Annotated in this window: 56 protein-coding genes and 2 tRNA genes (2 of these 58 only partly in view); 36 read left to right on the top strand and 22 right to left on the bottom strand. The window is 61.1% G+C overall.

The genetic code is table 11. The annotated features are described in order from the left end of the window. The 6 genes from R1T40_RS10180 to R1T40_RS10155 form a co-directional block, all read left to right on the top strand. Nucleotides 1-243 carry the 3' end of a hypothetical protein gene (locus R1T40_RS10180; RefSeq protein WP_317386841.1) on the top strand. 354 nt of this gene lie to the left of the window's left edge, so 243 of the gene's 597 nt are visible here — the last part of the coding sequence; the start codon falls outside the window, past its left edge; the stop codon is at nt 241-243. A 667-nt stretch (nt 244-910) separates the two neighbouring features. After that, the gene (gene ribB, locus R1T40_RS10175; RefSeq protein ID WP_106162246.1) at nt 911-2,035 is read left to right on the top strand and encodes a 3,4-dihydroxy-2-butanone-4-phosphate synthase; all 1,125 of its coding nucleotides are present in this window, start codon (nt 911-913) and stop codon (nt 2,033-2,035) included. 14 nt (nt 2,036-2,049) lie between these two features. Beyond that, nucleotides 2,050-2,574: a 6,7-dimethyl-8-ribityllumazine synthase gene (locus tag R1T40_RS10170; protein ID WP_317386840.1), complete on the top strand. Its 525-nt coding sequence runs from the start codon at nt 2,050-2,052 to the stop codon at nt 2,572-2,574. 24 nt (nt 2,575-2,598) lie between these two features. After that, a complete protein-coding gene (nusB, locus tag R1T40_RS10165) occupies nt 2,599-3,081 on the top strand; it encodes a transcription antitermination factor NusB (protein WP_317386839.1) in 483 nt (160 codons plus the stop codon). A gap of 409 nt (nt 3,082-3,490) precedes the next feature. Then, nucleotides 3,491-3,907, top strand: a complete 417-nt coding sequence (locus tag R1T40_RS10160; protein WP_106162249.1) for a universal stress protein — start codon at nt 3,491-3,493, stop codon at nt 3,905-3,907. Between the two features lie 40 nt (nt 3,908-3,947). Further along, entirely contained in the window at nt 3,948-5,597 is a 1,650-nt protein-coding gene (locus R1T40_RS10155; RefSeq protein WP_317386838.1) for a BCCT family transporter, read from the top strand. A 75-nt stretch (nt 5,598-5,672) separates the two neighbouring features. Here R1T40_RS10155 and R1T40_RS10150 read toward each other — a convergent pair whose 3' ends face one another. Next, a complete protein-coding gene (locus tag R1T40_RS10150) occupies nt 5,673-7,223 on the bottom strand; it encodes an adenylate/guanylate cyclase domain-containing protein (protein ID WP_317386837.1) in 1,551 nt (516 codons plus the stop codon). Nucleotides 7,224-7,391: 168 nt separating this feature from the next. Here R1T40_RS10150 and R1T40_RS10145 point away from each other — a divergent pair, with 168 nt between their 5' ends. Both R1T40_RS10145 and R1T40_RS10140 read left to right on the top strand, forming a co-directional pair. After that, on the top strand, nt 7,392-7,712 hold the full coding sequence (locus tag R1T40_RS10145) for a hypothetical protein (RefSeq protein ID WP_317386836.1): 321 nt from the start codon (nt 7,392-7,394) through the stop codon (nt 7,710-7,712). Nucleotides 7,713-8,131: 419 nt separating this feature from the next. Beyond that, nucleotides 8,132-8,662, top strand: coding sequence for an MmcB family DNA repair protein (locus R1T40_RS10140; RefSeq protein WP_317386973.1), 531 nt, complete (start codon nt 8,132-8,134; stop codon nt 8,660-8,662). A 120-nt stretch (nt 8,663-8,782) separates the two neighbouring features. On the opposite strand, the gene R1T40_RS10135 is transcribed toward R1T40_RS10140, so the two are convergent. Together R1T40_RS10135 and R1T40_RS10130 are read right to left on the bottom strand one after the other, a co-directional pair. Then, nucleotides 8,783-9,817, bottom strand: a complete 1,035-nt coding sequence (locus tag R1T40_RS10135; protein WP_317386835.1) for a chemotaxis protein CheA — start codon at nt 9,815-9,817, stop codon at nt 8,783-8,785. A gap of 263 nt (nt 9,818-10,080) precedes the next feature. Next, nucleotides 10,081-10,269, bottom strand: coding sequence for a DUF6324 family protein (locus R1T40_RS10130; RefSeq protein WP_317386834.1), 189 nt, complete (start codon nt 10,267-10,269; stop codon nt 10,081-10,083). A 284-nt stretch (nt 10,270-10,553) separates the two neighbouring features. Here R1T40_RS10130 and R1T40_RS10125 point away from each other — a divergent pair. After that, nucleotides 10,554-10,630, top strand: a tRNA-His gene (locus R1T40_RS10125). Between the two features lie 218 nt (nt 10,631-10,848). Here the strand turns inward: R1T40_RS10125 and R1T40_RS10120 are convergent. Beyond that, the gene (locus R1T40_RS10120; protein WP_317386833.1) at nt 10,849-11,157 is read right to left on the bottom strand and encodes a DUF6476 family protein; all 309 of its coding nucleotides are present in this window, start codon (nt 11,155-11,157) and stop codon (nt 10,849-10,851) included. On the opposite strand from R1T40_RS10120, the gene R1T40_RS10115 reads away from it, so the two are divergent. Then, entirely contained in the window at nt 11,156-12,193 is a 1,038-nt protein-coding gene (locus tag R1T40_RS10115; protein ID WP_317386832.1) for an RluA family pseudouridine synthase, read from the top strand. The genes R1T40_RS10120 and R1T40_RS10115 overlap by 2 nt on opposite strands. Before the next feature lie 220 nt (nt 12,194-12,413). Here the strand turns inward: R1T40_RS10115 and R1T40_RS10110 are convergent, their stop codons facing one another. Beyond that, the gene (locus R1T40_RS10110) at nt 12,414-12,827 is read right to left on the bottom strand and encodes a hypothetical protein (protein WP_317386831.1); all 414 of its coding nucleotides are present in this window, start codon (nt 12,825-12,827) and stop codon (nt 12,414-12,416) included. 98 nt (nt 12,828-12,925) lie between these two features. Between R1T40_RS10110 and R1T40_RS10105 the strand changes: the two genes are divergently transcribed. Together R1T40_RS10105 and rpoH are read left to right on the top strand one after the other, a co-directional pair. After that, nucleotides 12,926-13,756: a LysR family transcriptional regulator gene (locus R1T40_RS10105; protein WP_317386830.1), complete on the top strand. Its 831-nt coding sequence runs from the start codon at nt 12,926-12,928 to the stop codon at nt 13,754-13,756. Nucleotides 13,757-13,937: 181 nt separating this feature from the next. Next, on the top strand, nt 13,938-14,834 hold the full coding sequence (gene rpoH, locus R1T40_RS10100; protein WP_106162258.1) for an RNA polymerase sigma factor RpoH: 897 nt from the start codon (nt 13,938-13,940) through the stop codon (nt 14,832-14,834). A 781-nt stretch (nt 14,835-15,615) separates the two neighbouring features. On the opposite strand, the gene R1T40_RS10095 is transcribed toward rpoH, so the two are convergent. Next, the gene (locus tag R1T40_RS10095) at nt 15,616-16,788 is read right to left on the bottom strand and encodes a dipeptidase (RefSeq protein ID WP_317386829.1); all 1,173 of its coding nucleotides are present in this window, start codon (nt 16,786-16,788) and stop codon (nt 15,616-15,618) included. A 160-nt stretch (nt 16,789-16,948) separates the two neighbouring features. Between R1T40_RS10095 and R1T40_RS10090 the strand changes: the two genes are divergently transcribed. Together R1T40_RS10090 and R1T40_RS10085 are read left to right on the top strand one after the other, a co-directional pair. Continuing rightward, a complete protein-coding gene (locus tag R1T40_RS10090) occupies nt 16,949-17,938 on the top strand; it encodes a Gfo/Idh/MocA family protein (protein WP_317386828.1) in 990 nt (329 codons plus the stop codon). Between the two features lie 225 nt (nt 17,939-18,163). After that, nucleotides 18,164-18,433: a DksA/TraR family C4-type zinc finger protein gene (locus tag R1T40_RS10085; protein WP_317386827.1), complete on the top strand. Its 270-nt coding sequence runs from the start codon at nt 18,164-18,166 to the stop codon at nt 18,431-18,433. A 48-nt stretch (nt 18,434-18,481) separates the two neighbouring features. Here R1T40_RS10085 and R1T40_RS10080 read toward each other — a convergent pair whose 3' ends face one another. From R1T40_RS10080 to R1T40_RS10065, 4 genes are all read right to left on the bottom strand, one after another. Next, nucleotides 18,482-18,991 (bottom strand): GNAT family N-acetyltransferase, encoded by a 510-nt coding sequence (locus R1T40_RS10080; protein ID WP_317386826.1) that lies wholly within the window; start codon nt 18,989-18,991, stop codon nt 18,482-18,484. A 97-nt stretch (nt 18,992-19,088) separates the two neighbouring features. Further along, a complete protein-coding gene (locus R1T40_RS10075) occupies nt 19,089-20,909 on the bottom strand; it encodes a M3 family oligoendopeptidase (protein WP_317386825.1) in 1,821 nt (606 codons plus the stop codon). 274 nt (nt 20,910-21,183) lie between these two features. After that, nucleotides 21,184-22,131, bottom strand: coding sequence for an alpha/beta hydrolase (locus R1T40_RS10070; protein ID WP_317386824.1), 948 nt, complete (start codon nt 22,129-22,131; stop codon nt 21,184-21,186). Between the two features lie 20 nt (nt 22,132-22,151). Then, on the bottom strand, nt 22,152-22,439 hold the full coding sequence (locus R1T40_RS10065; RefSeq protein WP_106162265.1) for an SCP2 sterol-binding domain-containing protein: 288 nt from the start codon (nt 22,437-22,439) through the stop codon (nt 22,152-22,154). 99 nt (nt 22,440-22,538) lie between these two features. Between R1T40_RS10065 and R1T40_RS10060 the strand changes: the two genes are divergently transcribed. From R1T40_RS10060 to R1T40_RS10040, 5 genes are all read left to right on the top strand, one after another. Continuing rightward, nucleotides 22,539-23,129 (top strand): tetratricopeptide repeat protein, encoded by a 591-nt coding sequence (locus tag R1T40_RS10060; RefSeq protein WP_207796872.1) that lies wholly within the window; start codon nt 22,539-22,541, stop codon nt 23,127-23,129. Nucleotides 23,130-23,214: 85 nt separating this feature from the next. After that, on the top strand, nt 23,215-26,172 hold the full coding sequence (locus R1T40_RS10055) for a helicase-related protein (protein WP_317386823.1): 2,958 nt from the start codon (nt 23,215-23,217) through the stop codon (nt 26,170-26,172). Between the two features lie 7 nt (nt 26,173-26,179). Beyond that, the gene (locus R1T40_RS10050; protein ID WP_106162266.1) at nt 26,180-26,554 is read left to right on the top strand and encodes an RNA-binding S4 domain-containing protein; all 375 of its coding nucleotides are present in this window, start codon (nt 26,180-26,182) and stop codon (nt 26,552-26,554) included. Between the two features lie 67 nt (nt 26,555-26,621). After that, nucleotides 26,622-26,960, top strand: a complete 339-nt coding sequence (fdxA, locus tag R1T40_RS10045) for a ferredoxin FdxA (RefSeq protein WP_106162267.1) — start codon at nt 26,622-26,624, stop codon at nt 26,958-26,960. A gap of 291 nt (nt 26,961-27,251) precedes the next feature. Beyond that, on the top strand, nt 27,252-27,764 hold the full coding sequence (locus R1T40_RS10040; RefSeq protein ID WP_106162268.1) for a CarD family transcriptional regulator: 513 nt from the start codon (nt 27,252-27,254) through the stop codon (nt 27,762-27,764). 85 nt (nt 27,765-27,849) lie between these two features. Here the strand turns inward: R1T40_RS10040 and cobS are convergent, their stop codons facing one another. Further along, nucleotides 27,850-28,602, bottom strand: coding sequence for an adenosylcobinamide-GDP ribazoletransferase (gene cobS / locus R1T40_RS10035; protein ID WP_317386822.1), 753 nt, complete (start codon nt 28,600-28,602; stop codon nt 27,850-27,852). A 101-nt stretch (nt 28,603-28,703) separates the two neighbouring features. On the opposite strand from cobS, the gene cobT reads away from it, so the two are divergent. Further along, complete coding sequence (gene cobT, locus R1T40_RS10030) at nt 28,704-29,714, top strand: nicotinate-nucleotide--dimethylbenzimidazole phosphoribosyltransferase (protein ID WP_317386821.1); 1,011 nt, start codon at nt 28,704-28,706, stop codon at nt 29,712-29,714. Between the two features lie 39 nt (nt 29,715-29,753). Here the strand turns inward: cobT and R1T40_RS10025 are convergent, their stop codons facing one another. From R1T40_RS10025 to R1T40_RS10015, 3 genes are all read right to left on the bottom strand, one after another. After that, nucleotides 29,754-31,631, bottom strand: coding sequence for a monovalent cation:proton antiporter-2 (CPA2) family protein (locus tag R1T40_RS10025; RefSeq protein ID WP_317386820.1), 1,878 nt, complete (start codon nt 31,629-31,631; stop codon nt 29,754-29,756). A gap of 203 nt (nt 31,632-31,834) precedes the next feature. Continuing rightward, nucleotides 31,835-33,058, bottom strand: coding sequence for a chemotaxis protein (locus R1T40_RS10020; protein WP_317386819.1), 1,224 nt, complete (start codon nt 33,056-33,058; stop codon nt 31,835-31,837). A 63-nt stretch (nt 33,059-33,121) separates the two neighbouring features. Then, nucleotides 33,122-33,577 carry an Lrp/AsnC family transcriptional regulator gene (locus R1T40_RS10015; protein ID WP_317386818.1) on the bottom strand — a complete coding sequence of 152 codons (456 nt, stop codon included), beginning with the start codon at nt 33,575-33,577 and terminating at the stop codon, nt 33,122-33,124. A gap of 138 nt (nt 33,578-33,715) precedes the next feature. On the opposite strand from R1T40_RS10015, the gene hppD reads away from it, so the two are divergent. Further along, on the top strand, nt 33,716-34,816 hold the full coding sequence (gene hppD, locus R1T40_RS10010; protein WP_106162274.1) for a 4-hydroxyphenylpyruvate dioxygenase: 1,101 nt from the start codon (nt 33,716-33,718) through the stop codon (nt 34,814-34,816). A 139-nt stretch (nt 34,817-34,955) separates the two neighbouring features. Here the strand turns inward: hppD and R1T40_RS10005 are convergent, their stop codons facing one another. Then, nucleotides 34,956-37,769: a hypothetical protein gene (locus R1T40_RS10005; protein ID WP_317386817.1), complete on the bottom strand. Its 2,814-nt coding sequence runs from the start codon at nt 37,767-37,769 to the stop codon at nt 34,956-34,958. Between the two features lie 242 nt (nt 37,770-38,011). Here R1T40_RS10005 and R1T40_RS10000 point away from each other — a divergent pair, with 242 nt between their 5' ends. Beyond that, a complete protein-coding gene (locus tag R1T40_RS10000) occupies nt 38,012-38,728 on the top strand; it encodes an SIMPL domain-containing protein (protein WP_317386816.1) in 717 nt (238 codons plus the stop codon). Nucleotides 38,729-38,824: 96 nt separating this feature from the next. On the opposite strand, the gene R1T40_RS09995 is transcribed toward R1T40_RS10000, so the two are convergent. From R1T40_RS09995 to R1T40_RS09985, 3 genes are all read right to left on the bottom strand, one after another. After that, on the bottom strand, nt 38,825-40,117 hold the full coding sequence (locus R1T40_RS09995; protein WP_317386815.1) for an O-acetylhomoserine aminocarboxypropyltransferase/cysteine synthase family protein: 1,293 nt from the start codon (nt 40,115-40,117) through the stop codon (nt 38,825-38,827). Between the two features lie 139 nt (nt 40,118-40,256). Continuing rightward, nucleotides 40,257-41,246 carry a hypothetical protein gene (locus R1T40_RS09990; protein WP_317386814.1) on the bottom strand — a complete coding sequence of 330 codons (990 nt, stop codon included), beginning with the start codon at nt 41,244-41,246 and terminating at the stop codon, nt 40,257-40,259. Nucleotides 41,247-41,345: 99 nt separating this feature from the next. Then, entirely contained in the window at nt 41,346-42,221 is an 876-nt protein-coding gene (locus R1T40_RS09985; protein WP_317386813.1) for a hypothetical protein, read from the bottom strand. A 199-nt stretch (nt 42,222-42,420) separates the two neighbouring features. Here R1T40_RS09985 and R1T40_RS09980 point away from each other — a divergent pair. Continuing rightward, nucleotides 42,421-42,496: transfer RNA gene (locus tag R1T40_RS09980), tRNA-Thr, on the top strand. 74 nt (nt 42,497-42,570) lie between these two features. Here the strand turns inward: R1T40_RS09980 and R1T40_RS09975 are convergent. The 4 genes from R1T40_RS09975 to R1T40_RS09960 form a co-directional block, all read right to left on the bottom strand. Then, the gene (locus R1T40_RS09975; protein ID WP_317386812.1) at nt 42,571-43,662 is read right to left on the bottom strand and encodes a tyrosine-type recombinase/integrase; all 1,092 of its coding nucleotides are present in this window, start codon (nt 43,660-43,662) and stop codon (nt 42,571-42,573) included. Nucleotides 43,663-44,108: 446 nt separating this feature from the next. Continuing rightward, complete coding sequence (locus tag R1T40_RS09970) at nt 44,109-44,516, bottom strand: hypothetical protein (RefSeq protein WP_317386811.1); 408 nt, start codon at nt 44,514-44,516, stop codon at nt 44,109-44,111. Nucleotides 44,517-44,632: 116 nt separating this feature from the next. Beyond that, on the bottom strand, nt 44,633-44,914 hold the full coding sequence (locus tag R1T40_RS09965; RefSeq protein WP_317386810.1) for a hypothetical protein: 282 nt from the start codon (nt 44,912-44,914) through the stop codon (nt 44,633-44,635). A 229-nt stretch (nt 44,915-45,143) separates the two neighbouring features. Continuing rightward, nucleotides 45,144-45,446, bottom strand: coding sequence for a transcriptional regulator (locus tag R1T40_RS09960; RefSeq protein ID WP_065321304.1), 303 nt, complete (start codon nt 45,444-45,446; stop codon nt 45,144-45,146). A gap of 317 nt (nt 45,447-45,763) precedes the next feature. Between R1T40_RS09960 and R1T40_RS09955 the strand changes: the two genes are divergently transcribed. The 13 genes from R1T40_RS09955 to R1T40_RS09895 all read left to right on the top strand — a co-directional run. Next, nucleotides 45,764-46,087 carry a hypothetical protein gene (locus R1T40_RS09955; RefSeq protein ID WP_317386809.1) on the top strand — a complete coding sequence of 108 codons (324 nt, stop codon included), beginning with the start codon at nt 45,764-45,766 and terminating at the stop codon, nt 46,085-46,087. Further along, the gene (locus R1T40_RS09950; RefSeq protein WP_317386808.1) at nt 46,084-46,350 is read left to right on the top strand and encodes a hypothetical protein; all 267 of its coding nucleotides are present in this window, start codon (nt 46,084-46,086) and stop codon (nt 46,348-46,350) included. The genes R1T40_RS09955 and R1T40_RS09950 overlap by 4 nt, the downstream gene beginning before the upstream one ends. Nucleotides 46,351-46,590: 240 nt before the next feature. Continuing rightward, nucleotides 46,591-47,001 carry a hypothetical protein gene (locus R1T40_RS09945; RefSeq protein WP_317386807.1) on the top strand — a complete coding sequence of 137 codons (411 nt, stop codon included), beginning with the start codon at nt 46,591-46,593 and terminating at the stop codon, nt 46,999-47,001. Further along, nucleotides 46,998-47,651 (top strand): hypothetical protein, encoded by a 654-nt coding sequence (locus R1T40_RS09940; RefSeq protein ID WP_317386806.1) that lies wholly within the window; start codon nt 46,998-47,000, stop codon nt 47,649-47,651. Before R1T40_RS09945 ends, R1T40_RS09940 begins: the two co-directional genes overlap by 4 nt. A gap of 195 nt (nt 47,652-47,846) precedes the next feature. Continuing rightward, complete coding sequence (locus tag R1T40_RS09935) at nt 47,847-48,431, top strand: hypothetical protein (RefSeq protein ID WP_317386805.1); 585 nt, start codon at nt 47,847-47,849, stop codon at nt 48,429-48,431. Next, a complete protein-coding gene (locus R1T40_RS09930) occupies nt 48,428-49,159 on the top strand; it encodes a hypothetical protein (RefSeq protein WP_317386804.1) in 732 nt (243 codons plus the stop codon). Before R1T40_RS09935 ends, R1T40_RS09930 begins: the two co-directional genes overlap by 4 nt. Before the next feature lie 162 nt (nt 49,160-49,321). Then, nucleotides 49,322-50,428 carry an AAA family ATPase gene (locus tag R1T40_RS09925; RefSeq protein WP_317386803.1) on the top strand — a complete coding sequence of 369 codons (1,107 nt, stop codon included), beginning with the start codon at nt 49,322-49,324 and terminating at the stop codon, nt 50,426-50,428. A gap of 2 nt (nt 50,429-50,430) precedes the next feature. Continuing rightward, entirely contained in the window at nt 50,431-51,171 is a 741-nt protein-coding gene (locus R1T40_RS09920; protein WP_317386802.1) for a DUF4435 domain-containing protein, read from the top strand. A 270-nt stretch (nt 51,172-51,441) separates the two neighbouring features. After that, entirely contained in the window at nt 51,442-51,648 is a 207-nt protein-coding gene (locus tag R1T40_RS09915) for an HNH endonuclease (RefSeq protein WP_317386801.1), read from the top strand. A 151-nt stretch (nt 51,649-51,799) separates the two neighbouring features. After that, nucleotides 51,800-52,246 carry a P27 family phage terminase small subunit gene (locus tag R1T40_RS09910; protein WP_243395002.1) on the top strand — a complete coding sequence of 149 codons (447 nt, stop codon included), beginning with the start codon at nt 51,800-51,802 and terminating at the stop codon, nt 52,244-52,246. After that, nucleotides 52,243-54,078, top strand: a complete 1,836-nt coding sequence (locus tag R1T40_RS09905) for a terminase large subunit (RefSeq protein ID WP_317386800.1) — start codon at nt 52,243-52,245, stop codon at nt 54,076-54,078. Before R1T40_RS09910 ends, R1T40_RS09905 begins: the two co-directional genes overlap by 4 nt. Beyond that, entirely contained in the window at nt 54,078-55,373 is a 1,296-nt protein-coding gene (locus tag R1T40_RS09900) for a phage portal protein (protein WP_317386972.1), read from the top strand. Before R1T40_RS09905 ends, R1T40_RS09900 begins: the two co-directional genes overlap by 1 nt. Before the next feature lie 11 nt (nt 55,374-55,384). Beyond that, nucleotides 55,385-55,617: the 5' end (the start) of an HK97 family phage prohead protease gene (locus R1T40_RS09895; protein ID WP_317386799.1), read on the top strand. Its footprint extends 361 nt past the window's final position; the window shows 233 of its 594 coding nt (coding positions 1-233); the start codon lies at nt 55,385-55,387; its stop codon lies beyond the right edge, outside the window.

Raw genomic sequence — 55,617 nt, 5'->3', positions numbered from 1 at the left:
CGCCCGCTGGCCGCAGAAGCGGTGGCCCGCGTGAACACGCAGCTCGACACAGTGGGTCCGGCGCCGGTCTTCACCGAAGGCTGGGGCGCGATGCGCGAGAAGGTGCAGGGTGTGATGCGCCAGCGCGGCCTATCCGGTGCCTCGGTGGTGGTGATCGGGGATGCGCCGCTGGAGCGGGAATGGAGCACCGCGGGTCGCGCGGCGGCCTATCTGACCGCAGCGGAATATTTCGGCGCCGCCTGAACCGTATGCGCGGACAGGCCTTTGGCCGGGAGCGCTTTGTGGCGTCCCGCTGTGGTCATGAGGTCTGCGATCTGCGCTCATTGTGAAATTAAAGAGGCTGGATCGTCCTGAGGGTCGGCCTTCTGATAGGTGACCTGTTTGTGGTCGGCCTAAACTATGTGGCCTGTCGAATAAGGATGGCGGCGCCGCCACAATGGGCGGAGGTGGCCGGGAATATCTTCCCGCGTGCTCAACGTTATCTCTGCACTGCCCCCAATATCAGGGAGCCGGTTCCTGGGTGTGGCCGGGGATTTTACACCCGGCAAATGATCGCGATCCGGTCCACTTTAGCCCGCCGGTCTTGATATGCTGCCACCAGGGCGCGCGCCGCCTGCGCAACGGGATGCGAGGCTCTGCCTCGCGCTCCGAGATATTTCTGAAAAGCTGAAGAGATCTGAGCCCTGCCGACGTCCTGCGGCAGATAGCACGGGGTGCAGAGGTCGAAGGGCGAGGCGTGTTTTATCAAAAATCCAGGCGATTTGGTGCGCTGTTGCGCCGGTGACGTGCGCGCATGTGCCGTTTGTGGGGCTGGTGTTTGAGGCGTCTGTCCGCTATTCCGACCGGCACAACAGTGGCGCGGGAGGGCCGATCCGACCGCGCGCCCTCTCGAGCGAAAGGCCTGCCGCCCATGAGCTATGAAACGCCCGGTCCCGTCGAAGCTGAACTGCGCGACGCCATCAGCCCCATCGAAGAGATCATCGAGGAAGCCCGCAAGGGCAAGATGTATATCCTAGTGGATCACGAAGATCGCGAAAACGAGGGCGATCTGGTCATCGCGGCGGAGTTTGCCGATGCGGATGCGATCAACTTCATGGCCACCCATGGACGTGGGCTGATCTGCCTGCCGATGACCGCCGAACGGGTTGATCATCTTGGTCTGCCGATGATGGCGGTGAACAATTCCTCGCGCCATGAGACGGCCTTTACCGTGTCGATCGAGGCGCGCGAAGGGGTCTCCACCGGGATTTCTGCCGCCGACCGGGCGCTGACCGTGGCCACCGCCATCAACGAACAGAACACCATGGCGGCGATTGCCACGCCGGGCCATGTGTTCCCGCTGCGTGCCAAACGTGGTGGCGTGCTGGTGCGCGCCGGTCATACCGAGGCGGCGGTGGATATCTCCCGTCTGGCGGGGCTCAAACCTGCCGGGGTGATCTGCGAGATCATGAAGGAAGACGGCACCATGGCGCGGCTGCCGGATCTGGTGGCCTTTGCCAAGCAGCATGACATGAAGATCGGCACCATCTCCGACCTGATCTCCTATCGCACCAAGAACGACAATCTAGTGGATGAGACCGGGCACTCCACGGTCACCTCGGAGCATGGTGGCGACTGGGAGATGCGGTTGTTCACGGATCAGACCCATGGCGTTGAGCATGTGGTGCTGATCAAGGGGGACATCACCACCGACGCGCCGGTTCTGATCCGTACCCATGCACTGCATGAGGCGTCTGATCTGCTGGGGCTTGGCCCCAAGCCCGCCGGCGAGCTGCCGCGGGCGATGGAGCTGATCGCCGAGGAAGGCCGCGGTATGGTCTGCCTGTTCCGCCAGCCGCGCAACGCGCTGTATGCTGCCGAGGATGACGGGCCGCGCACCATCAAGCAGACCGGCCTTGGGGCGCAAATTCTGAATAAACTGGGAGTGGAAGAGCTAATTTTGCTCACCGACTCGCCTGAAACCAAATACCTTGGCCTGGATGCCTATGGGCTGTCGATCGTCGGCACCCGTCCCATCCTGTCCACTGACAGCTGAAGGAGGCCTGCACCATGGCCGGACAAGAAAACCACTACATCCTGCCGCGCCCGGAATTCGACAAGCCGGTGAAGCTGCTGATCGTCGTCTCGCCTTATTACAAGGACATCGCCGACAATATGATCGCCGGGGCCGTGGCCGAGATCGAGGCGGTGGGCGGCACATATGAGCTGGTCGAGGTGCCCGGCGCGCTGGAGATCCCCACCGCGATCGGCATTTCTGATCGCGCGTCGAACTTTGACGGGTTCGTGGCGCTGGGCTGTGTGATCCGCGGCGAGACCACCCATTACGACACGGTCTGCAATGACAGCTCGCGCGCCATTCAGCTCTTGGGTCTGCAGGGCCTGTGCATCGGCAATGGCATCCTGACGGTGGAAAACCGCAAACAGGCCGAGGTGCGCGCTGATCCTGCCGATCAGAACAAGGGGGGCGGTGCGGCCGCTGCAGCCTTGCATCTGATCGCGCTGGCGCGTAAATGGGGCGCCCAGACCAAGGGAGTCGGCTTCAAGCCTGCGTCCGACTCCTATCGGCTCGCTTAATCTCAAAAACGGATCACCCTCGCCATGACCTCGACAGACGCCCCGAAACCGGGAAAGAACAAGACGCAGGCCCGCTCTGCGGCCCGGCTCTATGCGGTACAGGCGCTGTTCCAGATGGAGCATAGCGACCAGTCCTTCGACAAGGTGATCGCGGAGTTCGAAAACCACCGGTTCGGAGCCATCTATGAGGAAGGCGAACTTGCCGAGGGCGATAGCAAACTGTTCCGCAAGCTGCTGAAGGATGCGGTCAACCATCAGGCCAAGATTGACCAGATGACCGACCGGGCGCTGGTGGCAAAATGGCCGATCGCCCGTATCGACCCGACATTGCGGGCGCTGTTTCGCGCCGCAGGGGCCGAATTCGTCGAGAGCGATACGCCGGTGAAGGTCGTCATCAATGAATATGTCGACATCGCGCGTGCCTTCTTTCCCGAGGGAAAGGAGCCGAGCTTTGTCAATGCGGTGTTGGACCACATGGCCCGCGAGGCGAAGCCGGAGGCGTTCTGACGGGCCGCTCACGCTGCGCGGTTTGCTCTGTCTGTTCTCGAAACATTTGCACAACTTGATCCAAGAGCGCGCGCTGGCGCGCTCTTTTTGTTTGTGGCGTCATTGCAGGGCGGTGGCAGGGGAGTGCGCCGGGGCAAGACGCACCTGGCGCTGCGTTCTGACATCCGTGTCGGTCGGTGCGGCGCGCATTGATGAGGCATTAATGCGACGGGTTGTTGACGCTTTGCGACGCGCGGACGCGCTACTGGCCCGCCAACACGCATATTATCCACAGTAAACAACCAGTTGTTTGCTTTGCCCCGCAAAACCTGTCAGCTTATAGGCCAAGGACAGTCGTTCCAATTGCGGGAACCGACTGCCGACCCGGAAACAAAAACGCCCACCGGGGCTGCCAGAAACAGGAGGGGAAATGTTTCAGAAAATAGTCGTGCCAGTGGACCTGGCGCATGAAGCCGCATTGCAGAAAGCGCTGCAAGTGGCGGTAGGGATGGCGAAGGCCCATTCGGCCGAGCTGTGTTATGTCGGAGTGGCCTCGGCCACTCCGGGCGGTGTTGCCCGCACGCCGGAGGAATATAAGGAAAAGCTGGAGAAATTCGCCGAAAGCCAGTCCGCCAACCATGGGGTGCAGGCCAGCAGCCACGCCATCATGACCCATGATCCCTCGACGGATCTCAACAAGGCGCTGGAGCAGGCGATTGCCGACCTCAAGGCGGATCTTGTTGTCATGGCCACGCATGTTCCGAATATCTCGGATTACATCTGGGCCGGTCACGGTGCCCATGTTGCTGCCCATAGCACCGCGTCGGTGCTGTTGGTGCGGGATTGACTGACATCGAATTGAAACTCCGAAACGAAAGGCGGTACACATGACCGACCAAACGCCGGAACCATCTGACGGCATCCCGAGCCCGGATGGCGCGTCACATATCATCGACACGGAATATGAAATCGGCCAGGACAATGTTGAAGGGTCAGTTGGCCCGTTTGGATTTGACATCCACAACCCTGTCTTTGCGATCTCTGGCATGGCCATCGTGGCCTTTGTCTTCTACACGCTGGCCCTGCCAGAGCAGGCGGGCTCAGTGTTCAGCTGGCTGTTCAGCTCGGTGACCAAGGGCTTTGACTGGTTCTTCCTCGGTGCCGCGAATATCTTTGTGATCTTCTGTCTGTTCCTGATCGTGACGCCTTTTGGCAACGTGCGACTGGGCGGCACCGAAGCAGAGCCCGACTACAGCTACATCGGCTGGTTCGCGATGTTGTTCGCCGCAGGCATGGGCATTGGCCTGATGTTCTACGGCGTGTCCGAGCCGCTGAGCCACTTTGGCACCTCCATGGGAGGGATCAGCGAAGAAGGCGGCGTGCGCACCGACTGGGCGCCGCTTGGCGCGGCTGCGGGCAATGAGGCCGAAGCGATGCGTCTGGGCATGGCCGCGACGATCTTCCACTGGGGTCTGCACCCCTGGGCGATCTACGCTGTTGTGGCACTGGCGCTGGCCCTGTTCAGCTATAACAAGGGTCTGCCGCTCACCATCCGCTCTGCCTTCTACCCGATCTTTGGCGATGCGGTCTGGGGCTGGGTTGGTCACGTGATCGACATCCTGGCGGTGTTTGCAACGCTCTTTGGTCTGGCGACGTCGCTTGGCTTTGGCGCGACGCAGGCCAACGCAGGCCTGAATGAGCTGTTCGGCATTGCGGTCAACTCCACGACCGAAGTGATCCTGATTTCCGCCATTACCGCGATCGCACTTGTGTCGGTGATGCGGGGCCTTGATGGCGGCGTGAAGATCCTGTCCGAGATCAACATGGGTCTGGCCTTCGTGCTGCTGATCTTTGTGCTGCTGGTGGGGCCGACCGTGTTCCTGCTGTCGCTGTTCTGGGATTCGCTCTTGGCCTATCTTCAGTATCTGCCGGCGCTGTCGAACCCGGTGGGGCGTGAGGACGTCAACTTCAGCCAGGGCTGGACCTCGTTCTACTGGGCGTGGTGGATCTCCTGGTCGCCGTTTGTGGGCATGTTCATCGCCCGCGTCAGCCGTGGCCGCACCGTGCGTGAATTCATCACCTGCGTGTTGTTGATCCCGTCGATGGTCTGCGTGCTGTGGATGAGTGTCTTTGGCGGCACCGCAATGTTCCAGGTGATCAACGATGGCTACACAGCTGCGCAAGAGGCTGACCTGCCGGTGAAGCTGTTCAAGATGCTCGACGTGATGCCGCTGGCCGGGATCACCTCGCTGGTGGGCATCGTGCTGGTCATCGTGTTCTTCGTGACCTCCTCGGACTCCGGTTCGCTGGTGATCGACACGATCACTGCGGGTGGCAAAGTCGACGCCCCGGTGCCGCAGCGTGCCTTCTGGTGCATCTTTGAGGGTGCGGTTGCGATCGTGCTTCTGCTGAGCGCAGGGGGCCTGCAGTCGCTGCAGTCGATGGTGATCTCCACCGGTCTGCCGTTCACGGTGGTGCTGCTGGTGATGTGCTACGCGATCCTGCGGGGCCTGATGAGCGAGCGCAAGAACACCTGAGCCGCAACGCTTTTGTGAAACGAGAAACGGCGCCCCGGATCGGGGCGCCGTTTTGCATTGCTGGTGCGGGTGGGGTCAGCCTTTGGCCGGCTTGTCCAGAAGCGCCTGCAACTGGCTGCGCGTCGCTTCGTCCAGCCGGTCCAGATGCACCGTCAGGCTTTTGCCGTCGGTGCTGGTCTCGGTGGGCGGCAGGTTGCCGGCACGGCCCGGCGCGATGGCATAGGGGTGCACGTCGCGGGTGATGCCCTTGAATTGCATTGGCGGCATCGGCTCGGCGGCCACGAAGTCGCGCACATGGGCGTAGGTTTCATGGCTCATCACGATGCCGCCGGGCTCCGCCGCCGCTTCCAGCCGCGCCGCCAGGTTCGCCTCGGCGCCGATGATGGTATAATCCATCCGCGCCTCGGAGCCGAAGTTGCCGACGTTGCAATAGCCGGTGTTGATGCCGATGCGGGCGCGGAAGGGGCGGTCGATGCCGCGGGCGCGCCACTCCTGTTCCAGTTCCGCAAGCCGCTCCTGCATCTCTAGCGCCATGCGCACGCAGGCGCGGGCGTCTTCGGCAGTGCCCAGGGTTTCCGGATCGCCGAAGAAGGCCACGATGGCATCGCCGATGAACTTGTCGATGGTGGCGCCATGCCGCGCGGCAATCGTCGACATCTCGGTGAAATACTCGTTCAGCAGCGCCGTCAGCTCTTCGGGCTGCAGGGTCTCGGCGGTCTGGGTGAAATCCTTGATGTCGGAAAAGAACACCGTGAGCTTCTTGCGCTCGGTCGAGATCGAGGCGTCCTTCTCGCCGGAGAAAATCGACCGGTAGACCTGCGGCGACAGGTAGCGCGAAATTTTCATGGAGATCCCGGCGAGGAATTCATTGTTGGAGGTCAGCTCCTCGCTGATCTTGCGGAAGCGCTGTGCCAGTCGCAGCTGATGCAGGGCGAACAGGATGCCAAGCCCGCCGACAATCAGCATGTAGAGCAGCAGGTGGCTGAAGGAGAGCAGGCTGGTCGCCACCTGTTGGCCGATGTTGTAGGATTGGATGCCGCGGATATCGCCCACCTGCCAGTCGGTCTTGGTGCTGTCGGGGTGACTGTTGTGGCAGGACACGCAGGTTTCTTCCATCACCACCGGCGTCACCATGGTCAGATTGTGAGAGAACAGACCGGCCTGTTCGTTGCGAAAGAACAGCATGGGGTCGGTGGCGCCAGTCCGATATTGCTCCAGCGCGCGTTGTTCTGCCGGTGTCAGCGTCACCGCCTGTCGTCCCGCGAAAGGGAAGTCCGAGGCGAAGCGGTAAGACACGTTGAGGCCGCGATCAGCGATCTCTTCTCCCAGCTCGATCGACATGGTGGCCGGGATCGGGATCGCGCCGTTGCGATCGTGGTAGTCATGGGTGGCAAGGGTCGGTGCCTCTGCATCCAGTCGGGCCACCACGTTGCGGCTGTAATAGCCGCGCACGGTGTCCAGAACCGCATCCAGCGTCTTGCCCTGACGCCGCAGCGACTGATCGGTGATTGCCATCAGGTCCAGCCAGACCACCACTGGCAGGGCGAGGATCGCCAGTGCAAGCGCCCAGTTGATCAGGTGAGGCCGGGCGATGAACAGGCGCCCGAACTGGCGTTTGAGTGACATTTCTGGATATTCCTTGCACGACTGGCGGATTGCGGCGGCGCCTGAAACGCAGGCGGTGGTTCGAGTTATACGGCAGCGCCCGGTAAAATCGTCGCAGTTTCTTTGCAGGACTGGACCAAACCATGGGTACGCCCTAGATTTTAAGGCACACAAGCAGTGGAGGATGCCATGCCGGAACTGATCAAGCTTTATATTCGCAGCGCTCTCTGGGGGCTGGTTCTGGCGGCCATCTTTGTCGCTATTTTGCTGTGGTTCAACGTCGCGAACCTCGGCGCGTTGGTGTTTGGATCCGATGCGGGCATTCTTGCGGTGCTCGTGCTCTGGATCTCTAACGCGGTGGTGTTTGGTGGGGTGCAGTTCGGTTTCAAGATCATGGCGATGGCGGAACGGGACGACACGCCGCGGGGTGGCATGTCCATCGGTCCCGAATTGAAGCCAGTGTTGGTGCCTGCCAAATCCGCCAAGCCGGGCAAGGCGCGCCGCGCCTGACAGGTGCCGGATGTTGCCCGCGTGCCCGATGGCGCGAGACAACGCGGGTGATGCACTTTCAATCCATCAAAGGCCGCGCTTCGGGCGCGGCTTTTTTCTACTGTGCTCTTCTTGGACTGGGGAAAGCGGCGGGAACCACCAGTCAACCGTGCGGCTTTGATTCCCGGGGACCTGTATGTACAGGTGGGCGCCAGATAAACGGACCAGGGTCCGAACAGAGCCAGCTCCCTTGGGATTGCTTAAGGCCACTGGAATGCTGCCTGTCACGAGAAGGGCAGAACCCGCCTGACCGTCTACCTAGTGCGCCGAGGGGCGCGGCACAAGGGGCAGGGGCATTTCGAGGACTTGATTTTCGTTCATGAATTGTTCACCCTTGCGGCATGACAGATCCATATGCGGAACAGGACGCGTTTGACGCCATGGCGGCGCAGGACGCAGAGCGGGCCGATCCGGCGACGGATGGGCCGGAGGTCGCGCTCCAGCCGGGGCAGCGTCTTGCGCGGGGCGTCAGCCGCTACCTGCTATCCATGGGCTTTGCATCGGTCGAGGAGTTCGTCCCTGAGCGTGGCCTGCGCGTCGACGTGATGGCGCTTGGCCCGAAAGGGGAGCTGTGGGTGGTGGAGTGTAAATCCAGCCGCGCGGATTTTCAGGGCGATGCGAAATGGCAGGGCTACCTGGAGTGGTGTGATCGCTATTTCTGGGCCGTCGATGTGGACTTCCCGACGGAGCTGTTGCCGCCGGACACCGGCCTGATCATTGCCGATGCCTATGACGCCGAGGTTGTCCGTATGGGGCCGGAGCAGAAGGTTGCACCGGCCCGGCGCAAGAAGATGATCCAGAAATTTGCCATGGATGCAGCGCGTCGCCTGCAGCGCCTGCGGGACCCGCGTCCGGGGCGTGATGGTGCGCTGTTGATGCCGATGGGCGACCCCGAGGCGGGGAGCTACTGAGAGCACCTTTGGCAGCACCGCAGACAGAACCACTGACAGAACCGCATTGCTCCGCGGCACCCTCCCGGGGGAGAGCGCGGGTAGGCGGCGATAACAGCCGCCCGTAGCGGACGCGATCTGTCAGGCCGTCAGATCCATTGCAGCCTTGGCCGGGGGAACGATGTAGATAATGTCGCTATGACCATCAAGCTGCAGCGCCATGATCTGTTGTTGCTCTGCGGCGGCAGCCGCCTCGCGGGCCGGATCGCGTTCAAATGGCTTTGGCGCAGCGGTCAAGGAGGACGCGGGATCCGTCGCGGGGCCAATATCGGGGCGCTCGGCAGGGTCGGACATGACCATGCGCGGGACCGGCGCGCGGTCGCCACGCGTCGACGTTTGCGCAGCAGCGGTGGCGTCAGACAGCGCTCCTGTCAGCCCGACGCTCTCATCCGAAAACAGCGCTGCGCCCTGCGCATCGCGAGAGGCCTGTTGCTGCGCGTAGGCCTTTTGGGCCAAGGCGATCAGTTCGGCACTGGCACGCTGCTGATCTTCGGTCAGGGGCAGGCTTATCACGGCATTCGATGTCATGTGGTCTCCTGAAGGTGGGGTCTGCGCAGGCGAAGACCGGTCGAAGCCAGTGGCGTCTGCGCCATTCCGCGCCGGGGCGGCTGTATCCTGTGGCGGGCGTCCGACGATGATCACGCCATCATCCATGACATAGATCACCCGCGGCGCACTGGCGGATGAGGCATCCGATGCGGTGGTTGCAGCCGTCGGGGATTCTGCCTCCGACGGATGGCTGTCCGGCATACTGCCAGACTGCTGCATTGCCGTGCCGGATGGGAACACCGCGAGGGCGTCCATGTTCTCCACCGGCTTGGCAGGCAGGTCGGCGGACTGAGAACGCAGAAAGCTAAGCACCTTCTCCATCTGGTCTACCGTATCCGAAATCTGGTTCATCGCCGAACGCCAGCCGGGCTCCGGCGGCTTTGACACCTGGTCGATCAGTTTTTCGCGCGCCCGGCGGGCCTGCGAGACATGGTTTTGCAGCTGATTGGTGGTCAGGCTCTCCGAGTCTGACAGAGAGAGCGCGGCGGCATGCGGCCCGTTGGCCGACGCGATCGCGCCGGGCAAGGTCACCATGAGGCCCATCGGCGGGGTCGTAAAATGATACATTACACACGCTCCAAGTAGAAACTTGACGTTTCTTAATCATTTGGAGGTGGAGGTTAACACAGGCCTAACTTCCGTAAACGGAACCGGTAAAATTGAACGAATTAAGCCGCTTATAGCGGGCTGTTAGCCAGTTAACCCAAGCGGCTATCGGTAATTTTGCGGTCGGTTTTGTGGCGGCGAGACGGCATGGAGCGGACATGAAAAAGCCGGGCGCCCGGCCCGGCCATCTTCCGACCACATATCGGCGCTGCACTGGCCTGTTGTCAGGAGCTGACGGACCGGGCTGCATGTGCTGCCGCACGAATTTCGTCAGCAATTTCCTCGGCTTCTTCCGGCTCGAAGTCCATCGGAACCTCAAGGCCGTCGGCCTCGATGAAAATCCGGACCATGCCTGCATCGGTTGGGCCGATCTGCATGTTCGCCTCAATGTCACGTTCGGTGTTGATACCCATCTGCGGCTCCTTTGGGCGGCGTTTTGTAGTGAGGACCTGTGCTAGACTGCAGACCCTTAAAAAGCAAGATGTTGCCCGGCTTCGGGCGCAGCTGTCCACTGCTTTGCAGATTGGCGCGCGTGCTGAAGCAGGGAATCACCTCAGCTGGCCCCCGCATTCCGCGCTGGCAGGGAGGGGCGGTCAGCTCTGCGAACATGCTGACAAACCAGAATTCCTCTTTGTGCAAAAAACTTGTGACATGGGCTCTTGCGCTCCGATTTTCTGTGTTGTAAATGGCCCTCAGTGCCGCCTTAGCTCAGTTGGTTAGAGCGCTTGATTGTGGATCAAGAGGTCCCTGGTTCGAGACCAGGAGGTGGTACCATCCCCCCCCAAACACACATAGACGCGAAGATGTACTTCAGAGTGTAGCGTTCGGCTGCTTTTTGTGTGGGTCTTGCGGGCGTTCATCATTGTGTGACCGGTGGCGCCTTGGGGCGAGCGGGGATGCCGCACTACACACGGCCACGGCACGGCTTGCGACGCTCATATCTCGCGCCTGACATGCATCGGGCGCTGATGGCTGGGGTCGTTGGTTCCGGATCAGTCGAGCGTCAGGCTCTGACGCACGTCGCCGCTGGTGGCATCCAGGATCAGGATCTGGTCATCCGTGGTCACCACGGCGATCCAGCCGCTGCCAAAGGTGACAGCCCGTGCGGTCGTGCCTTCGGGCAGGGAAATCTTTGCCGGTAGCTGCGGTCTGTCCGGTTCATCCGACAAACGGATGACAAGCAGTGCGATTACCACTAGAACCCCGCCCACCATGATCACGGTCAGCGTGGTCACGAGACGCCGCAGAAACTTCAGCTGCGCCGGTTCGTCTTGGTTCTCAGGCTCGGAAGGAAGTGTCATGGCCAGCCGCCGCATTGAATTTGTGATCGCGGACAACCCGCCCAAGCGGCTTGATAAAGCCATTGCACGCGATGTGCCAGAGGAAGCGAGCCTGTCGCGCACCCGATTGGCGCGATTGATCGAAAGCGGCGGTGTCGCGGTGGACGGTCAGGCGGTCACAGAGCCCAAGGCGCGGGTGGCAGAGGGGGCCGAGATCGTGATCACCGTAGAGGAGGCCGAGGACAGCCATATCGGCCCGGAGGACATCCCGCTCGACGTGATCTACGAGGATGACGATCTGATCGTCATCAACAAGCCGGCGGGCATGGTGGTGCATCCGGCGCCGGGCAGCCCCTCGGGGACATTGGTCAACGCTTTGCTGCATCACTGCGGCGCGGATCTGTCCGGGGTCGGGGGCGTGAAGCGGCCGGGCATCGTGCATCGCATCGACAAGGAGACCTCCGGGCTGCTGGTGGTTGCCAAATCGGATGTGGCGCATCAGGGGCTGGCGGCGCAGTTCGAACGCCACACCGTGGAGCGGTACTATCAGGCGCTGTGCTACGGGACGCCGGATGGCAATGATCCCCGGCTGCGCGGGGTGCGGGGTGCCAGCTTTGAGCCGGGGCATATCCTGAAGATCACCACCCAGCTGGCGCGTCACCGGACGGATCGACAAAGGCAAGCGGTCTTTTTTGAGGGCGGGCGTCACGCGATCACGCGGGCCCGCATCATCGAGGCCTTTGGCACGCCGGCGGTGGCCTCGCTGGTGGAGTGCTGGCTGGAGACGGGGCGCACCCATCAGATCCGGGTGCATCTGGCGCATGCCGGACATAGCCTGCTGGGCGATCCGACCTATGGCGGCAAGCGCAAGATTTCCCCCAAGGCGCTGAGCGCGGCAGGTGTGGCGGCGGTCGACGGGTTCTCCAGGCAGGCGCTGCACGCCGCGGTGCTCGGGTTCAAACACCCGGTGAGTGGAGAGATGCTGCGTTTCGAGGCGCCCTTGCCGGATGACATGCAGGGGCTGATCATGGCGTTGCGCTTGCCGGTTGCGCGCTGAGGTCATCATCGGCGTCGACCTGACGCCCCTGTGGAACCCGGTAAATACTGACTGTGTAAATGAGGTGTTTCGCTTCGGGCTGTGCCCGAAGCGACCCGCGCCGCGTGCCCAATGGGCACGCGGCGCGGGCGTCATCCGCCTGATTGTGGCGTCTCGCCGCGCGGTTACGAGGATGCGCGGTGCGTGTCCTGACTGGGTTCTGTCGGCTGCCTGTGCCGGATCAGACCGGGATGGCCCCCGTGACCGTCTCGCGGAAATAATCCAGCTTTCCGTCAGTCTCATGCGAAATGATATAGGTCAGGCTGGTCACGGTGCAGCCTTTGAGCCCGTAGAAGAAGCGCTGATGAAAGCGGGTCAGGTGCCACCCGTCCGCAAGGGGCTGCACGTCTATGTCCAAAGCCTCGGTGCCCTGAGGGAAGATATCAGTGCCGAGCCGGGTCAGGATCGCGCCCATGCTCACAAGGCCTTTGCCCGCTTGCCAGCTGACATCCACATCGTCGGCATAGTGGTCGATGCGAAAGTCGATGTCATTGGCCATATGCTCCATCAGGCCGGGGTCGCCCGCCACAAATTTCTGCAGCACGGATTGTATGGCGGGCTGGGACGAGGCGGGTGTGTGTGAAACTGCGGTCACGGATCTCTCCTGAGTTGAATTATGCGTGACCCATCGATGGCGCGGATGCGTAAAATAATATAGACCGATGCTAACTTTGCATTACATAGAGAATGGCTATGCTAGAGATCACCCCGCTGCGGTACTTTCTGAGTGCCTATGAAACCGGCTCCATCAGTCGCGCGGCTCAGGTCAATGCGGTGAGCCAGCCCAGCGTGTCCGCCGCGATCCAGCGGTTGGAGCGCGAGTTGGGCGGTTCGCTCTTCCTGCGGTCCCGGCGCGGGTTGGTCACCACACCGCTGGGGGAACAGCTCTACCGGGAGGCCGCGCCAAGCGTGACGCATCTGGCGGACCTGTCGACCCGGCTGCGCCCGCATCCGCGACAGCGTCTCAGGATCTACTGTCACCCGGATGTGCTGCTCTCGCCCTTCTCGGTGCCGTTGCAGGCGCTGGTGCGGCGACGGCAGGAGCTGCTGCCGGAGTTCTGCGATCAGGCGGAGGTCTGCGATATCGCATGCGTGGCCGAAAGCTGTGCCCCGTCCGGGTATGCGTTTCTGCCACTTTGGGAGGAGGGCTACGGGGTTGCGCTGCCCGCCGGGCACAGGCTGGCGCAGGCGGGCGTGTTGCGGCCCGAAGACATCGCGGCAGAGCCACGCATTCACCGCCCGTATTGCCCGAAGGCGGATGTTCTGCATGAGGTCGAGGCGGGCAGGGGGATGCCGCCACCGCATGGCGCGGCGGCTGTCAACGACCAGCAAGTGCTGGACCTAGTGGCGGCAGGCCTGGGCATCGCGCTGGTGCCACTTCGCCATGCGGGCTGTCATCCGGGGGTGGCCGTGCGTCCCCTGACCGAGGTGCCAGAGGTGCGGCGCACCGTCGGGCTGGCGTATCGCAAAACGGTGCTCGCCCGCGAAATCGCGGCGGAGCTGGCGGCGGAGGCAAAGGAATAATCGAGGCGAAACAATGTGTTGACGAAAAGGTGAGTTTTTTTATGGCTTTTTGTGACGCACTTCACAGAGGACATGCGTTGTCCTTTGTATAACACTGAGCAAGAGGTCACTTGAAAACCGTGATCGCAACAACCAAATGGGCTGATGTTAAGTCCTTACACATTCGAAAGGGACAGATCTGATGGCAAATTATGCAAACCTGCCCGCCCCATCTCCCGAAGGTGGCTTGAACCGCTACATGCAGGAGATCCGGAAGTTCCCACTGCTGGAGCCGGAAGAAGAGTACATGCTGGCCAAGCGTTGGGTCGAAGAGCAGGATACTGAATCCGCGCATAAGATGGTGACGTCGCACCTGCGTCTGGCCGCGAAAATTGCCATGGGCTATCGCGGCTACGGTCTGCCGCAGGCCGAGGTGATCTCTGAGGCGAATGTAGGTCTGATGCAGGCAGTGAAGCGGTTTGATCCCGAAAAGGGCTTTCGTCTGGCGACCTATGCCATGTGGTGGATCCGGGCCTCGATTCAGGAGTATATCCTGCGGTCCTGGAGCCTGGTGAAGCTGGGCACCACGTCGGCGCAGAAGAAGCTCTTCTTCAACCTGCGCAAGGCCAAGGCTCGTATTGGTGCGCTTGAAGATGGCGATCTGCGCCCCGAGGTGGTCAAGAAAATTGCCACGGATCTTGGCGTGACCGAGACCGAGGTGATTTCGATGAACCGGCGCATGTCCGGTGGTGACGCCTCGCTGAACGCCATGGTGGGCAGCGATGGTGACAGCACCATGCAGTGGCAGGACTGGCTGGAGGACGAAAGCGCCGATCAGGCGGGCGACTACGAGGCCCGCGATGAACTGGAAGCGCGTCGGGAGCTGTTGGCCGAAGCCATGAGTGTTCTGAACGACCGTGAGAAGGACATCCTTTCGCAGCGCCGCCTGGCCGATCAGGCCAAGACGCTGGAAGAGCTGAGCGGCCAATATGACGTCAGCCGGGAGCGCATCCGCCAGATTGAGGTGCGTGCCTTTGAGAAGCTGCAGAAGAAGATGCGGGATCTGGCCGCAGGCAAGGGCATGTTGCAACAAGCCTGATCTGCTGCGTCCGCAAGATGTTTGTCACTGGCGCCTTTCTCCCTCGGCGTTGACAAATCAGGGGTCACCGAATGGTGGCCCCTTTGTCGTTTCTGCACAGCGCGCACCCGGCTTGGAGACATCGTGGGCGTGTGACGGTGACGTGACTGCGAGAGAGGGGGAGGTCTGATGCCATGGACGAGGCGTCTGTCTGCGCGAGGCGCAGGAGAGAATACATCCGCGCGTCGTCGGGCAGGGGGCGAAGCGTGGGGCAGAGGGCGAAGCTGGCTGGCGCGCTCCGGTGACGGCGCGGCGGGCGGGCAAAACAGCCCATGCAGTTCGGATGCTATCGTGGTGGATCGGGCGTGCTGCTGGGTTTGATATGCCGCGATGCGGCTGAAACCTAGCGTGGCTGGCATGTGATTTGCCTGGATGGCGCTGCGGATGCTGGCTGCGAAATGGCGGAGCGGGCGACAGCACGACACTACTATTGCTGGCTTGATGACGTGGGGAGCTGGCGTGGCTTGCGATCTGGCTGAGATCCATCTGGATCTTGGCTGGAGAGCTTGCTGCTGGCGGCCTGATCATCTGGCTTGCTGCAGTTGAGATTTTTCTAATGCGACTGTGATCCCGCGTCAATGAAAAAAACAAGTAAAATCAAATACTTGACTGATGTTGTCGGGTATTTATTCCGACTGTTGCGGTCAGGTTTCGCGCCTGCCAAGAAAAAACGCCCACCATCAATGGGGTGCGCGTTTTTAAGGGGGCGGAGCCTGGGTCAGAGATTGGGCCGGAGCCTGGGTCAGTCGAGGCGGGCGCGGATCACCCGGAGCATGTTCTCGCCTGCTACTTTGCGGATCTGCGACTCCGAGAGGCCTTCGTCGAGCATCGCCTGGGTTAGTGCCGCCAGTTCGGAGGTGTCGAAGGTGGTTTCGACAGAGCCGTCAAAGTCGGATCCGAGGGCCACGTGATTCGCGCCGACCACCTCGATCGCACCGCGGATCGCGCGGGCGATCCCGGCCGGGGAGGCATCACAGACCGCATCGGCCCAGTAGCCGATGCCAATGACGCCCCCTGTTGCGGCAATTTCCTGCATCAGCGCATCGGGGAGGTTCCGCTTCACCGGGCAGACCTTTTGAATGCCGCCGTGAGACAGAACGATGGGCACATCTGTCATCTCGATCACGTCGCGCACCACCTGCGGGCTGGAATGCGCCACGTCCAGGATCAACCCCTGCGCGACGGAGGCCGCGACGACATCACGCCCGAACTCGGTCAGGCCTTGATCGTTGCTGCCGTGGAGGGAGCCGCCAAGGGCGTTGTCAAAGAAGTGCTGCAGCCCGATGAGGCGGTAGCCCGCGTCCACCAGCCCCTGCAACTTGTCGATGTCACCTTCCAGCGGATGGGCCCCTTCGATGCCAAGCAGCCCGCCGACCACATCATCGCCCGCTGCTTTGAGCTCAAGCAGCGCGTCGAGGTCCGCCTCGGTGCGGATGATCCTGAGGCGCCCCTCGGACCGCTCCTGAAAGCGATGCAGTTTCTGCGCCTGATAGAGCGCACGTTCATAGAGCGACGACCAGGTGGGCAGTGGCCACAGCTGGCCGACCGCCAGCAGCGTGATGTTGTCCATCGCGTCGGTCTCATTGTGATCGTAGTTCTGACCGGCAGGGGATTTGGTGACCGCGGTAAAGACCTGCAGGGCGACGTTGCCCTCGATGAGGCGGGGAATATCCACATGTCCGCGGGTGCCACGCTCGGTCAGGTCGCGCTTCCACAGGAGCGGATCGGCGTGCAGATCGCCGATCGTCAGACTGTCGTGGAGCGCCTGAGCCGTGGCGCTGACGTCATAGGGGGCATGTTCGACGACGCGATTGCGGCTTTTCTCCACATAGGCAGGGGCAAAGAGCAGGAAGGCGACCACTGCGAGGCCGCAGAGTATCACGAGCCGCCGAAGCCATATTGCGAGTGTTGCCATTGTCCTGATCCTCCAGCTGCTTTTGCGCGCAGGCTAGGCGAGGACACTGACAACGCAAGAAGAAAGCGTGCGGGGGTGGAGGGTCGGCAAAATTTGCCCCGCCGTCACGTCAGAGCTAATGTGAGCGCAAACAGGATTCCCTGAACGAAGGAGAGAAGTCATGACAAACCCGGTCCGGTGGGGCGTCCTAGGGGCGGCCAAATTCGCGCGCGAACATATGGCGCCCGCCATTCATGCGGCAGAGGGGGCGGAACTGGCCGCGTTGGCAACCTCCAGCGCCGAAAAGGCGGTGCCGTTTCAGTCCTTTGCACCCGGTATCATGGTGCATGAGAGCTATGAGGCGCTGCTGGCGGACCCGTCGATCGATGCGGTCTATATCCCGCTGCCCAACCACCTGCATGTGGAATGGGCACTGAAGGCGATGCAGGCGGGCAAGCACGTGCTGGTCGAAAAACCCGCAACCTTGCAGGAGGCTGAATTCGATCAGTTGATCGCGGCGCGGGATGCCGCGGGCGTGCTGGCGGCAGAGGCTTATATGATCGTGCACCACCCGCAGTGGCAGCGGGTGCAGGAGTTGGTGCAATCGGGCGCGCTGGGGCAGCTCCGACATGTGTCGGGCAGGTTCTCCTTTGACAACCGGCAGGATGTGGACAACATCCGCAACCGCCCCGAAACCGGCGGTGGCGCGCTGCGCGACATTGGCGTCTATGTCTTTGGCTCGGCCCGGTTTGTGACCGGGGAGGAGCCGGTGGAGGTCAGCGCCCAGATCGAATGGGAGAATGGCGTCGATGTGTTGTCGAACGTGCAGGCGCGGTTCCCGGGGTTCCTCTACACCGCCTATGTCAGCACCCGGCTGCAGCCCTATCAGGAGATGCTGTTTCACGGCGACAAGGGCGTGCTGCGCCTCACGGCCCCCTTCAATCCACGCGTCTTCGGCGAGGCACGGTTGGAGCTGCACCAGACATCCCATGCGGCAGGGACCGGTCAGGTGATTGCGGAGCGGTTCCCGCTGGCGGATCACTACAAGCTGCAGGTGGAGGCTTTTGGTCGATCACTGCGCGAGGGCGTGCCCTATGCCTGCCCGCTGGAGTTCTCCCGTGGCACCCAGGCGATGATGGATCGGGTGTTCGAGGTCGCAACGGACCTCTGATCACGGAGGTCGAGGCGTCAGGGGGGCGCTCCCGCGCGTCCCCTCTGCATGGAACATGCAGATCGGCCGCTTGGGCCGGGCAGGCCGCGCCGGAGGCGCGGCCTGCCGCCGGGCGACGTGCGTCGCACGGCGCAACCCCTCGAAAGTGTCGATTTTGATATCAGGGTTGCCCGGCTGTGGTAGCCGGGTCTAGCATGGCTGCCACGACAACTGGGAGGCGTGGCGATGGCTGGCGGCTGGGCAAAGGATGGCGCGGTAAGCGAACAGATCGAGGCATCGATCTCGGACGAGCTGGCGCGTCTCAAGACGCGTCGTGCCCCGGTCGGCGAGAGCCTGACCCATTGCGCTGATTGCGAGGAGGAGATCCCCGAAGCCCGGCGGCGCGCCATACCCGGCGTGAAGCTCTGCATCGATTGTCAGCAGGAGCGAGATGGGTCGCAGCAGCTCCGGGGCGGCGTCAACCGGCGTGGCAGCAAGGACAGCCAGTTGAAGTGATCTCGGTGACGTGAGCTGAGGGGCCGCGGCTGGACGTGCCGCGCCTGATCAGGCGGGACGCAGCGGCAGCCGCATGACGTGTTGGGGGCCGGCAAGACCGCCGTCATGGATGTCGCCGGTGTCGACAAATCCGGCCTGCAAATAGCTGCGTACCGCAATCTGGTTGCGGATGTTCACGGTCAGCACCAGCGCCCGCGCGCCCGGGTAGAGGTGGCGCAGCGCATTCGGCAGCGCTGCCAATGTGGCGCGCCCGATGCCGCGCCCTTGATGGTGGTAGTCGATCATGAAGGCGCGCAGGCCGAGGTCGCCGTAATGGGCGAAGCCATAGGTTTGCGGATATTTCAGGTCGATCTTGAAAAACCCAACGGCTGCGCCTGCCGCGCGGATGGCGTAAAGGTCGATCCGGTCCTCCTGCGAGGCGAAGGCCATGTCGATGGTGCCACAATAGACGATCTGCTCCGGAGCCACCTCAATGTGGCGGACCAGATCATGGTCGGACTTTTCAAGTCGCTGAAATTCGATTCCGGGTCGCGTCGTCATGGTGCGGTAAAGATGCATAAAAAAGACCCGCCGTCACGATGCGGCGGGCCTTGAGGGATCAATTTTAGAGTGTTTTCAGCATCGCTGCCATCGAATGGCCTCTATGCGGAAAGCCTTACTCTTCCATGGCTTCCAGCTCGTCGATCAGCCCGGAGATCATCGACAGCCCCTTGTCCCAGAATTTGGGATTGGAGGCGTCCAGGCCAAAGGGCGCCAGAAGTTCCTTGTGGTGCTTGGAGCCGCCGGCTTTCAGCATATCGAAATACTTGTCCTCGAAGCCCTCGGCGCCCTCGGCGTAGACCGAGTAGAGCGCGTTCACCAGCCCGTCGCCGAAGGCATAGGCATAGACGTAGAAGGGCGAATGCACGAAATGCGGAATATAGGCCCAGAAGGTCTCGTATCCTTCCATGAAGTCAAACGCGTCGCCAAGGCTTTCGGCCTGAACGCTCATCCACAGGGCGTTGATATCCTCGGGCGTCAATTCGCCATCGGCGCGTGCAGCGTGCAGCTTGCATTCAAAGTCATAGAAGGCGATCTGGCGCACGACCGTGTTGATCATGTCCTCGACCTTGCCGGCGAGGAGCACCTTGCGCTCTTCCTTGGTCTTGGCCTTTTCCAGCATCTTGCGGAAGGTCAGCATCTCGCCAAACACCGACGCGGTTTCCGCCAGCGTCAGCGGTGTCGACGACAGCATTTCGCCCTGATCGGCGGCCAGAACCTGATGCACACCGTGGCCCAGCTCATGCGCCAGCGTCATCACGTCGCGCGGTTTGCCAAGATAGTTCAGCATCACATAGGGGTGCACATTGGTGACGGTGGGATGGGCAAAGGCGCCGGGGGCCTTGCCGGGCTTCACGCCCGCGTCGATCCAGCCCTTGTCGAAGAACGGCTCTGCCAACTCGCCCATGCGCGGATCAAAGGCGGCATAGGCCTCCATCACCGTGTCGCGGGCTTCGTCCCAGTCGACGATGCGGGTGGCCTCCATCGGCAGCGGCGCGTTGCGGTCCCAGACCTGCATACGATCCAGACCGAGCCATTTGCGCTTCAGCTCGTAATAGCGGTGGGAGAGCTTGGGGTAGGCGGCCACGACCGCTTCGCGCAGGGCCTCGACCACCTCGGGTTCGACATCGTTGGACAGGTGACGGCCCATCTGCGGGCTGGGCATGCCGCGCCAGCGGTCGATGATCTCTTTCTCTTTGGCCTGGGTGTTGTGGACACGGGCAAAGGTCTTGATGTTGTCGGCAAAGACGCGGGCCAATTCGCGGGAGGCGGCCTCGCGCTTGGCGCGGTCCTGCTCGGTCAGATGGTTGAGCGTCGCCTCGATGCCCAGCTCCTCGCCGTCGATCTCAAACGTGAGGCCGGCGATGGTCTCGTCGAAGAGTTTCTCCCAGGCGTCGCCGACGATGCCGAGGTCATGCATGAAGCGTTCCAGCTCGTCGGAGAGCTGATAGGGCTTCATGGCGCGGATACGGTCGAACACAGGCTTGTAGCGCGCCAGATCGGCATTGGCGGCAAACAGCGCGTCCAGCTTGCCGTCCTCGATGCGGTTGATCTCCAGCGTGAAGAACACCAGCGGGGTGGTGAAGACGGTCACCTTTTCCTGCACATCGGACAGGAACTTGGCGCGCCCCGCATCGGTGGTCAGCTGGTAGTAGCGCAGACCGGCGTAGGACATGATGCGCCCGGCGATATTGTTGATCTTCTCGTTGCGCAGCACGCAGGCCAGCAGGCCGTCGGCGTCCAGATCGGCCAGTTTGCCCTCATAGTCGGCGGCGAAGGAGGCGCATTCCCCTTGCAGCCAGTCGAGGTCGCGGCTGAGTTCGGGGGCCTCTTCGGAGGTGTAGAGATCGCTGAGATCCCATTCGGGCAGCTTGCCCAGGCCATCAGCGCCGGAAGAGGCATTGGCATCGCGCACGGGGAAGGGGAGTTGGAACATGGGACCTCCGTCTGGTGTCTGGCAGGGGTAGGCATGCCCGCGAGGATGCGCGGCAGGGGCCCGAGCCTGAAAATCGGTTCCCGAAACACTTAGGTCTCTGTATCGGCAGGCACAAGCGCCGAGCGGAAGATGCCTGCTGAAACCACCGAACAGAGGGGTTTCGTTTCGGGCAAGGCCCGAAACGACCCGCGCCGCGCGTGCCCTGATCGGGCGCGCGCGGCGCGGGGGTGGCGAAGTCAACGTCGCAGCACCAACTTCCCCTATTGGAAACGGATCAGCGGTGCGCGCGGAAATGTGCGGCGATGGCGTCAAAGACGCGGGTCCGGGTGTCCGGTCGCTCCATCAGGATTTCGTGTTGGGCATCTGCGACCACATCCAGTTTGCCGCCGGGCCAGCGCGCCATGCGGTCATGCACGGCGTCGGTGGAGACGATCTGCTCGCTGTCGCCCAGGAAGGTGATGCAGGGCACATTGGGCGAGGCCTCCGCCCGAAGCGCCGCGCATTCCACCATAGCCTGTCCGAGCCACTGGACGGTCGGGCCGCCGAGAACAAGATCCGGCTGTTTTTCCATCTGCATCTGCAGGAAGGCGTACATCTCGGGGTCATTGGTCAGACTGTTGCCCTCGAACGGTGTGACTTGCACATATTGTTCGATGGTGGTGGTGGGCACCAAGCTCTCGCTCAGCCCCAGTCGAGCGCCAAAGCGGCTCAGGATCCGGGCCAGCGGACGCAGGGCAAAGGGAATGCGGATGCCCCACATCGGCGCGGTGAAGACACAGGCCGAAACGGGCAGACCCTGATGCAGGGCGCGCAGGCCGATGGCGCCGCCCATGGAGTGGCCAATCATGTACCAGGGCTTTGGCAGATCGAGGGCCGTGGCATGAGCAAGCAGCGCGGCGACGTCCTCGTGGAAATCGGAAAAGCGGTCGACATGGCCCAGACGACGGTCCGCAAGGGCGCGATCCGCCAAGCCCTGACCGCGCCAGTCCACCGCGATCACGGCAAAACCGCGTGCGGTCATCTCGGTCGCAAAGGGGCCGTATTTTTCGATGTATTCGGTGCGCCCCGGGAACATGAGAATGGTTCCCGCAGCGTCCGATTGGGGCCGCCAATGGCCTGCGCGGATCCGCAGGCCATCACGTGTGGTCAGCCAATGGGCTGCGCCATCGTCGGGACCGCGCGCGATCTCGGCGAAGTATGGCGCGGGTGAGGTCTCTGCCATCGGCTGATCTTTCATGGCGGTCAGGACAGCGCTTGTGCCAGCTGCATCGCCACGCCCATGTCGCCGTCGATGGTCAGCTTGCCCCCCATGAAGGCGGCCGTCGGGTTCAGCTCACCGGAGAGGATTTCCTGAAAGGTCTCCGCATCGGCCGTCATGGTCACCTCGGCGTCGTCATCGGAGACGCGGGCGCCATTGGCATCCAGAATGATCGAGCCCATGTCGGTGATCTCGAACTTGGCAGTGCTGTCAAAGCCGCCGTCCATCTTTTCGTTCAGCGTCGCGGCTGCCTGTTCCAGAGTGTCGCTCATGTCGTCTTTCCTAAATCGGGTTCTGCGCCTCTGCACAAAACTGTGAAACTGATGGTCGGGGCACTGGTATTTGCACCCTGGACCGTTACCTTTCAAAGTATGGGCAGAACTTGCGCGAATCTCAAAGCTATCGTGGCGGCAATCTCGTTGTCCGTCATCCCCTCTCTATCATCTGTTGTCGCCGCACAGACAGCGGCGCCGGTGAACCTGTCGTCCTTGGGCGAAGATGCGCTGCTGGAACGGCTGCGGGATGCCGATCCCAATGATGCTGCCGCGCTGGAGCGCGAACTGCAGGCCGTCTGGAGCAGCAGCGGTTCGCCCTCGATGGATCTGTTGCTGCGCCGGGGGCGGGACGCGATGGAGCGGCAGGACTGGGCGGCGGCGATCGAGCATCTGACCGCGCTGACCGACCATGCGCCGCAGTTCGCCGAGGGCTGGTCGGAGCGCGCCCGGGCCTTCTTTAACGCAGAGCGCTACGGGCCGGCGGTTGCGGATCTGGAACAGGCGTTGGCCTTGAACCCGAATGATTACAACGCCATCTTTGCGCTTGGGCAGGTGTTTGAGTTCTTTGGCGATGCCAAGCGCGCCTATGCTGCCTATGAGCGCGCCAAGGCTATACATCCCAATCACGAGGAAGTAACCAAGGCGATGGATCGACTGTCCGTCGAAGTGGAGGGGCGGGCTCTGTGATGAGCGCGCTCTGAGCAGTGATCCCTGAATTTGATCCCCTGATGCCGGCGGTTGCCGGAGGACAGGGCGCGTGGAGTTTGATGCAATGACAGCTGCATCCCGGGTCATGGCCGTCCTTGGCCCGACCAATACAGGCAAGACCCACTACGCGATTGATCGCATGCTAGGCTATCGGACCGGGATCATGGGCTTCCCGCTGCGCCTACTGGCACGCGAGGTCTATGACAAGATCGTAGGCTTGCGCGGTCCCTCGGTGGTTGCGCTGGTCACCGGCGAAGAGCGGATCGTGCCGCCGCGCGCGAAATACTGGATCTGTACCGTTGAGGCGATGCCCGAGGGCATGGGCTGTGATTTCCTTGCCATCGACGAAATCCAGCTCTGTGCCGATCCGGAACGCGGCCATGTGTTCACCAACCGGCTACTGCACGCACGCGGCACGACGGAGACGCTGTTCCTGGGCGCGGATACCATGCGCGGGCCGATTTCTGCGCTGGTGCCGGGGGTGGAGTTCGTGCGGCGCGAGCGGTTGTCGGAACTGGTCTATGCGGGCTCCAAGAAAATCAGCCGGATGCCGCCGCGCACCGCCATCGTCGGCTTCAGCGTCGACAACGTCTATGCCATTGCCGAACTGCTGCGCCGTCAGAAGGGAGGTGCGGCGGTGGTGATGGGGGCGCTCAGCCCGCGCACCCGCAATGCGCAGGTCGAGCTCTACCAGAACGGCGAAGTGGACTACCTCGTGGCCACCGATGCGATCGGCATGGGGCTGAACCTCGATGTGGATCACGTGGCCTTTGCCTCTACCTCGAAATTCGATGGCCGCCGCATGCGGGAGCTCGCACCGAATGAGCTGGCACAGATCGCCGGTCGCGCGGGGCGCGGCATGAGCCATGGCAGCTTTGGTGTCACCGGCGATGCCCGACCTCTGGATGAGGGCGTGGCCGAGGCGATCATGGAGCATCGCTTCACGCCGCTGAAGAAGCTCAACTGGCGGTCGGCGGACCTGCGGTTTGGCTCCATCGACGCGCTGATTGCCTCGCTCGAATCAAGCCCCGACCATGAGGTGCTGCTGAAGGCCCGCGAGGCCGATGACCTGATGGTGCTGAAGAGTTTTGCGCAAGATGCGACAATCCGCGACAGGGTGCGCGAGGCTCCGGCGGTACGTCTGTTGTGGGATGTGTGCCGGATTCCCGACTTCCGCGGCATTAGCCATGCAGAGCATTCTTCTTTGCTTAGCGGCATTTTCGGCTATCTTCAGGATGGCGGTGTGGTGCCGGATGACTGGTTTGCCCGTCAAATTCGTCGGATTGACCGTACGGAAGGCGATATTGACACATTGTCGAAACGCTTGGCGTTTATCCGCACATGGACGTATGTGGCACAGCGAAAGGGCTGGCTGCGTGACGAAAGTCATTGGCGGGAGGAAACCCGCACTGTAGAAGACAGGTTGTCCGACGCCCTGCATATGCGTCTGACGCAACGATTTGTGGACCGGCGCACATCTGTTTTGATGCGCCGGCTCAAACAGAAGGAGGCCCTTTTGGCCGAAGTAAATGACCAGGGTGAAGTGACCGTCGAAGGCGAATTCGTCGGTAAACTCGAAGGCTTCCGGTTCTCGCCGGATAAGACCGCACAAGGAGCGGAGGCAAAGGCGCTGAAATCAGCGTCGGTGCAGGCGCTCGCGCCGCAGTATCATCTGCGTGCGGACCGGTTCTACAACGCACCCGATACCGAAATTGATTACACCGATCAGGGCGGCCTGATGTGGGGTGAACACGCTGTCGGCAAATTGGTGGCCGGCGCAGATGCGCTGTCCCCGCAGATCGAGGTTTTTGTCGATGATGCCGCGGGCCCGGATGTGGCCCAGAAGGTTGAACGCCGCCTGCAGCATTTCATCTCGCGCAAGATCCAGGCTCTGTTCGAGCCGCTGATCAACCTGCAGAAGGATGAGGCCCTGTCGGGTCTGGCCCGTGGCTTTGCCTTCCGCATGGTGGAATCGCTGGGCATTCTGCCGCGCGCTGGCGTGGCGCAGGAGGTGAAGGATCTGGACCAGGACGCCCGTGGTGCATTGCGCAAGCATGGCATCCGGTTTGGCCAGTTCACCATCTTCATGCCGCTGCTGCTGAAACCGGCGCCGACCCGTCTGCGTCTGCTGTTGTGGTCGCTGGCCAATGGCTTGCAGGAATTCCCCGAAGCGCCGCCTCCGGGTCTGGTGACGGTTCCGTCGATGCCGGAAGCGCCCGAAGGCTACGATACCATGGCAGGCTATCGTGCTGCCGGGCAGCGCATGATCCGGATCGACATGCTGGAACGTCTCGCAGATCTGCTGCGGGCCGAGGACAGCCGGGGTGGCTTTGAAGCCAAGCCCGACATGCTGTCGATCACTGGCATGACGCTGGAGCAATTCTCCGATCTGATGCAGGGCCTTGGCTACCGCGCAGAGAAGGGCGAACGCACCAAGGTCAAGGCGGTCGATGCCGTGGTGACCGAAGGCGGGACACCTGCGGCGGATCAGCCGGTAATGGATGCGGCCGCCGAAGCGGAAGCCACACCAGCCGCAGCACCTGTCGACGCAGATGCAGCTGAAACGGCTGCGGATGTGCCAGCCGGTACCGAAGAGATTGCGGATGAAGGCGTGGCGCCCGTCGCGGCAGAGCCTTCCGATGCTGATGTTGCGGAACCGATCGCGGAGACGGCAGATGCCGAAACCCCGGTGGGTGAGGCTGCTGATGCTGCGATCGACGAGCCCGAGATCGAGGTGTTCTACACCTTCACCTGGGGCCGTACTCCGCGTCAGGGCGGCAATCAGCGCGGTCAGCGTCGCGGCGAAGGTCGTGGTCAGAAAGCTGACGGCGCAGGCCGTGGCAATGCGCGCGGTGGTGGCAAGCCACAGGGCAAGCCCGGTGGCAAGAAAGGCGGCCGTCCGGACCGTGGTGGTGACAAGGGGGCCAAGACCTATTCCTCCCGTCCTCCGCGCAAGGAAAAGCAAATCGACCCCGACAACCCCTTTGCCGCAGCGCTGATGGGGCTGAAACAGGACGACTGATTGCGTCATGAGTGATCACGCGGGCAAGATCCGGATCGACAAGTGGCTGTGGCATGCGCGGTTTTACAAAACCCGCTCGCTGGCAGCCAAACAGGTCGGGGCGGGTCATGTCCGCGTGAATGGCGCAAAGGTTTCAAAGCCTTCTCAGAACGTCTCCGTTGGGGACGTTCTGACTTTTCCGCAAGGGTATCTGGTGCGCGTTGTACGCATCGCCGCCCTGTCGGAGCGACGTGGCCCGGCCTCTGAGGCGCAGACACTTTACCTTGATATGACCGAGCCGCAGGACAAACCGCCTGCCAATCCCAAATTTGAGGGAAAAGGTCGCCCGGATAAGAAGCAGCGCAGGGCGCTTGGTCTTACTCGTGTCTGGGACGATCATTGACGGCTTGAAGCCTGCGCGCTTGTGGATTAGCTAAACGTCCAGACACTGGAACGGGATCCAAGCCAAAATGACCTACGTCGTTACGGACAATTGTATTGCCTGCAAGTACACCGATTGCGTCGAGGTATGCCCGGTTGACTGTTTCTACGAGGGTGAGAACACGTTGGTGATCCATCCCGATGAATGCATCGACTGTGGTGTATGCGAGCCAGAGTGCCCCGCCGACGCGATCCGTCCGGACACCGAGCCGGATATGGACAAATGGGTGGAATTCAACCGCAAGTACTCCGAGCTCTGGCCGGTCATTGTCTCCAAGAAGGACCCGCTGCCGGGTCATGAGGAGAAAGACGGCGAAGAGGGCAAGCTGGAGAAATACTTCTCCGAAGCGCCCGGCGAAGGCGGCTGAGACAGCACTGTTTCGGGTCATTTCTCGCGAAATAGGCGTTAAAGATTGACCCATACGTCATATTGACGTGCCCTGCCGCTTTCGGAGGGCGCGTTTTTGTGCTATATTTAACGGATGTAACGAAATACGTAGAATATCGCCCGCCGTGATGATCACATGATTCGTGTGTCTCTTGGTGGGCTGTCTGCGCCAATTCGATGCCCAGCGGCCCATGTTCCATGTGCCGCGCAGGTGAGTCGTGGCGTGGGCCAAGTCGGCATGGTTGCCGTGTCATCGCGAGGAAAGACCTGTATGACCAAATCGAAGAAGCTCGAGTTCCGCCCTAACGATTATATTGTCTATCCGGCCCATGGGGTTGGTCAGATTATGTCGATCGAGGAGCAGGAAGTGGCCGGCTACAAGCTGGAGCTATTCGTGATCACCTTTGAGAAAGACAAGATGACCCTGCGGGTTCCGACCCACAAGGCAGTCGACATTGGCATGCGCTCGCTGTCCTCTCCGGACGTGATCGCGCAGGCGATGAAGACGCTGAAGGGCAAGGCCAAGGTCAAGCGGGCCATGTGGTCGCGCCGGGCGCAGGAATACGAACAGAAGATCAACTCTGGCGATCTGATCTCGATCGCCGAAGTGGTCCGCGATCTGCACCGGACCGACGATCAGCGCGAGCAGAGCTATTCCGAGCGTCAGCTTTATGAAGCGGCGCTGGAACGTATGACGCGCGAAGTTGCTGCGGTCTCCGGTGGCGATGAAATCGCAGCTGCCAAACAAGTGGATGAGGTTCTGACCTCGCGCGCGGCAGCCTGATTTCTTCAGTTCTGTGAACACAAAGGGCCGTCCCGGTGGGGCGGTCTTTTTTTGTGGTGCATGCGCCGGATAGTGATCTGCCCGGTCAGAGCAGCGCCAAGAGCGCAAGCCCGGCAGCGATTTCGCAGAGCTGCTGTGTGGCGCCGAGGATATCGCCGGTTTGACCGCCGATCTTCGCCCTGGCAAGGGCACGCAGGCCGAGCACCACTGGCACCAGCAACAGGCCAACAGCCACCGCAGTCACGCCGATGCAGAAAATGCCCAGACCCAGTGCAAGGACAACGCCGGCGACCACATGCGCGCGGTTCGGGCGGCCAACGCTGTGCGACAGGCCGGTGTCCCGCGCATGGGGCAGGCTGGCCATCATCACCGGCATCGCGGCGCGGCTGAGGACGGCCATGACCACCAGCGTCCAGATCATGCCAGCGCTCAGCAGGGCGGTCAGCGTCACCCAGCGCAGCCCGCAGCCCAGACCCAGCGCCAGCACCCCATAGGTGCCTATGTGGCTGTCTTTCATGATCTCAAGGCGTCTTGCCCGGTCAAAGCCACCCCAAAGCCCGTCCGCCGTATCCGCCAGCCCGTCTTCATGCATGGCGCCGGTGATCAGCACCTGCACTGCCAGTGCGAGACCGGCGGCGATGGCAGGCGACCACCATCCCAGCGCCAGCTGTGCGGTCGCAAGCGCCAGAAGTCCGACGATCAGCCCCGCCAGCGGGAAGGCCCAGACCGCATGGGCCTGGCGGCCAAAGCGGCTTTTATGCAAATGCGGCAGGGGCAGGCGGGTCAGCAGCACCAGCGCAAGCAGTATATCCATTGCCTTGAAGTCGTTTTTTCGCATGGTGATGCCTCTGGCAGGTCTTCTCGGCGCGCGGCGCGGGGGGTAAACAGGTCAGACACCGCTTTACCTGCGCGGTGCGGTCCGACGCAACGAGGCTTTTCATGCTGCCAGAATTTAACTCACTCTCCGCCTTTCGCGCGGCGCTTTCCAAGGCGCCTGTCGCCGATGCAACCGCGCGTGCAGGCTGCGAAGCCCGCAATGGTCAACTGACCAAACCACCGGGCGCATTGGGACAGCTCGAAGATGTCGCGATCTGGTACGGCAGCTGGCGCGGTACCGACAAGCCGGACATCTCGGCGCCACAGGTGATTGTTTTTGCGGGCAATCACGGCGTGACCGCACGGGGGGTTTCAGCCTTCCCGGCAGAGGTTACGGTGCAGATGGTTGCCAATTTCAAAGCTGGCGGGGCGGCGATCAACCAGCTTGCGAAACTCGCAGGCGCGCGCATGGATGTGCATGCGCTGGATCTTGATCGCCCGACGAGCGATTTCACCGCAGCTCCTGCAATGACCGAAACGGAGTTCCTTTCGGCGCTACAAACCGGCTGGGCGGCGGTGGATCCGGCCTGTGACGTGCTGGTGGTCGGTGAGATGGGGATCGGCAACACCACCTCTGCCGCGGCCATCTGCCATGCGCTCTATGGGGGAGAGGCCGCCGACTGGACCGGTCGTGGGACAGGAGTGGATGATGCCGGGCTTGCGCTGAAGGCGCAGGTGGTTGCTGAGGGCGTGGCGCTTCACCAATCCGCAGACGGGCTGGATATTCTGCGCTGCCTGGGCGGTCGTGAAGTTGCCGCAATGGCGGGTGCGATCGCGGCGGCCCGCATGCTGCGCATTCCGGTGATCTTGGATGGGTTCATCTGTTGTGCGGCGGCGGCCTGTCTGGCGCGCGTGGCCGATGGGGCGCTGGATCACACCATCGCCGGCCATCAAAGCGCCGAGGGCGCCCATGCGGCCCTGCTGCAAAATCTCGGCAAGGCACCGCTGCTGTCGCTTGGGCTGCGCCTGGGAGAAGGCTCCGGTGCGGCACTGGCGATACAGGTGCTAAAGGGCGCAGTGGCCTGCCACACCGGCATGGCAACCTTTGCCGAGGCAGGCGTCTCCGACGGCTGAGGGCCGCACATCCGGGCAGCGCGGTTCAGCCTGAGAAGGTCATCGTGACCGTTCGACGTGTTCCTCCGCGAGGGACAGGAGCGCGGTTTCCAGATCTTTCTCCAGTTCCTTTGCGCGCTTGATGTAGGCGGGGTTTTCGCTGGCAGGGGTGCCGGGGATCCAGTGCCCCGCCAGCTCCCGGACAGTGTGCCGGTCATGTGCGTAGAAGGTCTGCTCTGCCTGTGCGGCCTCGTACTCGCTGAGGCCGATGTTCTCCAGAACATAGCGACCTGCGCGCAGCGAACTATCGAACATCTCGCGCACGATATCGTTGGCGCCCGCCTTGTAGAGTTCAAACACGTGGTTGCGATCATAGGCGCGGGCCACGATGTGAATATGCGGGTAGTTGCGCCGGGCATCGGCGACAAGCTTGGTGGCATTGTCCTGATCGTCCAGGGCAACCACCAGAACCTTTGCCTTGGCAATCCCGGCGGCCTTCAGCAGTTCCGGGCGGGTGGGGTCGCCAAGGAAACTCTTGACCCCGAAGCGGCGCATCAGCTGCACGGCCTGCATGTCACTGTCCAGAAGAACAGTCTTGAAGCCGCTGGCATTCACCAGGCGGTGCACAATCTGGCCGAAGCGACCAATCCCGGCGATGATGACGGTGCCTTCCTCATCGATCTCATCAGGCGTGTGTTCCACATGTGCGTCCTTCATCCGGTTGGAGAGGATCTCGTAGAGGATGAACAGAAGCGGCGTGATCAGCATCGACAGCGCGATCACCAGCAACAATTTCTCGGATAGGTCCGGCGTCACCACGTTCAGTTGCAGTGAGAACGCCAGCAGGACAAAGCCGAATTCGCCTGCCTGTGCCAATCCGAGCGTGAAGAGCCAGTGATTGCGCCCTTTCAGGCCAAACGCCTTGCCGACGAAGTACAGCACAGTGCCTTTGGTCAGGATCACCAGAAGCGCCAGGCCGATCACGTCACCCGGTTCGGCCAGAAACAGGCGGTAGTTGATGCCCGCGCCGACGGTGATGAAGAACAGCCCCAACAGCAGGCCTTTGAACGGCTCAAGGTCACTTTCCAGTTCATGTCGAAATTCGCTGTTGGCCAGAACCACACCGGCGAGAAACGCACCAAGCGCCGGGGAGAGGCCGACCAGTGTCATCAAAAAGGAAATCCCGACCACGATCAGAAGCGCCAGCGCCGTGTACATCTCGCGCAGGTTGGAGGCATGGATGAAGCGAAACACCGGCCGGGTCAGATAGACGCCAGCGAGGATGACAAAGGCGACCGCCCCGATCGTCATCAGGGTCACCGCCCAGCCTGGCATGCCCTCGACCAGTGACAGGGAGTGATGTGCGGCATCTGCCGCACCATCGCCGCGCTGGATCGAGCCATCATGCGACAGAGATGTCAGTGGTGCTGTGGCGAGCAGAGGCAGGAGTGCGAGAATCGGGATCACCGCGATGTCCTGTGTCAGCAGAACGGAGAATGTCGCCCGACCGCCGCCGGTTCTGGTCAAACCTTTCTCGGACAGGGTTTGCAGCACGATCGCGGTGGAGGACAGCGACAGCGCGAGGCCTACGGCAAGTCCGACCTGCCAAGTGTGCCCAAATGCGATGGCCGCCCCGGCCAGCAGACCCGTCGAGGCAAAGATCTGGAGACCTCCAAGCCCGATCAGATGGTGTCGCATCGCCCAGAGCGCGCGCGGCTCAAGCTCCAGACCGATCAGGAACAGCATCATCACAACGCCGAATTCGGCAAAGTGCTGCAAGTCCTCCGCTTCGGATCCAACAAGTCCGAGGATGGGGCCAATGATGATGCCGGCTGCGAGATAACCGAGAACCGATCCCAGGCCGAGGCGCGCGGCGATCGGTACGGCAATCACGGCGGCGGCGAGATAAATTGACGCTTGAGAGAGAAAACTGTCCATAAGATAATATTGCCAGATTTTGGAGACTTGGCATAGAGATAGGCGCGTTTCGTCGGTTCTTATCTCCCCGTGCGACAAAAAGAAATCAGCGTGGCTGATGTGCAGCATGTTGCAAGGCTGGATGGGGCGCCCGCGCGTCAATGCAATCTGCCCCCGAAGCGGCAGGCTCCGGGGGCAGATGTGTCAACCTAAATCGGCGGAGGTTATTGCGCTTCGATCGAGCGGATTTCCTCGCCAAGCTTGGCTATATGTTCCAGCCGCTCCGAGATGCGTTCCTGAAAGGCCCCCAACTGGTCGATGATATCCGAGAGTGTTTCGCCGGAGGAGGGAAGGCGAGCGCTCTCGATCTTGCACAGCACACGGGTCGAGCTGAGGCCGAGGAAATGACGGTGCATGACCTGACAGGCGTTGATGATACGGTCTGCCTCGATATCCACCTCGGCCATACCCGACTGGGCAAAACTCGATTGCTGCTCTGCAAGGTCGGTGAGCAACCGGCGCTCAGTGTCCATTTCGGTGTCGCCGAGGTTGCGCCGCTCGATTTTCAACTGGGCGTCGCATTCCGTCAGTATGCGCGTCAAACCAGCGATGAAGAGGCTGGAGTTCACGGAGTGTTTAACGGTGGCGAAGTTGGTATTCTCGCCCATCACGTTGCGCTCGAACCAGTCTGACATTTCCCGCGACATTGCACCGTAGTTCTGGGAGAGAACGGTCACCGGCCCGCCCGACGGTTCGATGCGCGAGGCAATGACGCGCAGGTTATGCGGGATCGTGTGCATCGCCTCGAAGTCTTTTACGAGGCCGTGTGTCTCATCCAGCAGCTTCTCTGCATTGCGCAGCATATCGCGCAGATCGGAAATCTGCTGGTCAGGTTTGCGGCCCAGCCCCTCGTCACGGGCGATGAGTTCTTCGGCCAGCGCGTGGGATGCAAAGTGCTGATAGTCGTCAAACCCCCTCGAATGGACCCAGTCGAGCATGATTTGCATGCTTTCGGTAGGGGACAGCCCGCCCTCGGTCTCAGCTTTGACCATCTTGGCGTAGAGTGCCTGAATATCGCTGAACAATTTGCTGGAGGGCTTGATCCGAGCGGAGAGATAGCCACCTTCACAGGGAACAACAGCCGCAAACACCCAATAATGCAGGCCGTCCTTCGCCTTGTTCTTTACATATGCACCGATGGTATTGCCGGATTTCAGCGTGTCCCAGAAGATCTGAAACAGGCCTTTGGGTGTGTCCGCGTGGCGAATGATCTTGTGTGGCGCGCCCAGGACCTCGTCCCATTCGTAGTGAGATACGCGCTGAAACACGTAGTTGCAGGCTTGGATAACACCACGCTCATCGGTCCTGGAGAAGAACACTTCATCCAACTCGAAGGGAGCTGCTCCGCTTTTTGGGCGGGTTTCAATGCGACGGTCGACAAAAGACACGAGGGCGATTCCATCTAATGATCAATTTGGACCCACCATAGCCCGCCAGAAGTTCACGTATTCTTAAACTGGTAGCGGGCTGTCTCCCTTTAACTGTGCCATTACGATTTGGCTGTGCACGCGTCCGACAGCGGGATGTGGCAAAACAATCTCGTGCAGCAAGGTATTGAGCTCCTGCAGATCGTGACAATAGACGCGCAGCAGGTAATCCGCCTCGCCGGTCATGGTCCAGGCTGAGGTGATCTCGGGGCGACCGGCCACCAGGCGGGCAAAGCTGGCAGCATTGTCCGGCCCATGGCTGTGCAGGTGAACCTGCACGAAACACTGCACCGCTAGACCGAGTTTTCCGGGGTCGAGGCGGGCCACATAGCTCTGGATATAGCCCTCGGTCTCCAGGCGTTGCCGCCGCCGCCCCGCCTGGCTGGAGGAGAGGTGCAGAGCTTCGCCAAGCTCTTGCGCGGTGGCCTGGGCGTCCTTTTGCAAATGTGCGAGCAATTTAATGTCGATGGCGTCAAGCATGCGTGAATTCCCCGAATGTCTGCTTCATGGTGCGCGATTTGCGCGAAATGTAAAAGGGTTCACTGCGAGATTGCGCAAAATATGCACCTCAGATGCGGTAATATGAGGCCAACGTAGCAAGCAACGCAGGAGATACGCATGGGACCCTTCCCCCACGACGCGCCGAAGTCCGTGATCAGCGACGAGAACCCCGCCGGCACCGACGGGTTCGAGTTTGTCGAGTTTGCCAGCCCCAACCCGGAGGAACTGCGCGAGCTGTTCACCAAAATGGGCTATGAGCTGGTCGGCCGCCACAAGACCAAACCGGGTATCGAGCTTTGGCAGCAGGGCGATATCACCTATATCCTGAACGCCGAAAAAGGCTCCTTTGCAGAGAAGTTCGTCGAGCTGCACGGCCCCTGCGCACCGGCCATGGGCTGGCGTGTGGTGGATGCGCAGAAGGCCTTTGACCATGCGGTTGCCAAGGGTGCGGAGCCTTATGAGGGCGCCGACAAGACCATGGATGTGCCCGCGATCAAGGGCATCGGCGGCTCGCTGATCTACTTCATCGACCAGTATTACGAGACCTCGCCTTACAACGAGGAATTCGAGTGGCTGAAGCAGTCCAAGCCGCGCGGCGTGGGGTTCTACTACCTCGATCACCTGACCCACAACGTGTTCAAAGGCAACATGGACAAGTGGTTCAACTTTTACGGTGATCTGTTCAACTTCAAGGAAATCCGCTTTTTCGACATCCAGGGCAAGTTCACCGGCCTCTTCAGCCGCGCGCTGACCTCGCCCTGTGGCCGCATCCGCATCCCGATCAACGAGGACCGCGGCGAGACCGGCCAGATCGTAGCCTATCTGAAGAAGTACAACGGCGAGGGCATCCAGCACATCGCCGTGGGCGCGCGCGACATCTATGATGCGACGGACGAGATTTCCGAGCGCGGCATCCAGTTCATGCCGGCCCCGCCAGAGACCTATTACGCCATGAGCCAGGACCGGGTGAAAGGCCATGAAGAGCCGCTCAACCGGATGCAGAAACACGGTATCCTGATCGACGGCGAAGGTGTGGTGGACGGCGGCGAAACCCGCATCCTGCTGCAGATCTTCTCCAAGACCGTGATCGGGCCGATCTTCTTTGAGTTCATCCAGCGCAAGGGCGATGACGGCTTTGGCGAGGGCAACTTCAAGGCGCTGTTCGAGTCGATCGAGCAAGAGCAGATCAACAATGGCGAAATCGAAGCCGCAGAATAATCTGCCGGGTTGGTCCCTTAGGCGACCCACCCACAGGTAAACAAGAAAGCCGGGCAAGATGCCCGGCTTTTTTATGCAGTTCAGACTGTTGTCTCTTCCGGCCCGTTGCCCGCGACGTGCCAGAAAGACGAGATCTGGTTTAGCTGTTGGGCAGGTTGAGCGTCCTGTTGCGGCCGCCTTTCTGATATTGCAGCTGGCTGTCGCCGATTGCCACGATCCGCCCACCATCAATCCGGTCGCCGACCTTGACCTTCACGTAGCGTCCCGACGGCAACCGGACCAGCGCGCGGCGGGCCGAGGGTTTGCCATAGACCCCGATCAGATTCACGCGCCGCAGGTTGAGCGCGCGTTGCACGGTGGCCTGTCGTGCCACGGAGGCAGAGGAGGGGATGGAGGGCGTAACCACCGCGGCAGGGGCCGAGACTGCGGCTGTCTGTTGCTGCTGCTGACGCCGCTTTGCGCGATCCACGAGGTTGGCGAAGTTCGCAGGGCGTGCCCGGGGTTGCGGTGCGCGCGCAACGGCCAAGGCTGTGGCGGGTTGGCTTTCCTGTTCCTCGGTTTTCAGCGAGGCGGGCCGGGTTGGTGGGCGCTTGGACAGAAGCTCGGCACGTACAACGCCGCCGTGTTGCGCGCGTTCGGCCTGCTCCACCAGGTCATTTGGCCGTGTCCGGGGGCGCAGCTTTTGCAGCAGCGCAATGCGTGCGGTCGTGTCTGCCGCTTCCTGCTCTCGTGCAGAGGGGCGGTCCGGTGTCGCGGGCGGTGTGATCTCGGGGCGGCCGGAAAACACCATGATGCCGTCTGGATTCAACGTGCCCTCGGGCGTGGCTTCGACCAGCCCGCGCGCGTCGAGGTCAAAGGCGCGACCGGCTTCGGTCGGATTGGACACGGCGCCAAACGGGGTGTCGGTGTTGAGTGCGGTTCGTGCGGGCAGGGCGATGGCGTCCTGGGACAGTTCGGTATTGTCGATCGAGGCGACATACATGCTGTCGAGATCAATCAGCGGCGGCAATTCCGCGATATCCGGCACGCGTTGCCAAATCCCGGTGGCTGCATATTGCGCCGCTGCCTCAAGATCGGCGACCGTACCGTCCAACCCTTCGCCCGCATCAGCGGCGTCATCTGGCACCACACCATCTGCAAGCGCTTCGGGGTCGATACCGGCCCCTTCATTGCTCAGGTCGTCTTGTGATGTCTCCTGCGCCTGGTCGCCCTCGTCGCCAGTGCCGGAGATGTCGCGTGGCGCGGGCAGGGAGGCAATGACAAGGTCCTGGCCGTCAATTGGCGCGACCTCATCGACCACGGGCGTTCCGAGGGCTTCAAGAACGGCGGCGTCGGTGACGGTCAAACCATCAGGATCGGCCTGCGGTGCCGCGACCTGACCGGTGTCGAAGTCCGCAGGCCGGGAGGTGTCATCGGACGGCAGGAATGGCGCATCGCTGGCGGACAGGCCCGGTGCGACAAGGCCTGCGGCCCGTTCGGAATCCTCGGCGGTGGCAAGTACCGGCGTGGCGACCGGGTCCTCGGTCTGGACCAGGTCCGCACGTTTGAGATCGGACCAGAGCTCGGGCAGCTCTTGAACCAAGGCCCAGGCGCCGATCGCCGAGACGGTGGCCAGGGTGACCGCGACCAGACCGATGCGACCCGAGCGGGAGCGCAGAGATCGCGCCTGCGGCATCTGGCTGATGTCGTTCTGGGGCGGCGACACGGGTCTGGCGGCAGCGGGCGCCGTATCCGCCGCAGGTCTGGGCGGCGCGGAGGTCGTATGCGCCAGAACCGGTGTCGGCATGGACAGGTTCGGGGCGGGCGGAACGGAGGCGGTCGGCGACGATTCGGAGGCGTCTCGTTGCGGCCCGGTGGTCAGCGGTGCCTTTGAGCGGAGGTCTGCGCTTGCCGTCTCGGCGGTCTCCGGCCTCAGCACGACAGCTGCGGTTGGGCCTTCGGTTGGCGCGCGGCGCTGTGCGCTCAGCGGTGCTGTTTCGCCACGCGCACGGCGTGAGCTGAAACTCAGCGCCGCTGCGGCGTCTTGATCCTGCGCATCCTGGTTTTCGTCAGGATGGGGCGACGAGAGGTCGTCCGGTGTGTTTGGGGGGCTGTCCAGCTCAGTGGCCTCCGCGCCGCTGCTCTGCGTCGGCTCTGCGGAGGGCGGTGCCGCAGGCAGAATGATGGGGCCGCCGGAATGCGGGGCAAGCGCGTCTTTGTCTTTGCCCATCGCGTCCACTTCGGGGGTTTTGAACAGGTCTGCCTGCGCATCTGTCTTGGCCTTACCGGCCTTGGCCGCGGGTTGATCGTCTTCAACAGTTGCGTCTGCGGTATCGGTGGTCTGCGTGTCCGCGGAGTGGGCCACATCCGCGCTGCCTACTGAGAGCTCCGAGGCTGGCGCTGCGCTGATGGAGGCCGCGTCGCTGTGCTCGAGGCTCAGGGGGCCAATCTCGACCACCGCGATCTCATCCGGCTCAATCTCCAGCCCGCGCGCGGCGCGGGGGGTGCCAAAGAAAGGTTCGCCCAAGAACACATGGCCTTCCGGTGCGGCAACGAAACTTACGGGGTCAAACCCATGTGCGAGCGCAAAGCTCTCGGCTTCCTCGAGGGTTTCGATCGCCACGGCCGCCACATGAGTATCGGCACCATCCGGGCTGATATCAAAGGCGAGTTCTGACACGCTGTAGGGCGTTGCGCCTTCAAGCGCCTTGCGTGCCGACGTGATCCGCGCGTCGTTCGACCGCTCACCTGTCTGGATGGTCAGGTAGCGGATCTGCGCATCGGGCAGGATCAGCTTGCAGTGCAGGGACTTGCTGGGCAGGGCAGCGGTGGCCTTCGCACGCAGGGCCGCCAGGGCGGCGGGCATGTCTGGCGTGTCGGTCGGAATTTCGCCGACACGTTGCCATCCGCCCGCGCCACGCACCAGCAGCGCGATGCCGTCGAAAGAAAGAGAGAGCGCAAACTCTGGTTTCATCAGGTCATCAGTGTCTTTTGTCTGCGTGCCTCGCCCCTCAGGGAACCGTTGCATCCCGAAAGTCGAGCGCCATGAAAGACGGCCAACCAACCCGGGACGCCCGTGCCGGGGCGCCGTTATTGTTGCGCAAACCATAGAGCAGTAACCCGCCGAGGGGAAGCAAAAGCACGAAAGCTCCCCTTGCGCGCGGGGATCTGCCACTCCCATGTAGACCTCAGATCGACACTAGCGGAGGATCCCAGATGTTGAACCAGAAAACCATGGCCCTGATGTTGGCAGGCGCTGTTGCGTTTGCCCCCCTGTCCCTGAGCGCGGAAGAGCTGCGCCAGTTGCATGTGACAGGCGAAGCGAGCATGGATGTTGCGCCGGATCAGGCCGTGATTACCCTTGGCGTGCGTGAACAGGCCGAAGAGGCCGGTGCCGCGATGGAGCAGGTCTCCGTTCGGATGAATGAGGTCATGACCAGCCTGGGCAACAGCGGTATCGCGGGCGAGGACATGCAGACACAGCACGTGTCGATGCATCCCGTCTGGAGCCAAGTCCGCCGCGACGGGCAGGACGAACGCAGCATCACCGGCTTTGAGGCCTCCAATATGCTGACGGTGACCCTGCATGACATTGATGGCATCGGTGGGGTGCTGGATGATGTGCTGCGCGCGGGCGCGAATGAGTTCCGCGGGCTGTCGTTCTCCTACAGCGAGCGGGACACCGCGCAGGATCTTCTGCGTACGCAGGCGGTTGAAAATGCGTTTCACAAGGCGCGCCAGCTGGCCGAGGCCTCAGGCATGGCGCTGGGACCGGTGCGCGAGATCCGCGATGGTGGATCTGCGGGCGGTGCGCCGATGATGGCGATGGAAATGGCGCGCTCTTCCGATATGCCGATCTCTGCCGGCACCGTGAGTTTGGAGCACAACGTCTCCGTCACATTTGACATCATGGAGCCGTCTGGCCCCAACTGATTTTGCGCCTAATGCGCTGTTAAAAAATGGAAAAAGGCCGGGATTTCCCGGCCTTTTGCAGTTTTTTCGTCAAAGCGGTCTGGGCGCTGTGACGTTTTAGCCGGAGGCTTTCGCAAGCGCTTGGTCCAGATCCCGGATCAGGTCGTCGGCGTCTTCGATCCCGATGGAAATCCGCACCACATTGGGACCGGCACCGGCCGCCTCCTGCTGTTCAGCTGTCAGCTGGCGGTGGGTGGTCGAGGCCGAGTGGATCACCAGCGAGCGGGTATCGCCGAGGTTGGCCACATGGGAGAAGATCTCGAGGCTGTCCACCAATTTGATGCAGGCATCATAGCCGCCCTTCAGTGCCACGGTGAACAGGCCGCCGGTGCCCTTGGGGTAGCAGCGTTTTGCGCGCTCGGCATAGGGCGAGGAGGGCAGGCCCGCATAGGTCACGTGATCCACGCGCGGGTCGTTTTCGAGCCAAGCTGCCACCTTCTCGGCGTTTTCCACATGGCGCTGCATACGCAGGGACAGGGTTTCGATCCCCATCAACGTGTAATGCGCCGCCTGGGGGTTCATGGTCATGCCCAGATCGCGCAGCCCGATGGCGATGCCATGGAAGGTGAAGGCAAGGTTGCCGAAGGTCTCGTGGAACTTCAGCCCGTGATAGGCGGGTTCGGGCGCCGACAAGGCCGGGAACTTGTCCGAGGCCGACCAGTCGAACGTGCCGGAATCAACGATGCAGCCGCCGGTGACGGTGCCGTTGCCGGTGAGGTATTTGGTGGTGGAATGCACCACCAGCGTCGCGCCATGCTTGATCGGCTGGCAGAGGTAAGGCGTGGCGGAGGTATTGTCGACGATCAGCGGCAGACCAGCGGCGTCACTGACATCGGCCACCGCGCGAATATCGGTGACATAGCCGCCGGGGTTGGCCACGGATTCGCAGAACACCGCGCGGGTGTCATCGTCGATGGCATCGCGCACGGCGTCGAGATCGTCGAAGTCGACGAATTTTGCCGACCAGCCGAAGCGTTTGATGGTCTGGCTGAACTGGGTGACGGTGCCGCCATAAAGCCGGGTGGAGGCCACCACGTTCTTGCCCGGGCTCATCAGGGCAAACAGGGCCATGATCTGGGCCGCATGACCGGAGGAGCAGCAGACCGCGCCGACACCGCCCTCAAGCGTGGCCAGCCGTTCCTGCAGCACCGCGACGGTGGGGTTGGTGAGGCGGGAGTAGATGTAACCCACTTCCTGCAGGTTGAAGAGCGCGGCCGCGTGATCGGCGTCCCGGAACACATAAGAGGTGGTCTGGTAGATCGGGGTCTGGCGGGCACCGGTGGCCGGGTCGGGGCGGGCGCCTGCGTGAATTTGCAGCGTGTCAAAGCCGTAGGTGGGGCTGTCGGACATCTCGATTATCTCCCTTATGTCGCACTCAATATCAAGCTGGCGACAGAACACACCGGGCGCGGCCTTTGTGCAAGGGAAAGCGAGCAGGTTTCATCTGCAATTGTGACCTATGGATCGGCGCGGCGGCGCGATCTGAGGGTCAGCGCATCCAGAGGCCTTCGGATTTGATCCGGTTGCGGATCGCCTGTTCGCGGCGGGGCAGGTTGTCCTGATCGAACAGGGCGCGCACGCGGTGTCCCTTGCCCTGATAGACGAGACGCTTGATCGGCTCGTAGGTTTTCAGGACCTTCTTGATCTTGTTGGGCGCGCAGACCTCTTCCAAGGTGGCAACCACATGATCGCTCTCGCGCGCATAAAGCAGCGGGAAGGTGCGGTAGTGACAGCTGGTGTGTCCGTCCAGATAGCCGTCGGGCAGCGTGTCGCGGCCGCCGCCAAAGGAATGGATGACCAGTGGCAGGGCCACCTGATCGAGCCAGGGATCGAGGGACTGGCCCACGATTTCCACCGGCGGGTCATCCCGGATGGATCGTGCATAGTCCAGGAAGCGTCTGCCAAAGGCGCGCGGGCAGGCACCAAAGAAGTACCCGGCGTTGAAATAGAGATACCGCTTCCAGTATTCGTCCGGCTGGTCGAGATCGAGGCTGCTGTCAAAGTCGAGGTTGAAGCGCCCGTACAGCGCACGCCAGATGTCGGCGTAGCCCGGTCCGTAGAGTGTGGGTGTGGGCCAGGTGCCTTCACGCCGCAGACTGGCGGAGGGGCGCGAGAAGTCGAACGGAACTTTGCCCAGGTCGCCAGTAATCAGCGTGTCGGTGTCAAAAAAGACAAACGGCTCGCCTTCTGGCAACACGGACAGGGCTTCGATCTTGTTGCCATAGGGGTAGGATTGGCCAAAGTGCTGTGACTCAAACGGCAAGATCTCTGCGTCCAGTCGTGACAGCGCCTCAAGCACCGGCTCATTGCGGATGGACGGGTCGCGGGCCCAGAGCGGACCGGGCTGCGGGACGGCGACGCACAACCGTCCGCGAAAGCCGGGGTTTGTCTGGCGCAATGATGCGGCGAAGAGCACGGCCTCGAACATCAGCCGACCGGACTGGCCTACGATCATGATGTTGTAGTTTTGCCCGGACATGGAAACGCTCGTGTCATTCTGGAAATGCTGACCTCTTCCTAACCACCGGGGCAGGGACGGTAAACACTCTTGCGTCCGATGTGTTGCCCGTCAGCGGTCTTAGGGCGTCAGCAGTCTGACGTCGGGAATACGGCTCAGCTGGTCGACATCGGCGTCATAGGCCTCTTCGATCCGGGCGATGAGCTCTGGCGTCCACTCTTCGATGTCCAGTTCCTCTTCAAGCGCCTCTTCGATGGCATATTTGTCGAGAAAGGCGGCGAAGATGCGACGTTTGTACATCTCTGTTATTTCGGGGCGGTCATGCAGATAGGCGCGCATGCGTCGCATGCCCTCGCGCGTCATGATGGTGCCCAGCAGATCCATGCCACCCTTAACTTTGCTGTCGGCCTCCAGATTGCCAAGCTCGCGCAGGATTTGCGCCCAGATCATGGGCAGATCCTCGTAACACCAGAGCGTGATCGGAACATCCGGCACAGCGGCACGAATGCGGGCAATCATCGCCGACCAGCGCAGCTCTGTCGGGTTGGTGGTGCTCAGGACGTCCTGTCGGCGCCCGGGGCCCGCCTTTTCCAACAGTTTTGGTAAAAAACCGGTCGGGCTGCGGATTGCCATATAGAGCTCAAGATCGTCATCGGGAAAGAGCGCCTTGAGCGCTCGCATACGGTCCTCCGCCTCCGGATAGAGACGCTGACCGTCAAGCGCATCGCGCTGTGAGCCAAAGAAATGCGGGTTGGACAGCACCACGCGATCGGCGTGCTCTTCCTCCAGAATGGCGTCCCACAAAAGATCCTGCGCATCCTCCGACGGTGCGTGGTCCTTTGAGGCCGCCATGCACTCCTTCAACAGGGGGCGATACTTGGCAGGTCCCGGCACCGAAGTTCCACGCGCCAGAAAGCCCTCCTTGTTGCGCAGGAGGGTCTTCATCAGGCGATCTTCTTCTGTGCCATGCGCGCCGGCATGTATTATGACCTGCATTCTACTGACCTGTCTGTCGCGTTCTATCGCGTCTGAAGAATGCTATGCATAAATTGCGTCGAGTTTGCGGTCAAATCGCAACTTATCGATGGCCCAGCTGCAAAATGAGGAGCCCGTCCCGCTGGTGTGAATCCATCTCCGGTCTCGTTCATTTTGTCTCTTGCCAAGCCGCGCCAAAGTGATTATCCCGCCGCGAAAGGCCCCTATAGCTCAGCTGGTAGAGCAACTGATTTGTAATCAGTAGGTCCGCGGTTCGAGTCCGTGTGGGGGCACCATTTTACAAATAACGCATTGATAAAGATGAGTTATTTTTGATTCTGGACCACACTGAAACTGCGCGTGGTCCACATCACCAGGAAAATCCACTAATAGAGCGCATCGCTTCGGCGGCCATCGCGCGACGTTCTGCGCCTTTCGTGTAGATTGCAGAGGTACTTGGCTGCGTGTGTGATAGAACGGCCATGATCTGGTGCTCACTGCACCCTTCTTCGGCCAGAAGTTCAGCCAAGGCCTTTCTCACGCCATGGGATGACCTGCCCTGCAGGCCTGCTTCATCACAGCGTTTCCTGAACCAATTGCGGTAGGTGTCAGCACTTTTGAATGGATTGCCGTGCTCACTCAGAATGTAGGCGTCGCCAATTCTGGCCACTGCAGAGATAGCTTCGCGCAACGGTGCGGCCATGGGGATTTCGACAAAAGCAGCGCCGCGTTTCTTTGGCTGCCATCCCAGCCACCGTGTGCCGTGGCTTGCGAATTCCTGCTTGCGGCCCAACCAAATTGCATCACTCGATCTAGCCGCTGTGAACATGTGAATCGTTAGCGCAAGATGAGCCATGGTCCCGGTGGGGTGGGCTTCTTTGAATTTGCGCAGGTCATCGGGCGTCCATGGAGTTGCGCCGCCTTGGCTGCGGTGGATTTTCTTTATCCCCACGAGTGGGTTCATCTCGGCATGCCCAGCGTCACAAGCCCAGTGATACATTGATCGGGCAGCTTTCATCATGTTGTCAGCTTCTGCTGGTGTTGCTGCGCGCGCATCCCGCACTTTCACAAAGGCCGCTGGCGGTGCGTTCAGACTCATTTCTCCGTATTCATCGCCATCATCTGTCTTGTGCTGGCACAGGCGAGTTAGAAGGCTTTTGCGCTGGCGAAGTGTTGCTGCAGAAGCCTGTCGGGCCTCGACCATACGTTCCAGGTGCCGAAGGTACTTGTCTGCCAGCCATTGGATCGATTGGCGAACGGCGGTCGTTTCTGGCTCATGCTCCAATTCGATACCCGCGCGTGCGCTCCAGTAGTGCTCTGAAAACTTAGGGTGATCCATCCCGATATTGAGGCGAATCTTTCGATTTGGGTAGCCTTCGACGCGCACCCGAATGCGTTGCTTGCCTGATTTCAGCGTTTCAACTGTTAGGCCGGGATAGTTCTTGCGCACGTCGGTCACCATTGTTTTGGCCCTTGAGAATTGCGCTTTTTCTCAGGCTCGTCCACTGGGCAGAAAATTTTGATGGATCCGTCCGGACCGATTTCCACAGCGGAAACCACAAGATCACAGGCCTTTGCAGCCTCCACTGCTCGCGTGATTTCTGCCTTTGTGAATCTGGTCGCAGCCATGGCTAACCCTTCCAGGCCCAAGGCTGACGCTCGATGGGGTGCAATGTAACCTGACCTACATCGAGGTGCGTTTTTGCGCTGAGTGCGCTGGCCTTGCTGTCGGGAGGGCGCAGAGCTCCGTAGGCCAGCGTCGCGTTGTGTTGAGTTATTGGTGCTTGCATTGGCAAGTACATGTTCAAGCCGTCCTAAAGTTCGTGCGCCCGGGGCGCGTATTGTTTTGCGTGAGCGGTGGTATTGCCCCGGTAGATGCCGGTAATGCGGCGGGTGTGTGAGTGGTGGTCAGCGCGTTGCTGGTGCGGAGGATTGGCCGTTGTAGGGGCAATCCGGGCGGCCATCGCTGGCGCGGCGTGGTACGCGCGCCGAGGCGGTCTTGATCCAGTTGCTAAGCGCGTTTTGGCGGGATGTGCCGACGCATGGAATGCCCATCAGATCGACCAGCCAGAGCGCCTCATCATAGACCCATGCGTCCGACGCTGGTGCGGTGATGCATCCGCCGAGATCTGCAAACTGCGCCGATCTCTGATGCATCGGCGTCGCCCTGAGGGCCTCTGTCGCGGCGTAGAGCGTCAGGGTGTTGATCTCGGCAGATGATGCGCGGGCGGTGGGCAATTTGGAGGATTGATCCGCCCGCGCGTTGTCCGCACCGCAAGACCGGCGCGAAACCTCGGGTTTAACCGCGGCGCGCAATCCTCCAGCGCGGCGCGGGTGTTCGTTATTCGGGCAAGGGCGGCGCCCTTGGAGTTCGTCCGCTATGGACGCGGAACCTTGAGAGGTAGGGTTTGTCATTGCGGGTGCGCCTCGCCTTACGCCGCATGGGGGCCGTGCGGAGTGTTCTGGCGATCCGCCATTACGCGACGCACTTTGTAGCCCACACGCTCCAAGACCTGTTCGGTGGGTTCGGGTGTGGGGGCCGGGCGCTCGATCAGATGCGCAGCCCGCAGGCGTGCTGGGTCAAAGCCCTGGCCGCGCGCGGCCTTCAGTGTTGCCCATGCGGTTGTGAAGAGATGCGGGCTGTCGAGGTGTTCCTCGGGCGAACCTGCGATCTGCTGCGCGTCCCGCAGCACGGTTTCCAGTCTGTCTTGCATTCAATCCTCCATCGGTTGATGGGGATGACGTAATCCGAAAAATATGGACTGGTCAAGGCGCTGGTTCAAATATTTCGGATAATTTCGTGTTGGCGTTTGCCTGTGAGTTCAGATTATATGAGAACAAAAACGGAACATATGGGAATCGGAGAGGTAAGTTTGTTACAGGTGTTGGCGCTGGCGCGCCGTATTGGGGTGGATCTCAACCTAATTTTTGATCCGCTTTGGACTATTCGTCTTGCAGCGCTGAGAAGAGCCTGTCCTGAACGTCCTGCGGAAGTTGAGCAAAGTCACCATGAAGAATGAAATTAAAGTCGATGCGGTGCTGCCGATAGTAATACTTCATAGTGGCGATGCTTGGGGCACCTCTACTCTCCTGACTATGGAATGTAGTCTTCTTCAAGCCAAGTTGCTTCGCTACTTCTAGCTGCTGCAGACCGAGAGAATTGCGCGCGGCCAGAAGACGCACTCGAATAGCTTCGGGCGATACGTCTCCCGTGCGGGCTAGGCGTTCTTTGGTGTCGATGTTCATAGGGACTATCTACTTCAGGTCCGAATAAATTGAACTTTCTCATCGTCGGATCTTGATGGTCTGAATTATTCGGACTATCCGTTGTGCATGAGCACAAGAAATCTGATCAATCAGCTTGGCGGATACAGGGCCGTCGCTGCACGTCTCGGCAAGAGTCCGACGACGGTACACACCCATATGCAGGTAGGTGTCCTACCTGCTGCTTGGTATGATGCACTCTGTGTGATGGCAGTGGAGGCTGAGGTTTGTGAACCAAATCGCGGTCTCTTCTCATTTCTTGCAGTTGCGGGTGAGAATGATGCAAAGGACGCCGCCGCATGAGCCGCCCGCGTCTAACCCTGATCGTGAACAATGACGTGCCATGCGACCAGCGTGGCACGTCAGCTGACCAAGCGTCTTGGTCAAATCAGTTGGATCCTTATGCGCTGAAGATCAGCGCACCTGACCTTTGGTCTGCCTACTTCCACGCACGGTTTCACAGCCCGCGCGAGGTGGCGCTGTTCTGCGATGTCTCGTTTCAGACCGCGCTCAACTGGTGGGGCGCGGTGACAGCGCCCGCCAGCCATACTGCCTTGCTGATGATCCTCACCGATCCCGGCGCGGCGGCGTTCTTTCAGGATCGATTGGCGAGGGCCGCATGATGTTGCAGAGATCCTCACCCCGCATCGAGCGGATCGCCTATCAGATCTGGTGGCTGATCCATGATAGCGCCGGAGAATGCACCCTCCGGGATATGGCCGAATTTACCGAGACCTCAATGCAGACCTGTTCTCAGATCTGCCGCTATCGGGGTTGGGCCGGGTCCTACCGCAAAATGGCGCGGAGCAACGCGCTGGATAACGGCCCGTTGATGATCGAGGCGCTGGATAGCGAGCTGTCGTCTCTGTTCGGGGAGGCGGCCTGATGTTGGGTGCAACAGGGGGCCACTATGGCGCTTGATCCGGTTCGAGATGCGCGCGGCGCACCACGCTACCGCTGCATTTGCGATGATTGCGGGCGCGAGGACACGGTCGCGGCCCGCCATGGGCGGGATGGCAGCGACGGGCACGGCCAGGCGGTGTCAAAAATTCAACGGTTGGGGTGGTCCTACATTGGCAAACGACTGCGATGCGGCACCTGTGAGGCAAAGAGAAAGGTGGAAAAGATGGCAGCAAAAACAGAGCAGAAAACACCTGCCGAAACGGCTCCGCGTGAACCGACGCGGGTACAAAAGCGCGAGATCATGGATATTCTGAACGAGGTCTATGATCATGATCGGCAGTGCTACTGCGGTGGGGAAACTGATGACACAGTGGCCAAAGTGCTGAATGTCATGCCGGGCTGGGTCGCAGGCATCCGGGATGAGTTCTTTGGGCCGGACGGCGGCAATGACGACATGGCCGCCCTTGGCGATGAAATCCGCAAGTTCATGCAGGATACACAGGCGCGTCTGACCGCCGCGAAGTTGGAGGTGGAGAGCCTTGAGGCTGTCATCTCTCGCGTGTCCTCGATGTCCAAGACGCTGGATCAGATCAAAGACGCCGTTGGCCCGCGTAATCTGGTGAGGGTCAAATGACACAGGTTGCGCAGGTCAAACTGGTGGAGGCCTCGGATCTGCCAGAATATCCGATCTCGGCTGAAAGCCGGTTGGACTCGCATTACTTCATGCCGTTCAACCATGATCGCTATGACCGCAGCGACTTCCGGCGCAAGGCCTACCGTGATCCGGAAGTCGGCTTCTTTGGTATGGAGCTGTTCTTCAAGTCGCATGGTGAGGCTCCCTTGGGGACCTTGCCCAGCGACGACGACAGTTTGGCCTTTCTGCTGGGCTTGCCGCTGGATCGGTGGATCTCGCTCAAAGAGCGTGCGTTTAACCCGCTCTATAACTGGCACCCGGTGCGCTGTGACAATGGCGCAATTCGCCTGGCGCATCCGGTGGTTCAGGAGGTGATGGAGGCCGCGCTGCGCGGTCACCTGGAGCACAAGGCCAGCAATGAAGACAAGGCGGTCTATGCGCGGCGCAAGCGGCTGATCGAGGTGCTGCGCGACATCGGCTGCAGCGAGGATCTGTGTTCCGATGAGCTGGCCGTGGCTTGGGTGGATGACTGGCTGCTCAAGCACCACCCAGGTCAGCGGCGTATGCCGCAGTTCCAAGCCTCCATCGGACGTGCCCTCAAAGAGGCGGTATCTGAGGGTATTGTGGGTCGCCCGCGCCGCGCCCCCTGAAAACATTGAAGAAATCCGGCCATCTGTGGGCGGAACAGAACGGAACATACCAGAACAGTTCCGAACAGAGTGGAACAGTTCCAGACATAAGAAAGGAAATGAAATGAGAGAATATGAAATGAGATTTCGTTCCGCTCCCACTCGGGCCGAGCAGCCTGTGGATATGTCGGAACGCTGAGAAGAAGAGGTGCAGAAATGGATGCGAAAGAACAGGCCGCCGGTGAGGCGCGAGTGCAGGATTTGCTGATCACACCGCTGGAGGCGTTGGGGCTGGCGCGGCCCTCGACGCTGACCAAGGCGCAGTTTGCGGTGATGCTCCGTGAGCTGCGTCAGAAACTGGCGTATATGACCCCGGCAAACCTTGCGATCTTGCGGGATTGGGTTGAGGCGCACCCGGGCGGCAAGGATAAGGATAGGTTCCCCATTGGGCTGAAGATCCTGAACAAGGCGCGCGATATCCAGCTTCCGGACAACGGGCCTTCGCCGTTGTTGTTGAAGGCCTTTGCAGAAGAACTTGGACATAAGGCGCTGGCCGAGGGCTGGGCGCCGGAGTTGCTGCGCTACCTGCGCGGTGCGCGCGTTTGGCCGGGGCCGTACACCATCACCCAGATCCGCAATGAAGCGGATGGGGCTGTGCGCCGGATGGCGGATATCGAGATGCGCGTTGGCCGCGGGGATCACCTGTCGATGGAGGATGAGAGCTTTCGCGCCCGCCGGTCTGAAGCGCTGCAGAAATGTCGGGAGATCGCAGACCAGGCGCAGCGAGGTGCAGCAGCATGAGCGAGCATGTTGTGATCGTCGCATCTGATGGCGTGGCGGATCTGACCCCGGTGGCAAAGTTCATGGCGGCGCGCCATCTGCGCCTGAAGGCAGAGGTGGATCGCATCGCTGCGGTGAAGGCGAGGGGGCAGGTGCCGGAGATCTGCGGTGATGCCATCCCAGAAGGTCCGGCCCGGGGAGCGATCCGTGTGTTCCAGCCGATGAGCCTGTTTCCTGATGGCAAAAACGACTGGGTCGCCCGCCCCTCGGGCTATCGTGGCCGGTCGGCAGTGCAGCGCGCGGATGTGTTTGACGTGATGACGGCCAAGGCGGTCAGCAACGGTAAGCCCGCGCCCTTTACCCGCGAGCAGGTGGCGGCTGGGCGCTACTACCGGGATCTGGTCGAGCGCCATGCCTGCGCCGGTGTCCGGTGTTCGTCTGTTGAGGCACTCCGCAGCGGCGATGGCGGCAGTGCCAGCTTCATTGATGCGGTGCTGCGGGATCGCGAAGAGATCGAGCGCATCCGCAGGCGCATCGGCACCAGTACCGCCATGGCAGTCCGTAAAATCCGACCGTCCAAACGGGGCTCGCGCGTGAACATCGCGGATCGACGGTTGGTGGATATGGTGTGTCTGGAGGACAAGCCGATCAGCGCGGTGCTGCGGGCGCATGGGTGGAGTGTTCAGGGACTGACATCGGGAGCGTTGCGACAGGCTTTGGCGGAGGCGCTGGGGCGGATGGGTTGGTGATGCAGCTAGACTGTCCGTGACATACTGCTGTACTGGATGCATGGTAGAAGAACTATTCCACTGCTACGCATAAGCATGACTGGAATTTCTAGCGTTTCATCACAATGCGTTCCCTGAACTTGAAGTACGGAGGAATGTTGAACCTGAAGGACTTTAAAGACCATGTATATTGAAAAGATTGTAACTACTGGCCTCTTGGGAGTGGAGGGAGAACGAGTATTTGAACTAAATAGAGATTTAAACATCCTAACTGGCCGAAACGGATCTGGAAAAACTACAATGATGAAACTGGCTTGGTTCATCATAAGCGGAAACATACTTCTCGCACTTCGAGAGGTCGAATTTCAAACATGTGAAATATTTACTAGTGAATATCGTTGTAAAGTTATCAGAACTGGCCCTGTTCACTGCTCAGTTGAAGTGACTCACGAAGGAACAGAATACCTATTTGAAGATGACGATGACGAAGAGAATCTCAATCCATTCACGGAGGCTGCCGAAGATAAAGCCAACGGGTTTGTTTCCAGCATTGGTGGTAGTGTTTTTTTTCCAACATTTAGAAGGATAGAAGGTGGCTTCTCTATGCGGGTCACTCAAAAGCGAGTTGGGCGCCAAACTAGTAGAACAAAGTCTGAAGTCGATGAGGCTCTGACGAACTTGTCGAATAGATTGGGCAATGAAGATCACGTTTTTGTTTCCGCAATTTCCACACAAGACATTGTTCAGCTTTTGCTAAGGAGATATGCATCATTTTCAGAGGAAATTAGCTCTTTTCAATCCAGAGTTTCGAAGGAGGTGATTGAAAAGATTCGAGACTATGAGGAGGCAGGGTCAAGCACCGTAAACGCTAGATCACTACTTTCCGAAACAAGGAGTGAAATTGAGAGTATTGAAGTATTTCGCAAGGATATAATGAAGCCGTTGGATGCAGTGCGAGAGTTAGTGGAGAAACTTTTTCACCATTCTGGGATATCATTTGGCACGCGCCTAAATTTTGGAGATGCTGCAGACGCCGTAAATAGTGACGTATTGTCCGCAGGAGAGAAGCAAATGCTTAGTTTTATTTGCTATAATGCCTTCCATAAAGATACGGTATTCTTAATCGATGAGCCTGAATTGAGTTTGCACGTAGATTGGCAAAGGCAGTTGTTTGGTATTCTGGAAAGCCAAGAGTCAAAAAATCAATTCATTATCGCAACTCATTCGCCGTTTATATATGGAAAATACCCAGACAAGGAGGTAGCGATAGGGCTGGATCGGGGGGAATAAACGTGGCAAATGGAGCACTTCACCCCACCGTTGATGAGTTATTTCAATTGCTCAAGCGCACTTCACTTCCAACTGTACTCGTTGAAGGAAGTGATGACATTATTTTTTATCGAAAGATAGAGGAAGATCTATCCCACCTAGGGCTAGATGTTTTGCCAGCAGGAAACAAGGATTCTGTTTTGAGGTTAAGGCAAATGCTATCAGGAGCTTCCAATGTAACTTTCGCCTTTGTGGTCGATAAAGATCTGTGGGTCCATACTCCGCACACAGATCATTTTGACAATAATCTCGTTCAAACCAACGGATACTCTATTGAAAATGACCTTTTCATTGATGGTGAACTTGAGGATTTCATGGGTCCAGAGGAGATGGCACTTTTCAATGTGGATATTCAAAAATTTCTGGATTGGTATGCATTAGTAGTTAGCCGCGTATTGCGCGGCAAGAGTGGTTCTTTTCGCACGCATCCGAATAAAGTTTTAGACGATGAAAGCTTTTATATAGAGGAGAGCTCTTTGCTGGAAGGTGAAACTTACCCAAATACATTACGCCAAGAACTAGGAGGAGACTTTCGGAGATTGGTTAGGGGAAAGTCACTCATGGCAATTTTGCATAGGCAACTCTCTCGAAAGGGTCGTGATGTGAAGTTTAGTACCCGGCAATTGATTACAATTGGTGGCTCACGGAGAGGTGAGAATTTTAATCGATTGAAGGAATGTATAGCTGAAATTATGGAACGATAGCCTCCCCCACATCCCCCCTTGACGCCAATGTCACCGGCATGGCAGTAGATATGCATCATCACTAAATGCGCCCACGGGAAACCGGCGGGCGTTTTTGCGTTCCGGGGGTATGCGATGACGGCGCGGAGCGAATACCACCATTTGTACAACCTGTCGGCGTGGCGACGTCGGCTGCGGCCTCAGCATCTGGCGCGGGAGCCACTGTGCCGGGCGTGTCTGCGGCGGGGGATCCTGAACGACGGTTCACTGACGGCGTCAGGATCTCGACAGGTGAACCCAAAGCGATGCCGCCTGGTGGTGGATCATGTGGTCCCGCATCGAGGTGATCAGGCGCTGTTCCTGGATCCGGGCAATCTGCAGACGCTGTGCCCGGATGATCATGATCAGAACAAACAACGGCTTGAGGCGCGCGGGTACTCGGAAGAGCGCGGCGCGGATGGCTGGCCGGTGGATCCACAGCACCCCGCAAACCGATAAGCCCGGGGGGAGGGTCTGAAGGAATTCCGGATGCGGTGGCAACCGGAGGGGGAGCCTTTTTCTGCGCAAAGTGGAAATTGAATAGAAAAAGCCACATGAACAAGGAGTTGACCGGGAGATGCGAGGGCGCAGACCGACAGAGGAAAAGGTTGTGGCTCTCGCGGAAGAGGGCGCGCCGCTTCACAATCTGGAAGAGCGGGCGCGGATGCGCCTGGAGGAGATCCGGCCCGAGGGGCTGACCGGCGAGCTGCGCTGGACCTTTGATCGGCTGGCCTTGCCGCTGTGCCATCCGACCGTGGATCGCCTGAAGCCGTCCAATGTGTTCATGTTCCGTCAGCTCTGTGCGGCGGTGGTGCGCCATGAGCGGCTGACACTGGAGCTGGAGGAGCTGGGCGAGACCTATGAGAGCGAGACGCGCAACGGGGTGCAGATCAAGGCGCGGCCCGAAGTGGCGCAGCTCAATGAGACCTTCCGCCAGATCCGCGGGCTGGCCAATGACTTCGGCATGACGCCGGCGGCGGAGCGCGGGCTGTCGGGGGCGGGGCAGATGGGGTTCAGCTTTCCGGATCCCAACGGACCCGAGAGCTACCTGACGTGAGCGCGGAACATGTGCGGACCTCGGACAGCGAGGATCCGGTGACTGCCTGGGCGCAAGCGGTGCAGGCGGGCGAGGTTGTGGCCGGTCCTTATGTGCGGGCGGCGGCGGATCGGCATCTGCGCGACCTGATCGAGGGGCCCAAGCGGGGGCTTAAGTGGGATTTGGCGGCGGCACTGCGGGCGATCCGCTTCTTTCCGGAGGTGCTGCGGCTCAATGGCGGGCAGTTCGAGGGGCGGCCCTTTGAGCTGCATCCCAGCCAGGCGTTCCGGATTGGCTCGCTCTTTGGCTGGAAGCAGTACAGCGCCCGCCACGGGGCGTGGCTCAGGCGGTTCACGCGGTTTTACGATGAGGAAGGCAAGGGCAACGGCAAGTCGCCCATGCTGGGCGGCATCGGCCTGTACATGATGGTGGCCGACAATGAGCCGCGCGCCGAGATCTATGCGGCGGCGGCCAAGAAAGACCAGGCCGGGATCCTGTTCCAGGATGCGGTGGCGATGGTGGATCAGTCGCCGGTGCTGAAGCGGACGGTGCAGCAGCAGGGCGAGAACCCCGTCTGGCAGATGACCTATCGCGGGCGCGGTGGCGACAAGCGCAAGTTCAAACCGCTCTCGGCAGAGAAAGCGCAATCCGGCCCGCGTCCGCATTGCGCGCTCACCGATGAGGTGCACGAGCATCCCAACCGGGATGTGATCGACATGCTGGAGCGGGGCTTCAAGTTCCGCAAACAGCCGCTGTTGTGCATGGCCACCAACTCAGGCACCGACAAGAAATCGATCTGCTGGGAAGAGCATCAGCATGGCGTCAATGTCGTCAACGGCGCAGTAGACGATGACAGCACCTTCGCCTTCATCTGCTCACTGGATGAGGGCGACGACTGGGAGAATGATCCCAGCTGCTGGGTAAAGGTAAACCCGCTTCTGGGGGTCACCATTGATGAGGAATACCTCACCAAGGTGGTGAGCCAGGCCAAGATGATGCCGGGCAAACGCAACGGCATTGCGCGGCTGCACTTTTGCCAGTGGACGCAATCGGTGACGGCAGCGATCCGGCGCGAGGCCTGGGTGGCCTGTCATGGTGAGGTGGATCCCGAAGAGCTGACCGCGCAGGGCTATCCCTGTTTTGGCGGTCTGGATCTAAGCCAGGTGCGCGACTTCTCGGCGCTGACACTCACATGGGTGCTGGATGCCACCAAGGATGCCGAGCGCCTGGTCTCCAAGACCTGGTTCTGGACGCCGGAGGGCACGCTGATGGAACGGTCGGCGCGGGATCAGGCGCCCTATGATCTCTGGGTGCAGCAGGGCTTCATCGAGGCGGTGCCGGGGGATCGGCTCAAATACCCCTGGCTGGCCGACGCGTTGGCGGATCTCACCTCCCGCTATCAGCCGGAGGTGATCGCCTGCGATCAGTACGGGCTGGAGCGGCTGAAAGACAGTCTGACGGAAAAGGGCCTGGTGCTGCCGACAGAGGTGCATCCGCAGGGCTTCCAGAAACGGGTGCTCGACAAGGTACCGGATCCAACCAACCCGGGGCAGGAGGTCGAGATCTACCTGTGGATGCCGGATTCCATCAACAAGCTGGAGAACGCCATCTACGACGGGCGCCAGATGGTGGCGCAGAACCCGATGCTGGACAGTATGGCGGCCTCTGTCACTTACGCGGAGAACCGCACCGGACATCGGATGTTTGACAAGGAAAAGGCCCATGGCCGCATCGACGGCATGGTCTCGCTGGCGATGTCGGCGGGGATTGCGCTGTGCCGGGAGCGCGGCGGGACGGAACAGTCGCCCTGGGGCGATGAGGATTATTCTCTGGAGGATGTGCTGTGGGATTGATGGGATGGCGCCGTCGCGCGGCGGCCAAGAGCGCAGACCAGCCGGAACAGCGCGCCGAGGTGGTGGACAGCGGCGAGGGGATGATCGCCGAGATGCTGGCCGGCGCGGTGGGCGAGGGCGTGACCATGCGCGAAGCGCTGTCGCTGCCCGGCGTCTGGGCGGCGATCAACTTTTTGTCGGCAGCCATGGCCGGTCTGCCCATCGAGGTCTTTGAGGCCACGGGCGACGCGGGCGGCGACAAGAAGATCACGGGCGGGGTGGCGGATGTGCTGAGTGCGGCGGTGAATGACAGCACCACCTCCTTCAGCTGGCGGGAGACCTTCTTTGCCGAGGTTTTTGGCCCGGGTCGCGCCTATACCTACATCGAGCGCAATGGTCAGGGCCGGGTGATCAACCTGTTTCCGATGGAGTATCACCGCACCACTGTGCGCAAGGACCGCGGGCGTCTGTTCTATGACTACCGGGAGCCCTCGGGGCGGGTGAAGACCTATCCGGGCCGGGATGTGATCGACATCGCCTTTCTGCTCAAACCGGACCATGTGGGCTGCCACAATCCGGTGATGACCTGCGCCAGCGCCATCCGGCAGGGGCTCAATGCCAATCGCTATGCGCTGACGGTCTTCGGCAAGAATGGCGTGCCGCCCTATATTCTCACCGGCCCGTTCCAGGCGGCCAAGGAGATGATGCGGGCGGCGGCGGATCTGATGAAGGTGACGCGGCGGGCGGCGGATGAGAGCAAGCCGGTGCTGCCGCTGCCGGCGGGGCATGAGCTGAAGCGGCTTGGCGATGATCCGGACAAGATGCAGCTGACCTCGGTGCAGGTGTTTGCGGTGGGGCAGGTGGCGCGGATCTACCAGCTGCCGCCGGTGTTCCTGCAGGAGCTGAGCAAGGGCAATTACAACAATATCGAGCATCAGGATCTTCACCTGGTCAAACACACGCTGCGGCGCTGGGTGAAGAAGTTCGAGCAGGAGCTGACGCTGAAGATCTTCGGGCGCGGCTCCAAACGCTATGTGAAGCTGAACCTCGACGGCATCATGCGGGGCGACTTCAAGACCCGGATCGAGGCGATTGTGAAGGCCATCCAGAACGGCTTGATGACCCCAAACGAGGGCCGCGCACTGGAAAACCGCGCGCCTCTGTCCGGGGGCGATGTGCTTCTGGTGCAGGGCGCAACCGTGCCGATTGAGCTGGCCGGCAAGGCCTTTGCCAAGGGCGCAGCGGCGGCGCCCGACCCTGATGACGATGTCGCGCCTGAGACGGGCGACGGCGACGAGACCACCCACACAAACTGACGGAGGCTGCGATGAGCGACCCCACACGCGAGGTGCGGTATTGCGCCGTCGCGCCAATAGAGCTGCGCGAAGACAACGGACAAGCGCTGGCCGTGACCGGCTATGCGGCGGTGTTTGGCGAGCGCACCGCCATCGGCCCGCTGGATCGCTGGGGCTGGGAAGAGGTGGTGGAGGCCGGCGCCTTCAGCGCGGCGCTGGACCGGCGCGACGATGTCACCTTCCTGATCGACCACGAGGGCCTGCC

The organism is Tritonibacter scottomollicae, from assembly GCF_032924845.1.
In the GTDB taxonomy this organism is placed as follows: domain Bacteria; phylum Pseudomonadota; class Alphaproteobacteria; order Rhodobacterales; family Rhodobacteraceae; genus Epibacterium; species Epibacterium scottomollicae.
The sequence above is the reverse complement of the archived record's forward strand: the minus strand, read 5'-3'. Positions and strand labels throughout refer to the sequence as shown.

Excerpts from the sequence above, each read along its gene's own strand:
- ribB (WP_106162246.1), top strand. The coding sequence starts at position 911 with ATGAGCTATGAAACGCCCGGTCCCGTCGAAGCTGAACTGCGCGACGCC.
- R1T40_RS10170 (WP_317386840.1), top strand. The coding sequence starts at position 2,050 with ATGGCCGGACAAGAAAACCACTACATCCTGCCGCGCCCGGAATTCGAC.
- nusB (WP_317386839.1), top strand. The coding sequence starts at position 2,599 with ATGACCTCGACAGACGCCCCGAAACCGGGAAAGAACAAGACGCAGGCC.
- R1T40_RS10160 (WP_106162249.1), top strand. The coding sequence starts at position 3,491 with ATGTTTCAGAAAATAGTCGTGCCAGTGGACCTGGCGCATGAAGCCGCA.
- R1T40_RS10155 (WP_317386838.1), top strand. The coding sequence starts at position 3,948 with ATGACCGACCAAACGCCGGAACCATCTGACGGCATCCCGAGCCCGGAT.
- R1T40_RS10150 (WP_317386837.1), bottom strand. The coding sequence starts at position 7,223 with ATGTCACTCAAACGCCAGTTCGGGCGCCTGTTCATCGCCCGGCCTCAC.
- R1T40_RS10145 (WP_317386836.1), top strand. The coding sequence starts at position 7,392 with ATGCCGGAACTGATCAAGCTTTATATTCGCAGCGCTCTCTGGGGGCTG.
- R1T40_RS10140 (WP_317386973.1), top strand. The coding sequence starts at position 8,132 with ATGGCGGCGCAGGACGCAGAGCGGGCCGATCCGGCGACGGATGGGCCG.
- R1T40_RS10135 (WP_317386835.1), bottom strand. The coding sequence starts at position 9,817 with ATGTATCATTTTACGACCCCGCCGATGGGCCTCATGGTGACCTTGCCC.
- R1T40_RS10130 (WP_317386834.1), bottom strand. The coding sequence starts at position 10,269 with ATGGGTATCAACACCGAACGTGACATTGAGGCGAACATGCAGATCGGC.
- R1T40_RS10115 (WP_317386832.1), top strand. The coding sequence starts at position 11,156 with ATGGCCAGCCGCCGCATTGAATTTGTGATCGCGGACAACCCGCCCAAG.
- R1T40_RS10120 (WP_317386833.1), bottom strand. The coding sequence starts at position 11,157 with ATGACACTTCCTTCCGAGCCTGAGAACCAAGACGAACCGGCGCAGCTG.
- R1T40_RS10105 (WP_317386830.1), top strand. The coding sequence starts at position 12,926 with ATGCTAGAGATCACCCCGCTGCGGTACTTTCTGAGTGCCTATGAAACC.
- rpoH (WP_106162258.1), top strand. The coding sequence starts at position 13,938 with ATGGCAAATTATGCAAACCTGCCCGCCCCATCTCCCGAAGGTGGCTTG.
- R1T40_RS10095 (WP_317386829.1), bottom strand. The coding sequence starts at position 16,788 with ATGGCAACACTCGCAATATGGCTTCGGCGGCTCGTGATACTCTGCGGC.
- R1T40_RS10090 (WP_317386828.1), top strand. The coding sequence starts at position 16,949 with ATGACAAACCCGGTCCGGTGGGGCGTCCTAGGGGCGGCCAAATTCGCG.
- R1T40_RS10085 (WP_317386827.1), top strand. The coding sequence starts at position 18,164 with ATGGCTGGCGGCTGGGCAAAGGATGGCGCGGTAAGCGAACAGATCGAG.
- R1T40_RS10080 (WP_317386826.1), bottom strand. The coding sequence starts at position 18,991 with ATGCATCTTTACCGCACCATGACGACGCGACCCGGAATCGAATTTCAG.
- R1T40_RS10075 (WP_317386825.1), bottom strand. The coding sequence starts at position 20,909 with ATGTTCCAACTCCCCTTCCCCGTGCGCGATGCCAATGCCTCTTCCGGC.
- R1T40_RS10070 (WP_317386824.1), bottom strand. The coding sequence starts at position 22,131 with ATGGCAGAGACCTCACCCGCGCCATACTTCGCCGAGATCGCGCGCGGT.
- R1T40_RS10065 (WP_106162265.1), bottom strand. The coding sequence starts at position 22,439 with ATGAGCGACACTCTGGAACAGGCAGCCGCGACGCTGAACGAAAAGATG.
- R1T40_RS10060 (WP_207796872.1), top strand. The coding sequence starts at position 22,539 with ATGGGCAGAACTTGCGCGAATCTCAAAGCTATCGTGGCGGCAATCTCG.
- R1T40_RS10055 (WP_317386823.1), top strand. The coding sequence starts at position 23,215 with ATGACAGCTGCATCCCGGGTCATGGCCGTCCTTGGCCCGACCAATACA.
- R1T40_RS10050 (WP_106162266.1), top strand. The coding sequence starts at position 26,180 with ATGAGTGATCACGCGGGCAAGATCCGGATCGACAAGTGGCTGTGGCAT.
- fdxA (WP_106162267.1), top strand. The coding sequence starts at position 26,622 with ATGACCTACGTCGTTACGGACAATTGTATTGCCTGCAAGTACACCGAT.
- R1T40_RS10040 (WP_106162268.1), top strand. The coding sequence starts at position 27,252 with ATGACCAAATCGAAGAAGCTCGAGTTCCGCCCTAACGATTATATTGTC.
- cobS (WP_317386822.1), bottom strand. The coding sequence starts at position 28,602 with ATGCGAAAAAACGACTTCAAGGCAATGGATATACTGCTTGCGCTGGTG.
- cobT (WP_317386821.1), top strand. The coding sequence starts at position 28,704 with ATGCTGCCAGAATTTAACTCACTCTCCGCCTTTCGCGCGGCGCTTTCC.
- R1T40_RS10025 (WP_317386820.1), bottom strand. The coding sequence starts at position 31,631 with ATGGACAGTTTTCTCTCTCAAGCGTCAATTTATCTCGCCGCCGCCGTG.
- R1T40_RS10015 (WP_317386818.1), bottom strand. The coding sequence starts at position 33,577 with ATGCTTGACGCCATCGACATTAAATTGCTCGCACATTTGCAAAAGGAC.
- hppD (WP_106162274.1), top strand. The coding sequence starts at position 33,716 with ATGGGACCCTTCCCCCACGACGCGCCGAAGTCCGTGATCAGCGACGAG.
- R1T40_RS10005 (WP_317386817.1), bottom strand. The coding sequence starts at position 37,769 with ATGAAACCAGAGTTTGCGCTCTCTCTTTCTTTCGACGGCATCGCGCTG.
- R1T40_RS10000 (WP_317386816.1), top strand. The coding sequence starts at position 38,012 with ATGTTGAACCAGAAAACCATGGCCCTGATGTTGGCAGGCGCTGTTGCG.
- R1T40_RS09995 (WP_317386815.1), bottom strand. The coding sequence starts at position 40,117 with ATGTCCGACAGCCCCACCTACGGCTTTGACACGCTGCAAATTCACGCA.
- R1T40_RS09990 (WP_317386814.1), bottom strand. The coding sequence starts at position 41,246 with ATGTCCGGGCAAAACTACAACATCATGATCGTAGGCCAGTCCGGTCGG.
- R1T40_RS09985 (WP_317386813.1), bottom strand. The coding sequence starts at position 42,221 with ATGCAGGTCATAATACATGCCGGCGCGCATGGCACAGAAGAAGATCGC.
- R1T40_RS09975 (WP_317386812.1), bottom strand. The coding sequence starts at position 43,662 with ATGGTGACCGACGTGCGCAAGAACTATCCCGGCCTAACAGTTGAAACG.
- R1T40_RS09965 (WP_317386810.1), bottom strand. The coding sequence starts at position 44,914 with ATGCAAGACAGACTGGAAACCGTGCTGCGGGACGCGCAGCAGATCGCA.
- R1T40_RS09960 (WP_065321304.1), bottom strand. The coding sequence starts at position 45,446 with ATGAACATCGACACCAAAGAACGCCTAGCCCGCACGGGAGACGTATCG.
- R1T40_RS09955 (WP_317386809.1), top strand. The coding sequence starts at position 45,764 with ATGAGCCGCCCGCGTCTAACCCTGATCGTGAACAATGACGTGCCATGC.
- R1T40_RS09950 (WP_317386808.1), top strand. The coding sequence starts at position 46,084 with ATGATGTTGCAGAGATCCTCACCCCGCATCGAGCGGATCGCCTATCAG.
- R1T40_RS09945 (WP_317386807.1), top strand. The coding sequence starts at position 46,591 with ATGGCAGCAAAAACAGAGCAGAAAACACCTGCCGAAACGGCTCCGCGT.
- R1T40_RS09940 (WP_317386806.1), top strand. The coding sequence starts at position 46,998 with ATGACACAGGTTGCGCAGGTCAAACTGGTGGAGGCCTCGGATCTGCCA.
- R1T40_RS09935 (WP_317386805.1), top strand. The coding sequence starts at position 47,847 with ATGGATGCGAAAGAACAGGCCGCCGGTGAGGCGCGAGTGCAGGATTTG.
- R1T40_RS09930 (WP_317386804.1), top strand. The coding sequence starts at position 48,428 with ATGAGCGAGCATGTTGTGATCGTCGCATCTGATGGCGTGGCGGATCTG.
- R1T40_RS09925 (WP_317386803.1), top strand. The coding sequence starts at position 49,322 with ATGTATATTGAAAAGATTGTAACTACTGGCCTCTTGGGAGTGGAGGGA.
- R1T40_RS09900 (WP_317386972.1), top strand. The coding sequence starts at position 54,078 with ATGGGATGGCGCCGTCGCGCGGCGGCCAAGAGCGCAGACCAGCCGGAA.